Here is a 57,671-nt window from a genome sequence, read left to right on the forward strand (position 1 = left end):
CAGATGAATATTTTTTTCTGCCCATTGAAACGCAAAACCCCTAATCATTGGATGTCCAACTTTCGGGGTTCACTTCATTTTGGGTGGCCTCTTGCTATTGCAGGTGTAATCTTACTTTCTTTTGTTATGCGGTTTTGGTGCGGATCAGATAGTCAAACGAGCTCAGCGACGCCTTCGCCCCTTCGCCAGTGGCGATGATGATCTGTTTGTACGGTACGGTCGTACAGTCACCCGCCGCAAACACGCCTTTTACGCTGGTTTCACACTTCGCATCAATGATGATTTCGCCCATGCGGTTGCGCTCAATCGCACCTTCCAGCCAGGTGGTATTCGGCAGCAGACCAATCTGTACGAAGATCCCGGAAAGCTGAACGTTATGCACATCGCCACTCACACGGTCACGGTATTCCAGCCCGGTGACTTTACTGCCGTCACCCTTCACTTCCGTGGTCTGTGCATTCAGTACGATGTCGACGTTTTTCAGGCTGCGCACTTTATCCTGCAGCACCTGGTCCGCTTTCATTTCTGGCGCGAACTCAAGCAGAGTCACATGTTCAACAATACCGGCCAGGTCAATAGCCGCTTCCACGCCAGAGTTACCTCCGCCGATCACCGCCACACGTTTACCTTTGAACAGTGGGCCATCGCAGTGAGGACAATAGGTCACGCCTTTGGTGCGATACTGATCTTCTCCCGGGACGTTCATATTGCGCCATTTTGCACCGGTAGCAATGATGATGCTGCGTGCCTTCAATACCGCGCCGGAGGCCGTTTCAATCTGGTGTAAACCGCCTTCTACAGCTGCCGGAACCAGTTTGCTGGCGCTCTGGCTGTCAATCACATCTACGGCATAGTCGCTGACGTGCGCCTTCAGTGCGCCAGCCAGTTTCTGACCTTCGGTTTTCGGTACCGAGATATAGTTTTCGATGTCCACCGTATCCAGAACCTGACCACCAAAGCGCTCGCCCATCAGACCGGTACGAATCCCTTTACGGGCAGAGTAAACCGCCGCTGCCGCACCCGCAGGGCCGGAGCCGACAATCAGGACGTCGTAAGCCTCGCGTTTATTCAGCTCTTCTGCCGCACGTTTTTCAGCGCCAGTGTCCACTTTGGCAACGATTTCGGTGAGCGTCATGCGACCCTGACCAAATTCTTTACCGTTCATATATACAGCCGGAACCCCCATCACGTTGCGATCGGTGATTTCGTTCTGGAACGTACCACCGTCAATCGCCGTGTGTTTGATACGCGGGTTCAGAACCGACATCAGGTTCAGCGCCTGCACCACATCCGGGCAATTGTGGCAGGAGAGTGAATAATAAGTTTCAAACTCAAAATCACCGTCGATATCACGGATCTGTTCCAGCAGCGCCTGCGCTTCTTTTGACGGATGACCGCCAGTCCACAGCAGTGCCAGCACCAGCGACGTAAATTCATGCCCCAGCGGAGAACCGGCAAAGCGCGGCCCCTGGTCTGAACCTGGGTTGGTAATCAGGAAAGATGGCTTGCGAACGGCACGCGCATTATCTTCTTTGAAAGTCACTTTCGGTGACAGTTCAGCGATCTCTGTCAGCAGTTCCTTGATCTCTGCCGATTTCGCGCTGTCATCCAGCGTGGCAATCAGCTCAACAGGTTTGGTCAGTTTCTCAAGGTACGCCTTGAGCTGGGTTTTCATGTTAGTGTCGAGCATTATTCTTCCCTCTCTTAAAACGTCATCATGCAAGCTGCCTTATACAGGCGGCCTGAATGCAACTTGCATCATGGTGCTGGAATGAAATGGGCGCGGGTGCGCCCATTGAGTGGACAAGACTTAGATTTTACCGACCAGGTCCAGGGATGGAGCCAGAGTCGCTTCGCCTTCTTTCCATTTTGCCGGGCACACTTCGCCTGGGTGAGACGCTACATACTGAGCAGCTTTCACTTTACGCAGCAGGTCAGAAGCATCACGGCCGATACCTTCAGCGGTAACTTCGATAGCCTGAATAATACCCTGCGGGTCAACGACGAAGGTCGCACGGTCAGCCAGGCCTTCATCTTCACGCATGTTGTCGAAGTTACGGGTCAGGGCGCCAGTCGGGTCGCCGATCATCGCGTATTTGATTTTCGCGATGGTTTCAGAGCTGCTGTGCCATGCTTTATGAGTGAAGTGAGTGTCAGTAGACACAGAGTAAACGTCTACGCCCAGCTTCTGCAGTTCGTCGTAATGGTCTGCAACGTCACCCAGTTCGGTCGGGCAAACAAAAGTAAAGTCAGCCGGATAGAAGAAGAACACGCTCCAGCGACCTTCGGTATCTTTCTCAGTGACTTCAATGAATTCACCGTTTTTGAACGCCTGGTTTTTGAAAGGTTTAATTTTGGTATTAATCAAAGACATCTGTACTTCCTCCGTGTTTTCGTTGAGAAGTAAGGTAACCAACTTTGCTCATCGGGGCTAATGCGTTTGCGTTATCAAATCAATCAGCGATACCTAACAACACCAACAAGACAATAAGGTGAACCTTTTAAAGGAAACGCCAAAAGTAAAAAGGCCGCCTCAACGGGCGGCCCTGATACCTGAATTCCCCGCGGGTACATTCAGTGCCAGCCGAAACTGGCGTTGCGTTGCGCTCTACAACCCTTTATATCAAGGCAGTAACAGCGGCTTGATTACACCATCCGTGCAGGTATTGGGCAATCCATAAGAGCGACATTCCTGTCTATGGCTGCAATAGGTTACGCCTAACATCATTCCGGCGCGTTATACATTTATTTCCATGATAAAAATATCGTCATTCATAAATGACAACTGTTATTTAAAACAACCACCTTAACTTCTAAGATAAAATTATCTTAATCACTTTTGAAGTGCTATTTCAATAATCTGACACCGTGATATATTAAGATGAGTTTAAATTAAAATTAAGAGCGTTAGCCACAAGAATTGTAAATGGTTAACTTCAAACTATAGTTATCAGTGATGTGATAACCATAGCAAACACAGCATCCTCAGGACGAAACATGGCAAACCTCTACGACCTTAAAAAATTCGACCTTAATCTGTTAGTTATTTTTGAGTGCATTTATCAACATCTGAGTATCAGTAAAGCGGCCGAGACGCTCTATATCACGCCGTCCGCGGTAAGCCAGTCGCTGCAACGTTTACGAGGTCAACTTAACGACCCGCTATTTATCCGTTCCGGTAAAGGGATCACCCCGACCACCGTTGGCGTCAATCTGCATCAACATCTGGAGCAAAATCTTAATCAGCTCGAGCAGACCATTAACATGATGCACAGCAGTGGGCTAAAGAAGAGTTTTGTGATCTACTGTCCGCAGGTATTGAGCACACAAATCATGCTTGGCCCGATGAAACTGCTCATGGATAAGTATAATTATGAAGTTGAATTACATGATGTTTTTCTTGCTCCTGATTCAGCAGAAGATCTCCTGGCCTACCGAAAAGCGGACCTGGTTTTTTCGTTTACACCCTTAAATAGCCGCTCCATCACCTGCAATCGGTTTTCTCAACTTCCTTTCGTTCTTGTGTGTCGGGCGGATCATCCGCGCATCAGCGAAAATCCGACGTGCGAAGAGATTCTCAATGAAAACTTCACCGCCTACCTGAGCGATGCGAGCAGCGTTAAAGCCTATCAGGAACAGGTCGACCGCTTTTTAATGGAAAGAAATATTGTCTTTCGTAGTGACTCTTTTATTTCGCTTCTGACGATGATCAGTTCATCCGACCTCATTGGAATAGCGCCAGTTGCGGCCTTTGAACAATATGGTTCCGCACTGAAATTACGTAAAATCGAAACCGACATCCAATTCCCAGGCATTGATATTTACATGATGTATAATCGTTCTGCGTTAAACAGTTCGGCATTCGCGAGTTTCATTGAGGAAATACCCTTGCCATGAGATTTTTTCGTGGCTCCGGCATAAAATTCGGAGCCACAAGCGTTCAAAAACATACACCGTCGTTATATAAATAAACGCTTTTATTTTTTTACATTCATTTATTTTTTTGACTGATACAATCCTTCCCCCAGTCTTGACACTAACGTCTGGTATTTATTACTCAGGATGAGAATAACCATGTCAATTTATAAATCTCCTCTTAACCAGGATGTTCTCACTGCAGCTCAGGAGCGAATAAAATGGACTCTCGAGCATTTACCCAGGACCTGCGTCTCTTTTTCAGGGGGTAAAGACTCCACCGTCATGCTGCATCTTGTTGCCCGGCAGGCACGTGTGATGAAAACCAAAATAGATGTGCTCTTTATCGACTGGGAAGCACAATTTTCCCATACCATCACCCATGTTGAACATATCCGCGAACTGTACAGCGATGTTATTGACCATTTCTGGTGGGTGGCACTTCCCCTGACAACGCAAAATTCGCTGTCACAATTCCAGCCGGAATGGCAATGCTGGGAGCCCGGTACCCGTTGGGTTCGCCAGCCGCCAGAAGATGCGATAACCGATCCCGACTATTTTCCTTTCTACCAGCCAGGAATGACGTTTGAAACCTTTGTTCGCAGTTTCTCCGACTGGTATTCAGGTTATCGCCCGGCAGCCGTGCTGATTGGTATTCGCGCCGATGAGTCATACAACCGTTTTCTGGCTATCGCTTCGGCACGTAAGCAGCGGTTTGCAGATGATAAACCCTGGACGACCGTCGCGCCGGGTGGACACGCCTGGTATATCTACCCTCTCTACGACTGGAAAACCGCCGATATCTGGACCTGGTTCGCCAAATCGGGATGTTGTTATAACCCACTCTATGACCTGATGTTCCAGGCTGGGGTGCCGCCTCGCTATATGCGCATCTGTGAACCCTTCGGCCCGGAGCAACGCCAGGGGTTGTGGCTCTACCATGTTGTTGAGCCTGAACGCTGGGCGGCCATGTGTGAGCGGGTGAGCGGCGTGCGCAGTGGGGGGATCTATGCCGGCCACGATAACCATTTTTATGGTCACAGGAAAATCCTCAAACCCGAACACCTTTGCTGGCGCGAATATGCCATGCTGCTACTCGACAGCATGCCGCAAAATACAGCAGAACATTACCGCAATAAAATCGCCATTTACCTGCACTGGTATCAGAAGAGGGGCATGGCCGATATTCCCGATACGCAGGACGGTGATATCGGCTCCAGAGACATCCCTTCATGGCGCCGTATCTGCAAAGTTTTACTCAATAACGATTACTGGTGCAGGGCGCTGTCATTCAGCCCTAATAAGCCCAGGTATTATCAACGCTACAGCGACAGAATGAAGACTAAACGCAAGGAGTGGGGCATTTTATGCGACAAAGAATAATCACCGAGATGGAAGCGTATCTGCAGTCACTTACTGAAGAGGAGCGAATTAATGCCATAAATGCATTTCGTGAAGCAATACATCGAAACAGCCCTTTTCGCGAGCAACCTATAGACTGTGTCCTCTGGATCAGGCAGGACGCGATTACCGCCAACGATTACAACCCCAATAATGTTGCCCCTCCTGAAAAGCGGTTGCTCAGTCAATCGCTGGAACTTGATGGATTCACCCAGCCCATCGTGGTAACAGAAAGTGAACCACAGCACTACGAAATCGTAGATGGTTTTCATCGCCATGAAATTGGTACCCATCGGGCAGCGCTAAAGCATCAACTCAAGGGGTATCTACCCGTCACCTGCCTGCGCCAGGACCGACAGGGTAAAAATGACCGCATGGCCGCAACCATTCGTCACAACCGGGCGCGTGGTCGACACCAGATCAATGCCATGTCAGACATCGTCCGTGAACTGGCACAGCTTGGCTGGAATGATGAGAGAATTGGCAAAGAGCTTGGTATGGACAGCGACGAGGTCCTGCGTCTCAAGCAAATCAACGGTCTACTGGAACTGTTTGCAGACCGTCGTTACTCAGAAGCCTGGACGGTAAAATAATCAGAGTGTGTTCAGGCGCTCTGCCGCCGCCAGTAGCGTCGATTCCTGCTTTGCAAAGCAAAGGCGGATAAGTTTATGCGGGAAGGGATCGGCGCAGAAAACCGACAGAGGAATGGCGGCCACACCCACTTCTTTTGTCAACCACTGGCAGAAACTCACATCATCCAGATCCGAAATAGCACTGTAATCTGCCAGCAGGAAGTACGTGCCTTCAGACGGCAAAATTTCCAGACGGCTTTTACTCAGCGCATTCACAAACAGATCCCGACGTCCACGATAGAAATCGGGCAGGTCGCGATAATGCTCTGGTTCTGCTCGCAGCATATCCGCCAGTGCCAGTTGAGCCGGCGTGTTCACAGCAAACGTCAGGTACTGGTGCACTTTACGCAATTCAGCACTGATGGCTGCCGGTGCCACGCAGTAGCCCACTTTCCAGCCGGTCATATGGTAAGTTTTACCGAACGACGAGACAGCGATCGCCCGCTCACGAAGCTGCGGATGGGCCAGTACGCTGGCGTGACCTTCTTCTGCAAAACAGATATGCTCGTAAACCTCATCGCTCAGCACGTAAATTTCACGGTCACCAATGGCCTGCCACAGTGCCGCGAAATCAGCTTTCTGCCACACCGTCGCAGACGGGTTATGCGGTGTATTCAGGATCACCAGGCGGGTTTTGTCGCTCAGCAGCGCGGCGAACGTCTGCCAGTCAGGGCGGAAATACGGTGGCTGAAGCGCCACGCGTTTCACCACGCCGCCGGAAAGTTCAACCGCAGGCGCATAGCTGTCGTAGCTCGGATCAAAGCAGATAACCTCATCGCCCGTACGCACCAGCGCGGTAATGGCCGCATACAGCGCTTCTGTCGCCCCTGCCGTTACCGTAATGTCACTGGCCGCATCGGGTTTATAGCCATATAACTCAGCCGTTTTGTCCGCAATAGCCTCCCGCAGCGCCTGCACGCCCGTCATCGGCGCATATTGATTCGCCCCCTGTGCAACATGGTACGCCAGACGCTCCTGCAGATAAGCCGGGCCGTCAAAATCCGGGAACCCTTGCGAAAGATTAATGGCGTTATGTTGCTGCGCCAGGGCACTCATCTGCGTGAAGATGGTGGTGCCAAGATTGGGAAGTTTACTCTGCGGAATCAATGCGTTGTTGCTCATTGTAGTGTGCCTGCTTGTAATACTTATGTTGCTGCCACTATAACACGATGTTAGTCTTTGGCAATCAAGACGCTTAGACGTCTAAACCATATCAATATTCCTGTCCGGGAGGGCAAAAGGAAAATGACAGACAACCTGCAACTCACACACCTGGTCGATGCCTGCCGCTGGATTGGCGCCAAAGGCTGGGCGCCCGCAACCGGCGGCAATATGTCGGTGCGTCAGGATGCGCAGCTTTGCTGGCTCAGTGAGTCCGGCAAAGATAAAGGCAGCCTCACCACAGACGATTTTTTGCAGGTGGAGATCGCCACCAATCGCGCACCGTCAGGCCGTAAGCCGTCAGCAGAAACCGGCCTCCATACGCTGATTTACCGCCTGTTTCCGGAGGCCAACGCGGTCCTGCATGTCCACACCGTCAACGCCACGGTGTTATCCCGTCTGGTCAAAGAAGCCGAACTGAAAATCAGTGGCTTCGAGATGCAAAAATCCCTTACCGGGCAGACCTCACATCTGGATACGGTCGCTATCCCGGTGTTTGATAACGTCCAGGATATTGACGCCCTCGCCTCGCGAATCGCCCATTACGCTCAGGAACACCCGCTTAATTATGGTTTTCTTCTGCGCGGCCATGGCTTAACCTGCTGGGGACGTGACGTGGCCGAAGCCCGCCGTCATCTGGAAGGACTAGAATTCCTTTTTGAATGCGAAATGCGTTTACGACAACTGGAGAGAGTATGATTCGCGCAATTGTGACGGATATTGAAGGCACCACCAGCGATATCCATTTTGTCCATGATGTTTTGTTCCCCTACGCGCGTGAACGACTGGCGGCCTTCGTGACTGCCCAGCAGTACGCCGAGCCGGTCAACTCCATTCTGGACAATCTGCGTGATGAAATCAGAAACCCGCGCGCCAGCACCAGCGAGCTTATCGACGCCCTGTTTGCTTTTATGGATGAAGACCGCAAATCAACCGCGCTGAAGGCCCTGCAAGGCATCATCTGGCACGACGGCTATGTGAACGGTGATTTTACCGGTCACCTCTACCCGGACGTACTGCCTGCGCTGGAAAAATGGAAAGCACAAGGCATTGATCTCTATGTTTATTCCTCTGGCTCCGTTGCTGCGCAGAAACTGTTATTTGGCTACAGCGACGAAGGTGATATTACTCATCTGTTCAGCGGCTATTTTGATACCCACATCGGTGCCAAGCGCGACGTGCAGTCTTATCAGAACATTGCGGCGCAAACGGGCATTGCCCCGTCGCAGATCCTGTTCCTGTCGGATATTCATCAGGAGCTGGACGCCGCTGAACAGGCAGGTTTTCGCACCCTGCAACTGATTCGTGGTGATGATGACGGCGCAAGCCATCACCATCAGGTTCACCAGTTCGATGAGATTAACCCGGAGCAGGTCCCTTCATGAGCGCATTAACCATTTATTCCGATAAAGACGCCAGCCAACACCAGTGGCACAGCACCAACGCAACCGAGATCGCCCAACAGCTCAACGCTAAAGGTGTGCGGTTTGAACGCTGGGCAGCGGATCGCGATTTAGGCCAGGATCCTGCGCCCGAGACCGTGATCGAGGCGTATCAGCATGCCATCGACAAACTGGTGGCGGAAAAAGGCTATCAGAGCTGGGATGTGATCAGCCTGCGTGCCGATAATCCACAAAAAGAGGCACTGCGCGCGAAGTTCCTGAATGAACACACCCACGGCGAAGATGAAGTGCGTTTCTTTGTAGAAGGTGCCGGGTTGTTCTGCCTGCACATTGGCGATGAGGTGTATCAGGTGCTGTGCGAAAAAAACGACCTGATTTCCGTGCCAGCAGGTACACCGCACTGGTTTGATATGGGTTCAGAGCCGAACTTTACGGCGATCCGTATTTTCGATAACCCGGAAGGCTGGATTGCGCAGTTTACCGGGGATTCGATCGCGGATGCGTATCCGAAACTCGCGTAATCATTTCTCCCTCTCCCAGTGGGCTGAGGGATCCCCACAAAATAACACCAGCACGGACGACCCCCTCTCCCGTTGGGAGAGGGCTGGGGTGAGGGCAACAAGCCGTATGGCACCTTTCTTTGCCTGAACATTCATTAAAGACTCCCAATAATCCTCTGCACATCCGCCCCCACCAACCTCGCCAGATGCACAAACTCCACCACATCTAATCTGCGTTCACCGTTTTCCACTTTAGCAATGAATGACTGCGGCTTGCCCAACGCTTCCGCAAGCTGCGCCTGAGTAATTCCTTTCTCTTTACGGGCTTTCTTCAAGGCATTGATAACACGCTGATATTCATCTGAGTAAACTGAGGCCATTGTTCCGATTCCATACAAATATCCTGAAATCGAATATCCTCTTGTTGTGTTTTTATCCCAAAACAGGATAATTGTACGCGTAACGAACATACGTAAGGAGGACATAATGCACCATCAGAACTGGCATCCTGCCGATATCATCGCCGCACTTAAGAAACATGGAACAAGCCTGGCAGCGCTATCTCGCAAGGCTGGTCTTTCCTCATCCACACTGGCAAACGCGCTTACCCGACCATGGCCTAAAGGAGAATGGATTATCGCTCAGGCGCTCAACATTCCCCCGGATGTGATATGGCCGGAAAGGTACTTCGATGAAAAGGGAGAGCCAATATTTCGTCAGATGAGAACGACAAGGAAAAGAAACGTATCTTTGACATGATCAACGCGTTTCCCCCTCACCCCAACCCTCTCCCTCAAGGGAGAGGGGGTCTAAGAGCGCTACACCTTCAGCCCCTTCACATACGCCAGCAGCTGATCCAGCACAATCCCCCACCCTTCGTGGAACCCCATCTGTTCATGCTGTTCACGGATTTCCGCCGTGGGATGGCGGGCAATCGCGGTGTAACGGGTTTTGCCCTCTCCCGCATCTTCCAGCAGCAGGATTGCGGTCATAAAGGGTTTTTCAGCCGGTTTCCAGTCCTCGGTGTAGCCATCGGTGAAGACCAGTTTCCTGCCCGGGTCGATCTCCAGAAAGACGCCCTTGTTATCCATCCGTTGTCCATCCACCTCAAAGACCGTGTTGAACCGTCCGCCCACGCGCAGGTCGAGGTCGCATTCGGTCACTTTATGAGGGACAGGGATAAAGAAATTTTTGATATGTTCCGGTGTGGTCCAGCAGAGCCACAGCAGGTCGCGTGGTGCATCCACCACGCGTTCCAGTTTTAGGTCAGTGTTAGGATCAAGCTTCACGATTCTGTCCTCTAAGGGGAAACCCTTAAAGGATAGCCAGGCTCAGGCGAATTTCCCCTTTGCCACATCCTCTGGCGTCACTACGCCGGTATCCAGCACCCATCCACTAATAAGCGATGCAGGTGTAACGTCAAACGCCGGGTTATAAACCCGTGCGTTTTCCGGTGCCCACTGCACCGCGCCAAAACTTCCCGCCACGCCCGTCACTTCGCTGGCGGCGCGTTGTTCTATTGGGATAGCTTCGCCGTTTGGGCAATCCGGGTCGAGCGTGGTTTGCGGAGCGGCCACATAGAACGGAATGCCGTGGAATTTCGCCAGCACCGCCAGGGAATATGTGCCGATTTTGTTCGCCACATCGCCGTTGGCGGCAATGCGGTCTGCACCTACCCAAACGGCATCGACCTGGCCTTTTGCCATCAGACTCGCGGCCATGGAATCGGTAATCAGCTGATACGGTACTCCCAGCTCACCCAACTCCCATGCGGTCAACCTTCCGCCTTGCAACAGAGGACGCGTTTCATCCACCCAGACGTTGCTTATATTGCCTTCCTGATGGGCGCGGGCAATCACCCCAAGCGCCGTACCGACGCCCGCCGTTGCCAGCCCACCGGTGTTGCAGTGGGTCAGCAGGCGGCTGCCGGGTTTAACCAACGCGCTACCGGCTTTCGCAATGGCGTCGCAAAGCTGTTTATCTTCGTCGATCAGACGCAGTGCTTCCGCCACCAGCGCCGGAACAAAATCTTCCTGCCATAGCGCCAGCTTCATGCGGTCGAGGTTGTTCATCAGGTTGACTGCCGTCGGGCGGGAGGCGCGCAGTGTCTCCAGCGCCACGGCCAGTTCGTCGCGGCTTTTACCATTTTCCGCCAGCAGCGCCAGCAGCAGACTTGCAGAAAGACCGATCAGTGGTGCGCCGCGCACCCGCAGGGCGTGAATATGCCCCACCAGCGACGCTACCGTAGAGGCGTCCAGCCAGCGTTTCTCCTGTGGAAGCGCCTGCTGATCGAGAATAAATAGCTGATTTTCCGCCACCCGCAGGCTGGTCGTCTGTAATGTCTGCATGTCGTTAATTCTCTGTTGCGTTGATGTAGCACATTGTGTCAGGATGAAATCCAGAAGTATAGACGTCTACATGTCTTTATTAGCAAACCCGTGAGGAGCAGCAATGTCGCAATACCGTACCTTTACCGCCCACGATGCTGTGGAGTATGCAAAGCAGTTTGGTGGTCTTGATAACCCCTCATCGCTGGTAGAGGCACAGGAAGTGGGCGACGGTAACCTCAATCTGGTGTTCAAAATCTTTGATACCGCAGGTGTTAGCCGCATTATCGTCAAGCAAGCGCTGCCGTACGTGCGCTGTGTTGGCGAATCCTGGCCACTGACGCTGGATCGCGCCCGTCTTGAAGCGCAAACCCTGGTCGAGCACTATCAGCACAGCCCTCAGCACACCGTTAAAATTCACCACTTTGACCCGGCACTGGCGGTAATGGTGATGGAAGATCTCTCCAGCCATAACATCTGGCGCGGTGAGCTGATTAATAACCGCTACTACCCGCAGGCTGCGCGCCAACTGGGGGAATATCTCGCGCACACCCTGTTCCACACCAGCGACTTTTATCTGCACCCGCATGATAAAAAAGCGCAGGTGGCGAAGTTCATTAACCCGGAGATGTGCGAAATCACTGAAGCTCTGTTCTTCAACGATCCGTACCAGATCCACGAGCGCAACAACTACCCTGCCGAGCTGGAAAACGACGTTGCTGCTCTGCGTGACGACGCTCAGTTAAAAATCGCGGTGGCTTCGCTCAAGCACCGTTTCTTCTCTCATGCTGAAGCGCTGCTGCACGGCGATATTCACAGCGGCTCTATCTTCGTGGCGGACGGAAGCCTGAAAGCTATCGATGCGGAATTTGGCTATTACGGCCCGATTGGCTTTGATATCGGTACCGCTATCGGCAACCTGCTGCTGAACTTCTGTGGCCTGCCGGGGCATCTGGGTATTCGCGATGCCGCTGCCGCCCGCGAGCAGCGTCTGACAGATATTCAGGAGCTGTGGACGACCTTCGCTGAACGCTTCCAGACGCTGGCACACGAGAAAACCCGCGACACCGCGCTCAGCGCACCGGGTTACGCCTCCGCGTTCCTCAAAAAGGTCTGGCATGACACCATCGGGTTCTGCGGCACCGAGTTGATTCGCCGTAGCGTCGGGCTTTCCCACGTGGCGGATATCGACACCATTCAGGACGACGCCATGCGCCACGAATGCCTGCGCCACGCCATTACGCTCGGCAGAGCGTTGATTGTGCTTGCCGACCGCATCGACAGCGTGGAAGAACTGGTGGCAAGAGTGCGTCAGTACAGCTAAGTTTCTCCCTCTCCCCACAGGGAGAGGGTCAAAACCTACCCCAGATACTCAATCACCGACAACCCGCCGTTATAATCCGTGCTGTAGATAATTCCCTGCGCATCCACGAACACATCGCAGGACTGGATCACCTGCGGGCGATTCGGCCGCGTATCCATCATCCTCTCCGGTGCCGCGGGCACCAGCGCGCCCGTTTCCACCGGGCGATACGGATTGGAAATGTCATACGCACGCACGCCCGCATTCTGGTACGTGGCAAAAATCAGCGTTGAACTGACAAAGCTCCCCGGCCGGTTTTCATGCAGGTTATGCGGGCCGAAGTGCGCCCCTTTCGCCACGTAATCAATCTCATCCGGTTGCGGGAAAGTCGAAATACTCACAGGGTTCGCTGGCTCGCGAATATCAAACAACCAGATCAGCTTCTCACCATCTTCCTGGTTATCCAACACCGCTTCGTCGAGCACCACCAGCAGATCGCGGTCCGGCAACGGCAGCGCGGTGTGGGTGCCGCCACCAAACGGCGGGCTCCAGTTACGGTGGCTAATCAGCTTCGGCCGGGTGCGGTCTTTCACATCCAGCAATGTCAGCCCACCATCACGCCAGCTGCCATACGCTGTATCTCCGGCGATAATCGCGTGGTGCAGCGCGTAGCGTTTTCCTTTCGGCCACTCCGGCTGCTCGCCTTCGGCCTGGTTCATCCCCGGCAGCCACCAGCGCCCCGCTACCTCGGGTTTGCGTGGATCGGCCAGATCGATGGTCAGGAAGATATAATCGGTAAAACCGTCGATCAGCGCCGAGACGTAAGCCCAGCGCCCGCCGACGTACCAGATGCGGTGAATGCCGATACCGTTCAGTGACAGAAACCCGATTTCGCGCGGCGTGTCCGGCGTGGAGATATCAAATACCCGCAGCCCGGCGCTCCAGCCTTTATCCCGTACATCGCTGACGGTCTCCCCCACCTGACGGGTGTAGTAGACCTTTTCGTCGGCGAAACGGGCATCGGCAAACAGATCGCGGGCGTTAATCACCAGCAGCAGGTCGTCATGTGCCTGCAAATGAACGTTCCAGGTGCCCGGCGGCGCAGGCACGTAGCCTGCGGCTTTTGGATTTTTCGGGTCACGCACGTCCACAATCGAAAACCCTTGCGACACCATATGGCCAATATAGGCAAAACCGCGATGCACCATCAGTTGCACGCCGTCCGGGCGACCGCCCTGGTCGCTATGGCCAATCAGCCGCATATTGCGGCTGTATTCAGGCGTGGGCAGCACACTCATTTATGTTTCGCTTCCAGCGTCGCAAACCACGGCGCGATAAAATCTTCGGTCTGACCCCAGCCCGGAATAATTTTCCCCAGAGACGCCACATTCACCGCGCCCGGCTGGGCGGTCAGCAGCGCCTGCGGGATCGCCGCAGCTTTGAAGTCATAGGTTGCTGGTGTCGCTTCCCCGGCAATCTTGTTCGCTACCAGACGCACGTTAGTGGCGCCAATCAGCTTCGGATCGACTGCCACGCTCACTTTCCACGGGCTTCCCGGCTCACGCATCAGCTGGAGATCCTGGTTAGAAATGTCGATGCTGTAGAGTTTGATTTCGGTGCGGCCATTCTCTTTCAGGGCCTTATATGCGCCCTGGCTGAACGCATCCCAGGTTCCCCAGATGGCGTCGATTTTGCCTTTCGGGTATTTCGCCAGAATCGCACCCACTTTGTTGGCCGTATCGCCCTGCACGTCAGAAGACACTGCGCCAATGGATTCCAGCTCTTTGATATCCGGGTACTGCTTTTGCAACTCTTTATACGCGGCTTGACGGCGTTCCATTGGCGGGAAGCCGGCAACCCACAGCTTGACGATGTTGGCCTTGCCGTTGAAATCTTTCGCCAGCTGGCCGAAGGAGAGATTCGTCAGGGAGGCATCATCCTGCTGGGTGACGGTCACGCCAGGGATCTCGCCGTTAACGGCGGTATCAAATACCGAAACCTTAATCCCGGCATCCACCGCTTTCTTCACCAGCGCCGTCGAATACGGGTCACGGCCCTGAGAGAGAATGATCCCGTCATACTTCTGGCTAATCGCCTGGTTCACAAAGTCCTGGAATTTGGCGTCATCACCGTTACTTAAAAAGGTGCTGACCTTAAAGCCGAGCTTTTTCCCTTCCTGAATGGCACCGGCGACAAACTGCGTGGTGTTGTCATCGGAGCCGAGGTTGCGGATCACCGCAATGCGGATCGGGCCTTCGTGGTTCGCAATGGCAGCCGGAACTGGCGCTGGCGTCGCCGCATAGCCAGGCAGTGCAGTCAATAACCCTAATGCCACCAAAGAGAGTGTGATTTTTTTCATTCTGTTATCCCGTTGTGTTGTTATAAATCGTTAGCGTTTTTGTATGTAGGTAATCGCCAGCGCCACGGCGAGCACCAGCCCTTTTATTATGTCCATGGCGTAATACGGTACCGACAGCATCACCAGGCCGTTCGACAGCACGCCGAGGATCACCGCCCCAACCAGCGTCCCGAGCGCGTTCGGTTTGCCGGAGCCTGCCAGCGAGAATCCAATCCACGCGGCCGCCACCGCATCCATCAGATAGCCGCCGCCCGCATTCACCTGCGACGAGCCAATGCGTGACGCCAGCAAAATGCCGCCGAGTCCGGCCAGCAGCGAAGCAATCACATAAGCCGCCACCTTGTAACGCGTGGTGCGAATACCAGAGAGACGCGCCGCTTCCGGGTTACCCCCGATGGCATACATGCGGCGACCGTGGGTGGTCAGTGAAAGGCCAAGCTGAGCCACAATGGTCACCACCAGCATAATGATCACGATGGTTGGTACCTGCCCCAGCAGGCTGAACGTCGCCGGAATGGTTCCTTCCGCCATGTCGCCGCTCGGCAGCACCATGTTCTCAGTGATCGACCCGCCATAGCTGTAGGTCATCGCGACCCCCTGAATCACAAACAGGCTGGCAAGCGTAGCAAGCATGTCCGGAATTCGCAGGATGACGATCAGAAAGGCGTTGAACAGCCCCACCAGCGTACAGAGCGCAAGGGTGATCAGAATCGACTCGGTGGTGCCGAAGCCGTGCCAGACGAAAAGCGAAATCACCAGTGCGTTCGCCAGCGACGCCGTTGACCCAACGGAGAGATCAAACCCGCCGACGGTCAGCGAAATCGACACGCCAATGGCAATCACCGTCACGATGGCAATCGAGCGCAGAATGTTGATGATGTTGTTCGGATCAAGGAAGCTGTCCGACGCCAGGCCAAAGACGGCCACCAGCGCGACAACGGTCAGCAACATGCCCCACTTGTAGAGAAAATCGAAAATCTGCTGACGGCCAGACACCGCCGCGTTCACTGAAAGGGCCTTGCTCACGACGCCGTTCCTCCGGTTGAATAATAAAGTAGTGTCTCTTCGCGGGCCTCGGCCCCGGCGATTTCCGCCACGATACGGCCGTCCCACAGCACGCAGATGCGGTCACACAATCCCACCAGCTCGGCAAATTCACCGGAGGCATAAATGACCCCTTTGCCCTCGCGCGCCAGACCGTCAATGAGCTGGAACAGGTCGGTTTTGGCTTTCACATCCACACCTTTGGTCGGCTCGTCGAATATCAGCACGCTGGCGTCATTGCGCAGCCACTTGCCGATGGCGATCTTCTGCTGGTTCCCGCCAGACAAGCGGCGCAACATCTGCCCCGGCCCGCGCGCTCGTACGCCTACGCGGGCAATCACCTCTTCCGCCCAGCGCCACGCCTGGCGATGGCCAAACAGGCTCCAGCGCGAAAAAGAGTTATCCGCCGTCACCGACAGATTCATGCTTATCGGCTCATCAATAAAGATGCCTTCTTTGCGTCGTTCTTCCGGCACCAGCGCCAGACCGCGCAGTACCGAATCTGCCGGGTCACGCGGCTGCCAGGCTTCATGATTCAGCTCACCGCGCGCCACGCGGCTTTTGCTGGCGCCAAACAGTGCCTTGCAGAGTTCGGTCTTGCCTGCGCCCGCCAGCCCCGCAATGCCGAGAATTTCGCCTTTGTGCAGGTGCAGGGAGATATCTTTCAGCAGCGCTTCATCGTGCAATCCTTCAACACGCAGCAAGGTTTCTTCACTGTGTGGAGGCCGCGCAGGCGGGTAGATATCGCTCAGCTCGTGGCCAAGCATTTTCTCGACGATCGCGTCGCCGCTGAGCTCCGCCATCGGGCCAGACTCAATCAGCTTGCCATCCCGCAGCACCGTTAAGGTGTCGCAGATAGCTTTCAGTTCATGAATTCGATGGGAGATAAACACCACGCCAATGCCCTGCTGCTGCAAACGTCTCACTACGGTAAAAAGGCGCTCACTTTCGTGCGTATCCAGCGGGGCGGTGGGTTCATCCAGGATGAGAAAACGACAGTGGTGGGACAGCGCCCGCGCCAGCAAAATCTGCTGCTTCTCGGCCAGCGTGCAACTGTCGATCGTGCGGCGAACATCGAAGGAGACGTCCAGCTGCGCCAGCGCCTGTTTTGCCTGCTGGCGGATAGCCCGCCAGTTGTAGCGGTGTCCCGGCTGCGCAAGCTGGTCGAGCATGATGTTCTCGGCAATACTTAATCCCGGGATCAGCGCCACGTCCACTTCCTGCTGCACCAGGTGAATGCCCAGCCGTTTGGCATCGAGCGGCTCGCGGATTGTCACCGGCTGGTTGTTTATGCAGATCTCGCCTTCATAATGATCGTGCGTCCCACACAACACCGCCATCAGCGTCGATTTTCCTGCACCATTTGCACCGGTTAACGCGTGTACGGTTCCGCCGATCAGCGTGAAATCCACGCGCGACAGCGCCTGAAAGCCAGAAAAGGCCAGGCTGATACCGCGCATCTCAAGGCGACTGGAAACCATCCGCGTTAAATCCTTCTTTCATATTGTGATTTATCGAATTTTTCACAGCTCCGGTTGACTGACAACGACGGAAAAGGCATAAGATAAAGCAAAATATTATTAGCCATCCAGATGTCCAGACATAACATCGGGTTAGCGCTTCCCTAAAAAGGACAATATCATGAGCAACACCGATATCCGCGTCGTGCCCGGCCCGGCGAACTACTTCTCACACCCCGGAAGTCTTGCGCATCTGAATGATTTCTTTACCCCAGAACAGCTTTCCCGCGCGGTATGGATTTATGGCGAACGTGCGATAGAAGGGGCACGCCCTTTCCTGCCAGAGAGCTTCAATACACAGGGAGCTAAACACCTGCTATTTAAGGGCCACTGTAGCGAGCGGGATGTCACTCATCTGGTGAATGAGTCCGGTGATGATCGAAGCGTAGTGATTGGCGTTGGTGGTGGAGCACTGCTCGATACCGCCAAAGCTGTGGCGCGTCGTCTGGGTGTGCCGGTTGTTGCCATTCCAACCATCGCCGCCACCTGTGCCGCATGGACGCCGCTTTCCGTCTGGTATAACGATGCAGGCCAGGCACTGCAGTTTGAGATTTTCGACGACGCCAATTTCCTGGTGTTGGTGGAGCCGAAAATCATCCTGAATGCTCCGGCGGAATACCTGCTGGCGGGTATCGGCGATACGCTGGCGAAATGGTATGAAGCGGTCGTACTGGCACCGCAGCCTGAAAACCTGCCGCTGACCGTGCGTCTTGGGATCAACGGCGCACTGGCTATTCGTGACGTACTGCTGGAACGCAGTGAAGAGGCGCTGGCTGACCAGCAGCGCGGCGAACAGACGCAGGCGTTCAGGGACGTGGTGGACGCGATTATCGCCGGTGGCGGGATGGTCGGCGGTCTGGGCGAGCGCTATACCCGTGTAGCGGCTGCGCATGCCGTACATAACGGGTTAACCGTGTTACCGCAAACCGAAAAATATCTCCATGGCACCAAAGTGGCGTACGGCATTCTGGTGCAAAGTGCCCTGCTCGGCCAGGACGATGTGCTGGCGCAACTGGTGGCGGCGTATCAGCGCTTTAATCTGCCGACCACACTGCGTGAGCTGGAAGTGGATATCCACAACCGTGAAGAGCTGGACAAGGTCATTGCCCATACCCTGCGCCCGGTGGAGTCGATCCACTATTTGCCGGTTACGTTAACCCCTGACATTCTGCGCACTGCGTTTGAGAAGGTGGAATCCTTCAGCCGTTAATCTCCCGAACCGTCTATACCTAATGATGATTCTCACCACTTTCGCAACGAGGTCATCATGCAGATCGATTTAACAGGTAAGAGGGCGCTGGTTACCGGCGCCAGCCGTGGATTAGGTCGTGCGATTGCACTGTCACTGGCACGCGCCGGTGCCGATGTGGTTATTACATATGAAAAATCCTATGATAAAGCCCATGCCGTCGCCAGTGAGATACGAAATCTTGGGCGGCACTGTGAGGCGGTTCAGGCAGACAGCGCCAGCGCCGAGGCCATTCAGGAAGCCGTGACTCACGCGGCGCGTACCCTCGGAGGCCTCGATATCCTGGTGAACAACGCCGGGATTGCACGCGGTGGCCCGCTGGAAGCCCTGACGATTGCGGATATTGACGCGATGATTAACGTCAACATTCGTGGCGTGGTGCTCACGACTCAGGAAGCGCTGGTGCATATGTCTGACGGCGGGCGCATTATCAATATCGGCAGTTGTCTCGCTAACCGCGTGGCGATGCCCGGTATCTCCGTTTACGCCATGACCAAATCCGCCCTCAACTCTTTCACCCGAGGACTGGCCCGCGATCTGGGGCCACGGGGGATTACCGTTAATCTTGTCCATCCTGGTCCGACAAACAGCGATATGAACCCCGAGGACGGTGAACAGGCTGAAGCCCAGCGCCAGATGATTGCCATTGGTCATTACGGTCAACCGGAGGACATTGCCGCCGCCGTAACCTTCCTGGCGAGCCCGGCAGCCGGACAGATCTCCGGCACAGGGCTGGATGTTGACGGCGGTTTGAACGCCTGATCGCACACATGATGCAAGCCTCTGTCGTCCGGCAGAGGCCTTTTCGAGCAGCTTCGACGATTCGCGTTTTGCCGCTTTCTCCCGTTATTTCTCCGCTCTACAGTACCCCATAAGAAATTCGGAATTTATCTAATAGTCTTATTATTTCCTTATGTTTTGTGTGGACGTACAGTGGAGGTACGGATGAAAATTGTCTGGTCAAAGAGTGCTGAGAAGCAATTTTCTAAAATCGATACGCGATATCAGAACCGCATTAAATTCAGGCTGGAGAAGATGGATGATAAAACATCACCTGTCGCGGATATAAAAAAATTATCTTCTCCCGAAAACCACTACAGGTTGCGATTCGGTGATTACAGGGTCATTTACACCTTCGGGGATCCGCCAGGTGATATCTGCTACGTAGTAGCGGTAAAACGCCGGACAACCACCACCTACCTTCATGAGGAGCATACGGAATATGACTGTTCAGTTCATAAAGGATGAAGAAGGGAAGAAACAGTATGTTGTCATTCCTTATAGTGAATATTTTCGCATGCGCTTAGCTACGCTTGAGTATGACGACGAGGATGAAAACGACTGGGAAGACATCCCCTATGAATCAGATGTTTACGATAACGTAGGTTTACCGGGGGAAGTGTGCGACGTCATGCATAACGAGAACGTCAGCCTGCAGGCCGCGTGGCGCATCCTGCGCGGGTTATCCCAGCAGGAAGTGGCAGAGAAACTCGGTATCAGCCAGTCTGCTGTGTCACAGCTGGAAGCGCTGGACTCCCGTCCGCAAAAACGCACCCGCGAAAAGCTCGCGGCAATTTATGGCTGCAAGCAGGAGCAAATCAGCCTCTATTTACCGAAAGAGGGTTAACAGCACTTCGCCCCGCCCTTGCCGCCGTAGCGGGCATCCTGGCGGTCGCGGAAGAATTCTTCGTAGGTCATCGGCGTCTGGTCGGGATGGGTGACGCGCATATGCTCGACGTAGTTGTCGTAGTCCGGCACGCCAATCATCATTTTGGCGGCCTGGCCTAAATATTTGCCTGCTTTGGAGAGGGTGTCGAACATAATTCTGGTCTCACAGGAAATGCGGGCCGGGTAAGGCGAAGCCGCCACCCGGCACACAGGTTAATGCGCCCCTTTCGCCTGGGTTACAATTGCGTCCAGGTTTTCAGGCATCGGTTCATACGGTGTCTCTTTTGCCGTCGGCTTGTCTTCTTTAAGCGCCGCCAGCGCAGTTTTGAGAGAATACAACGCCAGCACCACGACCACCACCATAAAGAAGATGGTCAACCCGGCATCCAGACGGTTGTTAAACACCAGTTGCGACAACTGAGACTCGGTGTACTGCGCCGGGATCTTACCGCTGTCAATCATCGCCTGGAACTTGTTGGCAATGGCCAGGAAGCCCACTTTGTTATCCGGGCTGAAGGCTTTCTGCCAGCCCGCCGTCAGGGTACAAATCAGCAGCCACGCGGTTGGCACCAGCGCCACCCACGCGTAACGCTGACGCTTCATCTTGAACAACACCACCGCACAAAGCATCAGCGCCATACCAGCCAGCATCTGGTTAGCAATACCGAACAGCGGCCACAGGGTGTTAATCCCGCCCAGAGGATCCACCACGCCCTGATGCAGGAAATAGCCCCACGCCAGCACACACAGCGCCGTCGCCAGCAGGTTGGCGGGCAACGAATCAGTCCGTTTCAGGTTCGGGGAGATAACGCCCAGCAGGTCCTGCAACATAAAGCGTGCTGCACGGGTACCGGCATCTACCGCGGTAAGAATAAACAGCGCTTCAAACAGAATGGCGAAATGATACCAGAACGACACATCCATCAACCCGCCCAGTGCGCCGTGCAGAATGTAGGCCATACCGACTGCCAGCGTTGGTGCACCACCCGCACGCGAAATAATCGACTGTTCGCCGACTTCATTAGCAATACTGGTGAGAGTATCCGGTGTAATGGCAAAGCCCCATCCGCTCACCACCTGAGCCGCAGAGGCGACCACGTCAACAGTTCCGGCTGGAGCCAGTACCGCCATTGGGCTGTTCATCGCGAAGTACACGCCCGGATCGATAATACAGGCGGAGACCAGTGCCATAATGGCGACAAAGGATTCCATCAGCATGCCACCGTAGCCAATCAGGCAGGCCTGATTTTCATTGGCAAGCATTTTCGGCGTGGTGCCCGATGCGATCAGCGCATGGAAGCCAGATACCGCACCACAGGCGATGGTAATAAACAGGAACGGGAACAGGTTACCGGTCCAGACCGGACCGGTACCGTCGATGAACTTAGTCAGTGCAGGCATAGTCAGCGTCGGACGCATAATCAGAATGCCGATAGCCAGCCCAACGATGGTGCCAATTTTCAGGAATGTAGAGAGGTAATCACGTGGGGCCAGCAGCAACCACACTGGCAGCACTGCCGCCACAAAGCCGTATCCCACCAGCATCCAGGTCAGTTGTACGCCAGTAAAGTCGAAGAATGGCCCCCAGGTTGGGCTTTCTGCCACCCAGCCGCCGGAAATAATGGCGAACACCAGCAACACCAGGCCAATCACCGACACTTCACCAATACGTCCCGGACGCAGGTAACGAATGTAGATCCCCATGAAAATGGCCAGTGGAATGGTGAAGGCGACGGTATACGTCCCCCACGGGCTGTGGGTTAACGCTTTCACCACGATCATCGCCAGTACCGCCAGAATGATCACCATGATCATAAAGGTCGCTACCAGCGCGATTACCCCGGCCGTGGCCCCCATCTCTTCTTTAACCAGCTCGCCGAGGGATCGTCCGTCACGGCGGGTGGAAACGAACAGCACCATAAAGTCCTGCACCGCACCTGCCAGCACCACGCCAGCGAGGATCCAGATCATCCCCGGCAGATAGCCCATCTGCGCCGCCAGCACTGGCCCCACCAGCGGGCCCGCTCCGGCAATCGCCGCAAAATGGTGTCCGAACAGCACTTTTTTGTCGGTCGGCACGTAGTCCAGCCCGTCGTTATGGCGGACGGCAGGTGTCATGCGCGTAGCGTCAACGCCTAAGACATTCTTAGCGATATAGCGGCCATAAAAACGATACGCGATCAGATAAATGCAGACGGAGGCGACGACTATCCAGAGCGCATTGATCTGTTCCCCCCGATTGAGGGCGATATAGCCCAGGGCAAAAGCTCCCACAACGGAGAGCCCTGCCCATATAAGGTATTTCCCTGAGTTGTTCATAGTTGTTGTCCGTTGTTGTGAAACAGTGAGATGTTACATTTTGTTTCTAGAACAACGACGAAAATTTAACAACTTTGAAACGCAATTATGTGTGGTCAAACCAGACATTTACATCACAGTGTTAAGCCGATCACTATCAGTTGAATGGCTTAGCCCAATACCATCGTACTTAACCGACAGGTACAGCAGCGCCTTCCCTGCTCGTCGAACACCACAATCTCCCAGCTCTGGCTGGAGCGCCCCAGGTGCAGCGGCTGACACACGCCGCGTACCTTACCTTGTGCCACTGCGCGGTGATGCGTTGCATTCAACTCTGTTCCCACCACGTTTTGCCCGTCACGGGTCATCAGATAACCGGCCATGGAGCCCAGTGTTTCCGCCAGCGCTGCCGAGGCCCCCCCATGCAGCAAGCCAAACGGCTGGTGGGTGCGTGCATCAACGGGCATTTCAGCTTCCAGCGTGTCGTCACCGAGGCGGGTATAAACGATACCCAGATGCGCCACCATGCTATTCAGGCTGGTGGCATTCAATGCCTCAAGCGATAAATGACGTTTCCAGATCATTACGCCCCCAGCGTGGAGCCACCGTCCACCACAATATCCTGCAATGTGATATGGCTGGCGGCATCGGAGGCCAGGAACAGCACCGTGCTGGCAATCTCCTGTGGACGAGCAATTTTGCCGAGCGGTATACCGAGCTTAAACTGCTCGCCGAAGCCACGTATGCGCTGTTGCTCGGCATCGTCGCTTTTCCACAGCGTGCGCTGCATATCGGTATCGGTTGACCCCGGAGACACCAGGTTACAGCGCACACCGCTGCCCGCCAGTTCCAGTCCGACGGTCAGAGCCAGGCTTTTCAGTGCGGCTTTCGAGGCACCATAGGCACTCATCCCGATGCGTGGCGTGTGCGCCGCATCAGAGGCAACGGTGACGATTGCCCCGCCCTGCTGGCGACGGAACTGTCCCATCGTCTGCTGAAACAGGTTAAACGCCCCGCCGACGTTAACCGCAAAGGTCTGCTGCCACTCCTCCTGTGAGAGCTGATCCGTTGCCCCCATGCGCAGAATACCGGCGGCATTCACCAGCACGTCAAGGCGGTCGAGGGTTGCGAGCATGCGTCCGCAAACATCGGCCACCTGTTCGGCGTCCGCCACATCCAGCGTTTCAGTGGCGAACGGATAGTCGCCCTGTGGAAAGGCCAGGTCGAAACCCGTGACCTTAGCCCCGGCATCCACAAACGCCAGTGCTGTTGCATAACCAATACCCTTACCTGCGCCCGTCACCCAGACGCTTTTGCCGCTAAAATCGAACCCTGCCATTACTTCACCTCGCGGGAAAGCAGCGTCCACCAGGCATCGATGGTTGGATTTTTTGCCAGCATCACGAAGTCGATATCGCCGTGCACTTTACGCCAGCGGGCAGCCAGCGCCATCATGCGCACCGAATCCAGGCCATAGTCGATCAGGTTTTCGTCATCCATCGGTTCATCGGATTCGTCCAGCAGCGGCAGAATCATTGCGCGCAGCGCCTCTTTGGAGGCCGGAATGGATGGCAGCAATTCGTCAGTCATAAGCACGCGGCCGGAACGCCCTGCTACGTAGTTGAGGGACATCAGGTGTTCTTCACGGGTGAAATCTGCCAGCGCATCGGCGATAAAGAACGGTTTGATATCGCGCATAAACGCATCAGTGGCAGTGATCATGCAGCCAATGTGAGCATAAACGCCGGTGATCAGCAGTTGATTACGCCCCGTCTCTTTCAGCATCTGCTCCAGCGGCGAACGGTGGAAGGCGCTGTAACGCCATTTCACCAGCACCGTGTCCGCTTCGTCTGGCGCCAGCTCAGCCACAATACGCTGCTGCTCCGGTGAACGGGTCAGCCCGGGCCCCCACATGTCGTTCAACAGGGCGCGGTCTTCATCGCTCTGCTCTTTTGGCTGAGCGGTGTAATACACCGGAATGTTATGTTCTTTGCAGTACGCGCGAAGTTGCGCGATATTCGCTACCACCTGCTGCATCATCGCGCTGTTTTCACCCCAGAAGTTCAGGAAGTACTCCTGCATATCGTGGATCAACAGTGCGGCACGCTCTGGTTCAAACACCCAGTTCACTTTACTGGTCGGCAACTCTGCGGCGGTTGGTAGCGCATAGGCGGTTAATTTTGGGATAGCCATACTCTGTTCCTCAGCCCCGGGCGCGTTCAGCAAGCCACAGGCGCAACTGTTTTTTATCGACTTTACCGACAGGCGTTAGCGGGAGCGCATCAACGCTCTCCACGCGGTCCGGTAGTTTGAATTCTGCGACGCCCTGCTCGCGCAGGAAGCGACGCACTTCGACTGCACGTAATGGCTGTTTCACCACCAGATACGCACAGCTCTTTTCGCCAAGCAGGCTGTCCTCCATGCTCACCAGCGCGGCGTGGATCACCGCCTCGTGGCGCAGCAGCAGGTTTTCGATCTCTTCGGCGGCGATCTTCTCCCCACCGCGGTTGATCTGATCTTTCTCACGCCCCTGCACGGTGATATAGCCCTGATCGTCAATGGCGATCAGATCACCGGAACAGTAAAAACCGTTGGCATCAAAGGCGCTGGCATTGTGTTCCGGGCTGTTGAAGTAGCCGCGGAAAGTGTACGGCCCGCGGGTCATCAAACGTCCGACTTCGCCGCGCGGCAGCGGATTACCGTGCTCATCAGCCACCCACACTTCGTCGTCCGGACACATTGGACGGCCCTGAGTGTTGATGATGCGTTCCGGGGAATCGTCGAGAGCGGTGTAGTTCACCAGCCCTTCTGCCATGCCAAACACCTGCTGAAGCTGGCAACCAATCTCAGCCGGAATACGCGCAGCGAGCGTAGCGGACAACCGAGCGCCCCCCACCTGCAACAGCGTGAGTGATTTCAGTTGAGTGTTTCCGGTTCCTTCGGCAATCGCCTGTAGCCAGAGACTGACCGCGGGTGGCACCAGCGAGGTGACAGTAATCTGATGCTGTTCAATCAGCGGGAAGCACAGCGTAGCGCTCGGATCATTCGCCAGCACCACACAGCCACCTGCCGTGAAGACGCCTAATGATCCCGGCGAACTCATGGCGTAGTTATGTGCCGCAGGCAGCGCGTTCAGGTAACGGGTTTCAGCGGTAATGCCGCAGATCTCGTTGCTACGACGGATGCTGTAGTCGTAATCGTTGTGCGTGCGCGGGATCAGCTTCGGCGTGCCGGTGCTGCCGCCGGAGAGCTGGAAGAAGGCCACTTCATCAGCGGGTGTCGGGTTCGCAATAAAATTGTCCGCGGGACGTGCAATCGCCGTTTCCAGCGCATGTTCCCCTTTATCGCCACGCAGCAGCACGACGCGCACTGAGCGGTGTTCATCAGTAAAGGTATTGAGGAACGCATCGCCCGTAAAAAGCGCATGGTCGCGATCGGCGATCAGTACAGCGGGTTTAATTTGCGTGGCATAGGCATTCAACTCACTGCGCTGATGGCTAAAGAGTGCGTTGACCGGGGCCACGCCGATTTGCAGCAGCGCAAAAAAGGTGATGTAGAATTCGGCCACGTTACCGAGTTGAACCAGTGCCGTTTCGCCGCGATGCAGTCCCTGTGCCTGTAAAGCCGACGCCAGATTGTTCACCGCCTGATTAAACGCGCGGTAACTTATGCGACGCTCGCCGTCGATGATCGCCACCGCGTCGCTATCCGCATGATCCGTCAAAATATGGGTCAGGGGCAGATCATGCCAGTAGCCTTTTTCACGGTAGCGCCGGGCAAATTCCTCGGGCCAGCGGGTAAAGGGAATGATCATGAGTATTCCTTAGTGCAAACCAAAAACGTTGAGCATGGTGGAGAGCTTCACACCGGTTTCGCGCCACTCACCCACCGGGGAGGAGGCAGGCACAATGCCCGCCCCGGCAAACAGGCGAACAGACTTCTCATGCAGACGCGCGCAGCGGATGGTCACCACCCACTCACCGTTACCTTCGCTGTCGCACCAGCCGACAATGCCGCCGAACAGTTCACGATCAAACGGCTCCAGTTCGGCAATCAGTTCTTTTGCCGCCTGATGCGGGAACCCGCTCAGCGCAGGGGTCGGGTGCAACAGGCAGGCCAGGCTCAGGGCGTTTTCGTTTTCTCGCGCGTTACCTTCCACCGGCGTCGCCAGATGCCACAGCGTGGGTGTCGTGATCAGCTGCGGAGAATCAGGCATGCTGAGATGGTGGCTGCGCGGCGCCAGAGTAGATTTCATCGCCTGGGTTACCAGGTCGTGCTCGTGGCGGTCCTTCTCAGAAGCCAGCAATTTATTGCCCGCCTCGCGGTCAAGCACATCATCGGGCTGACGACGCGCAGAGCCTGCCAGCGGGAGCGAGCTAAAATGAGCCCCCTCTTTTCGTAACAGCAGTTCCGGACTTGCTCCCAGCAGCACGCCCCCCTCTTCCAGCGGCACATGGAAGTTAAAACTGGCCGGGTTCTGGGCGATAAGACGCTCCATCAGAGCACCGCTATCCAGAGGCTTGTCGGTCGCGATATCAATCAGGCGCGATAGCACCACTTTGTTCACCTGAGGCGTGGCAGTAAGTGCGGCGGCGCGGGCGACCATCTCTTCAAAAACAGGCTGCGGGGGAATTTCGATGCGTTGCTCCACCTTCAGCGCCTGCGAGCCGGAAAAATAGCGAGCAGATTGCTGACGTGCAGGACGGGAAAATGTCTGCCAGCGTTGTGGAATAAACAGTGACGACCGTTTGCGGGTATCGAACGGAATAGCCCCTACCATCACCGGATGCGCGATACCGCTGGCTTTTGCATCCCGGAAGGCCTGCGCTAATTTTTGCTGGAAGTGGCCAGTCAGGTCATCACCACCGACGGCAGGTTCAGAGAAGCGGGCAAAACAGCCGGACGTGGTAAAACTGCGGTAAGGCGACATAAAGAAAAAGCTGTCTGATGGCAGCGTGGTCGCGGTGTGCTGAACTTCCTCAGCCAGGGACGTATCCATATCATCCTCCTGAAATGATAAAAGAAGCAATAATGATTATCATTTATGTTTTCGTCGGCTAACCTAATCCCACAGCGCTCCGCTGTCAACCATCGGGTAAATACTTGTGCGACAAACGCTTGCATCCCTTTCTTACAACCATGAAAATGAGAAGCATTATCTTCAACAAAAACAGGATGCCGCTCAGTGAAATTCCCTGCCGTTTGCCGCAATGCCCTTTTTTTAACAGGACTTTTTGTTTTAGGACTAACCTCAGCCACCGCCGCAGACTGGCCGCGCCAGGTCACCGACAGTCGTGGCGTGCATACCCTGGAGAGCAAACCGGCGCGTATTGTCTCCACCAGCGTGACGTTAACGGGTTCCCTGCTGGCGATTGACGCACCGGTGGTTGCCAGTGGCGCCACCACGCCCAACAACCGCGTGGCGGATGCACAGGGCTTTTTACGTCAGTGGGGAGATATCGCGAAACAGCGCAACGTTGCGCGTCTTTACATTGGGGAACCCAGCGCCGAAGCGGTTGCCGCGCAAATGCCGGATCTGATTTTGATCAGCGCCACCGGCGGGGATTCTGCGCTGGCGCTCTACGACCAGCTCTCCGCCATTGCCCCGACGCTGGTGATCAATTACGACGATAAAAGCTGGCAGGAACTGCTGACGCAGTTGGGCACCATCACCGGGCAGGAAATGCAGGCCGCAGAGCGCATCGCGGCCTTCGATAAACAGCTCACCCAGGTGAAACAGCAGATGAAACGGCCACCACAGCCAGTGAATGCCATCGTCTACACTGCCGCCGCACACAGCGCCAACCTCTGGACCGCTGAATCCGCGCAGGGCAAGCTGCTGCACCAGCTTGGCTTTACGCTGGCGGAATTGCCCACCGGATTGCACACATCAAAAAGCCAGGGTAAACGCCACGACATCATCCAGTTGGGCGGCGAAAACCTGGCAACGGGGCTGAACGGCGAAGGGTTGTTTGTGTTTGCCGGTGACCAGAAAGATGTCGACGCGATTTACGCCAATCCGCTGCTGGCGCATCTGCCTGCGGTGGAGAACAAACGCGTCTGGGCACTGGGCACAGAGACGTTCCGCCTGGATTATTACAGTGCGATGTTGGTTTTAGACAGACTGAATACAATGTTTAAGTAGGCATTAACCCTCCCTCTCCCTGTGGGAGAGGGCTGGGGTGAGGGCATCACGCCGCACCGTCGTTCAGAACAACCTCCTGCCTGAACCGCCGCAACTCCACCAGCACCATTAACAGAATCACCCCCACAATCGCTAACACAAACCCGCTGCTGCTAGCCGACGCCACCGGGGTCATCATTGCCCCCAGCCCACCAAGGATCGCCGCACCAATTGCATCCCCCGTTACGTTCTGTGCCGTCCACAGGCCATTAATTCGCCCCAGCATTCCTTCCGGTGTCTGGGTCTGAATCAGGGTATATTGCAGCAGCGAACTGATAGCACTCAACCAGCCGAAGAGCACCAGACAAATCACGCCCAACGCCCACACCGGCATCAGGCTGAAGAAACCAATGGCGATAAACGAGGCCAGTGTGGCAAGCAGCATAATCAGCCCCGGGCGTACACTCTGTGCCAGATTACCACTGGTCAGCGCGCCACACGCCGCACCAAGCGGAATGGCGGCGTAGAGAATGCCAATCTCCGAGGCGCTCATCTGCCACTCTCCCGCCAGTGCCGGGTACAGCACGCGCACGGCGCTGGCCATCGTCAGCAGGCCACCGAGCAGCGCAATCCCGCCAATCAGCGGGTTGCTGAACAGGAAACGAATAGCGGCCATCAGAGATTTCAGTGGATGTTCGCGCGGCTGCGGCGGAGGTGGCAGCAGCGGCAGGCGCAGCAACGTCAGCGTGGTGATGAAGGTTCCCGCCGCCGCCAGGCCATAGTTCCACGCCACGTTGCCGGTCGCCAGCAGCAGACCGCCAACCATCGGCGAAATCACCGAACCCAGACGCACGGTCAGCATGGTAATGGCTCCCGCCTGCATCAGGTTTTCGCGCCCCACCAGCGCGGGGGTGGCAGCCAGCAGTGCCGTTACCCCTAGCGAAGCAAAAAAGCCGTCCCACAACCCGAGGGTGTAAATTGCCACAAGCGACGGCTCCGGCAGCATGGCGTTCAGACACAAGCCAATAAACCCCACGCCGCAGGTACCTCGCGCCAGCAGGATCAGTTTTTTACGCTCGTAGCGGTCTGCCAGTACACCTCCCACCATCAGGCCAACAAACATCGCCCCGCCCGTTAAGGTAACGGATAACCCCACCAGCCAGCTGGAGTGTGTCATGGTCTGGATCTGTACCGGCACGGCAACGCCGAGCAGGCCGAGAGATAAAATGGAGATAAAGCGGGCGATAAAAACTGCCCGATATGCCGGGTGTGTTTTAAGCAGGCTGAGGTTGAGCAGCCAGGATTTTTGATTCATGACAAAGCCTTGAGTGTAATTCTACCCATTCAATGGGTGCACATGCTAACATAGCCAAATAAGATAGATAACGATAATCACTATCATTATCAAATCATGGATGTTGCTATGTCGTTTTCCTCTTCTTCGGTGCGCGCCATTGTCGTGCCCGTTTTATTGCTGCTGTTGATCCTTGCGATTGCACTCAGCCTGCTGGTTGGCGCGAAACCGCTACCCGCATCCGTTATTGTCGACGCGCTTTCCGGTATCTGCCAAAGCGCCGACTGCACCATCGTGCTCGATGCCCGCCTTCCCCGTACCCTTGCCGGGCTCCTGGCCGGTGGCGCGCTGGGCCTCGCGGGTGCTCTGATGCAAACCCTCACCCGTAACCCGCTGGCCGACCCTGGTATTCTGGGCGTTAACAGCGGCGCAAGTTTTGCCATTGTGCTCGGCGCGGCCATGTTCGGGTTAACGTCAGCGTCTGAACAGCTGGTGATGGCCTTTTGCGGCGCACTGGTGGCCTCGCTGGTCGTGGCCTTTACCGGCAGCCAGGGCGGCGGGCAACTCAGCCCGGTACGTCTGACCCTTGCGGGTGTCGCGCTCGCCGCGGTGCTGGAAGGGTTATCCAACGGCATCGCCCTGCTCAACCCGGACGTTTACGACCAGTTGCGCTTCTGGCAGGCCGGTTCGCTGGATATCCGTACGCTGGAAACCTTAAAGGTGGTGGTGCTCCCGGTGATCATCGCTGCCGCCGTCGCGCTGTTTTTAAGCCGGGCGCTGAATAGCCTGAGTCTGGGCAGCGATACCGCCACTGCGCTTGGTAACCGGGTTGCACGTACCCAACTTATTGGTCTTCTTGCCATTACCGTCCTGTGCGGCAGTGCAACGGCGGTAGTTGGCCCGATCGCCTTTATCGGCCTGATGATGCCGCATATGGCACGCTGGCTGGTGGGGGCAGATCACCGCTGGTCACTGCCGGTCACGCTTCTTGCAACGCCTGCCCTGCTGCTGTTTGCCGATATCCTGGGACGTTTGCTGGTACCCGGCGAGCTGCGCGTCTCAGTAGTCAGCGCCTTTATCGGCGCGCCAGTGCTGATCTTCCTGGTGCGACGTAAACGTGGAGGTGGCGCATGATGGCCCCATCCCGTCGTTTAGTAACCTGCCTTTTCCTGCTGGTTATCACCATTCTGATACTGTCAGTCTGGAGCCTGCGTAGCGGTGCGATATTGCTTGATTTCAGCCAGGTCTTTGATGCGCTAACTGGCAGCGCACCGCGCAATGTCACGCTGGTAGTAACGGAATGGCGCCTGCCACGCGTGGCGATGGCCATTCTGGTGGGTGCTGCACTCGGTATTAGCGGCGCGATTTTCCAGTCACTGATGCGCAACCCGCTCGGCAGCCCGGACGTGATGGGCCTCAATACCGGTGCCTGGAGCGGCGTGCTGGTGGCAATGGTGTTGTTTGGTCAGCATCTGACGGCCATTACCTTTACCGCAATGGCCGGCGGCATTCTGACCTCGCTGATTATCTGGGCGCTTGCCTGGCGTAACGGTATCGATACCTTTCGTCTGATCATCATCGGCATCGGCGTGCGCGCAATGCTGATGGCGTTTAATACCTGGCTGTTGTTGCAGGCGTCACTGGAAACCGCGCTGTCTGCGGGACTGTGGTACGCCGGCTCCCTGAATGGCCTGACATGGGGCAAAACGTGGCCTGCAGCGCCGCTGATTATATTGATGTTTATCGGTGCTCTGCTGCTGGTGCGCCGCATGCGCCTGCTGGAGATGGGCGATGACAGTGCCTGTGCGCTGGGTGTGAGTGTTGAACGTTCGCGCCTGATGCTGATGCTGGTCGCTGTCTTGCTGACCGCAGCGGCGACGGCGATTGCCGGGCCAATCTCCTTTATCGCCCTGGTGGCACCGCATATTGCCCGGCGTCTTAGCGGCACTGCGCGCTGGGGCTTAACCCAGGCGGCGCTGTGTGGTGCATTGTTATTGCTGGCCGCCGATCTCTGCGCCCAACAGTTGTTTATGCCTTATCAACTTCCTGTGGGTGTCGTGACCGTCAGCCTCGGCGGGATTTACCTCATCGTCTTGTTAGTTCAGGAGTCACGCAAGAAATGACTGACTTAGCTTCCCGCTTGCGCGGCGACAACTTAACCCTGGGTTACGGCAAAAAAATCATTGCCCGTGACTTAACCGTTGCCATTCCGGACGGCCACTTTACGGCGATTATCGGCCCGAACGGCTGCGGAAAATCGACCCTGTTGCGTACCCTCAGCCGTTTGATGACGCCAGTTGAAGGCAGCGTGTACCTCGACGGCGAACACATCCAGCACTTCGCCAGCAAAGAAGTGGCCAAGCGCATCGGGCTGCTGGCGCAAAACGCTACTACGCCGGGCGATATCACGGTGCAGGAGCTGGTCTCTCGCGGACGCTACCCGCATCAACCACTGTTTACCCGCTGGCGTAAAGAGGATGACGAGGCGGTGACCCGCGCGATGCAGGCGACAGGCATTACCGATCTCGCCCGGCAAAGTGTGGATACCCTCTCCGGTGGGCAGCGCCAGCGCACGTGGATCGCGATGGTACTGGCACAGGAAACGTCCATCATGCTGCTGGATGAGCCGACAACCTGGCTGGACATCAGCCATCAGATTGATTTGCTGGAATTGCTGAGCGATCTCAACCGCACGCAGGGGTATACCCTGGCGGCGGTGCTGCACGATTTGAATCAGGCCTGCCGCTACGCCACGCATCTGATTGCGCTGCGGGATGGCGAAATTGTGGCGCAGGGCGCACCAGGAGAGATTGTGACACCGGAGCTGATCGAGCAGATCTACGGTATGCGCTGCATGATTATTGACGATCCGGTGGCGGGAACGCCGCTGGTGGTGCCGTTAGGTCGGCGATAATTGCCGGGTGGCGGCTTCGCCTTACCCGGCCTACGCTCTGCTTCCGTAGGCCCGGTAAGCGCAGCGCCACCGGGCAGTTTCACTACCCCAATATATCCTTCAAAAGCGGCCCTATCTTCTCAAACGCCTGCGGTGAAATGATATCCACGTGGGCGCAATCCTGGTTATGCACCTCCAGTTCAGCTACCCACGGTGCCCAGGCCACCTGCGGATCCAGCGTTCTGGTGCGCTCGGCAACAAACAGCGTCGCTTTGCCGTCAAAGCGTGAACTGTACGCCGTTGTTAACAGCCGCACGGCATCGGCGTAGTTGCCTTCAATGGCATTAAACAGCTCACTTGAACCCTGCCCCTGCTGCGCGGCGATAAACGCCTGACGCTCGCGCTCAATTTCCGCCAACACTTCCGGGTCGAGGCCGTTGGCCTCTTTTTCCACCCAGTTTTGCGTTTCCGGCGGCCATGTATCCAGCAGGCCGAGGAACGCCACCTCTTCACCCTGATTGCGGAGACGGGCGGCAATGCCCTGAGCCAGCGTACCGCCGAGTGAATAGCCGAACAGATAATACGGCCCCTGCGGCTGCTGGGCCCGCAGCGTCGTCAGGTGATGCTCGATCACACCATCCAGATCGGCGCACTGCTGCATCGGCCCGTCCGGACGCGGGGACTGAATGCCCGTTATCGACCAGCGCGGGCTAAGATAGCGCGCCAGCACGCTGAACTGCCAGGCAAAGCCGGACGCGGGGTGGAAACAGAACAGCGTCGGGCCATCGCTTTCACGCAGCGGCAGAAGGGTTTCATACCCCAGACGCTGCGCCTGCTCGTCACTCATCTGTGAATCCAGCAGCACGCTAAGCTTGCTCACCGTCGACGCAACCATAATCTGCCCCGGCGTCACCTTGCGGTCGAATGCGCGGCTTAGCTGCGCCGCCAGGCGCATCGCCAGCAGCGAGTGTCCTCCGAGGGCGAAGAAATCGGCTTCGATATCATTCGCCTCGCAACCCAGTAGCGCAGAAAACGCCTGCGAGACAGTGACTTCGGTGCCCGTCTCCGGCGCGCGGCTGGAAGTTTTACTGGTGAGCTCTGGCAGCGGCAGCGCCTTGCGGTCAAGCTTGCCGTTCGCACTTAACGGCAGCGCACTGATTTGCAGAAGCACCACCGGCACCATATGCGGCGGAAGCTGCGTTTTAAGCGATTCCAGCAAGGCATCGCGATCCAGCGGCAAACCGGATTCGGAGACAACGTACCCCACCAGCTGACGGGCATCCCCACCCGTTGCCGCCGCCTGGTTGAACACACAGGCGTGCGCCACAGCCTGAGCCACGTCCGGCAGCGAGAGCATCGCCCGGTCAATTTCACCCAGCTCAATACGCTGCCCGCGAATTTTCAGCTGATCATCGCTGCGGCCTAAATACTCCACCGCGCCGTTATCCAGCCAGCGGGCGACGTCACCGGTGCGGTACATACGTTCACCCGGCGCGAACGGGTCAGCGATAAAGCGGCTGGCGGTCAGATCAGGACGACCCAGATACCCCTGCGCCAGCTGAATACCGGTGAGATAGAGATCGCCTGCCACCCCAAACGGCACCGGGCGCATCATCGCATCCAGAATGCGCAGCCCCGTGTTCCACACCGGGAAGCCAATTGGCACGCTGTTGCCGTCCACCGCCGCCAGTTCAGGGCCATACGCCGGATACCAGCTGACATCCACAGCCGCTTCAGTCGGGCCGTAGAGGTTATGTAGCGGCGCATGGGTCAGTTGCTCCCATTCCCGGCACAGCGCCGCAGGCAGAGCTTCACCGCTGCAGAATACCTGCTTAAGCGACTGACAACAGTCGACGTTCTCCGGCGTCAGCGAGGCGACAAATGCCGCCAGCATCGACGGTACAAAGTGGGTGGTGGTCACACCGTGTTGCGCGAAGAAGGTCTGCATCGCCTGCGGATCACGGTGTGCTTCCGGCTCGGCCATTACCAGTTTCGCCCCGGCAATAAACGGCCACCAGAATTCCCACACCGAGACATCAAAGCTGCACGGCGTTTTCTGTGCCACCACGTCGCTGGCGTCCAGCGGGTAGTGATCCTGCATCCACTTCAGGCGGTTTACGATGGCAGTATGTCCAACCATCACCCCTTTCGGGCGGCCAGTGGAGCCAGAGGTAAAGATGATGTACGCCGTCTGCTCCGGCTTCGCCAGGCGCAGCGGTTCAACCTCCGCAGCCGGTAATAGTGTGTTGTAACTAAACGCAGTTATCGGCAGATCGCTAAAGCGCGGAAGCTGCTCGTTGGTGGTGATAAGCAGCGATGGCTTCGCATCCTCCAGCATCATCCGCAGACGATCGTCCGGGTAACCGGTATCCAGTGGTAGCCAGGCAGCACCCGCTTCCACAATGCCGTGCAGCGCCAGCGTCAAAAACACCGAACGTGGTAAGGCCACCGCCACGCTGTCGCCCGGCTTCACGCCACGTTCGCGCAGTAACGTTGCCAGCGCGACAACCTGCTCACGCATCTGGCGATAGCTCAGTTCAATATGCGCGTCCGCCAGTGCAGGGGCGTCCGGCGTCTTGCTTGCCTGCTCCGCCACCAGATCCGCCAGCGTGGTGGACGGTAGCGCCAGCCCGGTTTCGTTGATGCGCGCCAGTTGGGCGTACTCCTGCTCCGAAACGGTTTCCACTTCGCTACAGCGCAGGTCCGGATTGGCGGCAAACTGCGTCAGCATCGCGTTCAGGCGCGCCGCGTGACGGGTAAGTGTCGCTTCATCGTAGCGCTGTTTATTAGCGAGGATCTCAATGCTCAACCCACCCTGCTCGTCCGGGAAGAGTGCCAGCTCCAGATCGTTCACCGGCCCGGTGGCCAGCGTATGAGTGATAGCTTCCACACCGTCAATATCCAGCTGATAATCGAAAACTTTGACGTTCAGTACCGGGCCAAACAGCGCTTCGTCGCCTGCGGCACGACCGCTGTCGCGCACAATTTGCTCGGCGTCGTAACGCTGATGGCGGCGCATTTTTTTCAACTGATTCGCCAGGCGCAATGCCAGCTCTGGCAGGCTCTCCTGCGGATCGATATTGACCGCCAGCGGCAGGACGTTGAGTACCGGTCCGGTGGCGGTCAGCGCGGCGGAACCCATGCGACGCATAAAGATAAACCCGGCGGCGTAATCCAGCCGTCCCGTCAGACGCCCAAGCCACAGAGCCACCAGTGCCAGCGCCAGATCGGTACGCTGCACCTGCCCTGACGCGTGCGCCAGTTGGCTAAAAGCACGGCTGTCAGCGGTCATGTTCAGACGCAGAATGTCGGTGGTTGCTGCACGCCCGGGGAGCGGTGTGGAAGAGAGTGAAACGGGGGAAGGAAGCGCTTTCAGCTGTTCAGCCCAGAAAGCGCCATCACGCTGATACGCCTCGCTGTCGCGATAGCGCTGATACTCTTCCACCACCTCCGCGAACGGCGTGAAAGGAGAATCCGGTGTGGGCTCCCCCTTCTTCCATGCGCGATAAATTGCGGCGATCTGCCGGGTAATAGCCGGGAAACTGAAGCCATCCACCACCAGGTGGTGATAACGCTGATACCAGTACCAGTGGCCTTCAGCTACCTGAATCAGCTGGTGAAACGCCAGCGGCTGGCCGCTGTCTACGCGCAGGTTCTGGTTGAGATCGGCTGTCATCAGCGCCACAGCGTCATCGTGTGAGCCGACGCGAATGACGGTGGGTTCCGGCAACATCATGGACTCATCCACCCACTGCCACACCTCGCCGTTATCTTCGGCAAAGCGCGTGCGCAGGGTATCGGCCTGCATCATCCCAGCGACTATGGCTTTTGCCAGCAGCGGCGCGTCAATATCACCTTTCAGTTCAGTGTAGTGGGCTACGCTCCAGGCGTTTGGCAACGTGGACAGCTGTTCCGCCATCCAGATCCCCGGCTGGGCGGCGACGAGAGGAAGACGTTTCATGCGTTCTCCCCCGCATAATGAGACGGTTCTAACGTTTGCCAGTGTTCGTCCAGCCACTGCTGGCACGCTTCCTGCGACTGCGCCTCACATACCACACACCAGCCAGCGGGCAGTGCGCACTGCTGCGGCCACAGGCTGTATTGCCCCTGTTCGTTAAGCAAAACGGCAAACTGTCCTTGCGGATTATCGAAAGGATTACTGAATTCCATACAGACTCCGTGAGTGAATAAGCGGCTGCCAGAGGGTCATCAGCCCCTGCGTCAGTCCACCGCGCCAGCAAAGCGCATCGTGTCCGCCGTCAACCTGACTCCAGAAAATCGGCTGCTGCGCGTGTAGTTCGGCGTAAATCGCCTGATTGGCATTGAAAATCAGCGGCTCGTTGCGCCCGGCCTCAAGGACGATACGCAGCCCTCTCGCGGTTAGCTCACCCGCTCTGAGCTGTTCAATGAGGCACCCGTCCTGCTGCGCACCGCGATGCGGCCACCAGTAAGATCCAGACTGGCTGAGAATGCAGCCAAAGCGCTGCGGCCAGTTGAGTCCGGCATAAAGTGAAGAGAGCCCGCCAAAGCTTTGTCCCGCCACCACAGTACGGTCGGCGCGGTCACTAAATGGCGCGTGTTTTTTTACAAGAGGGAGAAGTTCTTCCTGCACCGCCAGCCAGAAATCGGGGTTACAGGGCAGTTCGCGGCTACGGTGCTCAATATCAATCACGTCGATCAATACGTAGACCGCAGGCGGCAGTTTGTGCCCGGTGGTGAGCGACGTCAGCGCAGACCACACCGGCATGCTTTCGGCCCAGAACTGACCGTCGAGCAATATCGCCAGTGGGCGCTCTGGGCTGTCATCCCCGGTGGTAAAAATCCACACGCGGCGGCGGTTGTCCAGACGTGTGCTGTTCCACTCAATGCAGACTGGCGGCTGATACGGCGTATCGGGATGATCCCAGCCGGGCTGAACGGGCGCGTCCGGCATTTCCAGCGCCGAGACGGCATGACCGCGACCGCCGCGCCAGCTCTGCGGATTCAGCGGGTCGGAAACCGCGTGCGGCAACAGCTTGCGCCAGCCTTCACGTAACGCCAGACGATCCGGATGTGCATTTTCAAACACCGCATCGGCAAAATCGTGTTCGTTATCAGAAGGGATAAAACAGTAGCTCCCCCGCCACTCAGGGCTGAACTCCCCCTGCCACTGCCAGACATCAGTATCGGGAATGCGTTCGAGGGATTGCGGGCGAGCATTTTGATGGTGGTCGGTTATGCCGGTGATGTAGAGCCAGACGCGTTTTACCGTCGATGTATTTTGCGTACCTTTCGGATCACGCCACCAGAACGTAACGCGATAGTTTCCCTTTTCACGTACCCATTCAGGTCCCTTTTTCGACTGCCACCACGCTTCACTTCCCGTTGTTAACACCGTCACCCTTCTAACCTCATGTTTAACAGTCTTTTTTGTTTCAGGACAAATTTTATTGATAATATTATTGATAACCATTTGCATTTGCAATAGCGTAATGCCCGCGCTGTGGGAAGCGCGTTCATAAGTAACCATAAAAGCGGGACATCCAATGAATAAGAAGATTCACTCTCTGGCCTTGCTGGTCAATTTAGGGATTTATGGCGTCGCGCTGCCAGCCATGGCAGACGACAATACCGCCTCTGCACAGCACGAAGACACGATGGTGATCACCGCCGCCGAGCAGAATTTGCAGGCACCGGGTGTATCGACCATTACCGCCGATGAAATCCGTAAAAACCCGCCCGCACGCGACGTGGCTGAAATCATCCGTACCATGCCGGGCGTTAACCTGACCGGGAACTCCACCAGCGGCCAGCGCGGGAATAATCGTCAGATCGACATCCGTGGCATGGGCCCGGAAAACACCCTGATCCTGATTGACGGCAAACCGGTGACCAGCCGTAACTCCATTCGTCTGGGCTGGCGCGGCGAGCGTGATACGCGCGGTGATACCGGCTGGGTGCCACCGGAGATGATCGAACGCATCGAGGTGATCCGTGGACCAGCTGCCGCGCGCTACGGCAACGGTGCGGCGGGCGGTGTGGTAAACATCATCACCAAAAAGTTCGACGACCAGTGGCATGGCTCCTGGAACACCTATCTGAATGCGCCTGAACACAAGGATGAAGGGTCCACCAAACGCACCAACTTCAGCCTGAGCGGACCGCTGGGCGGCGATTTCAGCTTCCGCATGTACGGTAACCTCGACAAAACCCAGGCCGACGCATGGGACATTAACCAGGGCCATCAGTCTGACCGTACCGGCATCTATGCCAATACCCTGCCAGCAGGCCGCGAAGGGGTTGAAAACAAAGACATCAACGGGGTGGTCCGCTGGGACTTCGCGCCAATGCAGTCTCTGGAGTTTGAGGCGGGCTATAGCCGCCAGAACAACCTCTACGCGGGCGACACGCAGAACACCAACAACGACAATGCGCTGGTGAAGAAGAACTACGGTAAAGAGACCAACCGTATCTATCGCCAGAACTTTGCCGTGACCTGGAACGGCGGCTGGGATAACGGCATCACCACCAGCAACTGGGCGCAGTACGAGCACACCCGTAACTCGCGTCTGGGTGAAGGGCTGGCCGGGGGCACTGAAGGTCTGTTCAACAGCGATAAATTCACCGACACCGACCTGGCCGATGTGATGCTGCACAGCGAGATCAACCTGCCGATTGATTTCCTCGTCAACCAGAACCTGACCTTAGGTACCGAGTGGAACCAGCAGCGCATGAAGGACTCTACCTCCTTCACGCAAACCCTGCAGGGCGGGACCGTCCCGGGGATGAGTAACGATCGCAGCCCGTATACCTCCGCAGAGATCTTCTCGCTGTTCGCCGAGAACAACATGGAACTGACCGACAGCACCATGCTGACCCCGGCCCTGCGCTTCGATCACCACACCATCGTCGGCAATAACTGGAGCCCATCCCTAAACCTGTCGCAAGGTCTGGGCAATGACTTCACACTGAAGATGGGGATTGCCCGCGCCTATAAAGCACCAAGCCTGTACCAGACCAACCCAAACTACCTGCTGTACAGCAAAGGCCAGGGGTGTTATGCCAGCTCTGATGGCGTCGGTTGCTACATGATGGGTAACGACGACCTGAAAGCGGAAACCAGCATCAACAAAGAAATTGGTCTGGAGTGGAAACGCGACGGCTGGCTGGCGGGCGTGACCTGGTTCCGTAACGATTATCGCGACAAGATTGAAGCGGGTTACACGCCAATTGGCCACACCTCTTCCGGTAAAGTGCAGACGGATATCTACCAGTGGGAAAACGTACCAAAAGCGGTAGTTGAAGGTCTGGAAGGCTCCCTGAACGTGCCGGTCAGCGACACGATCAACTGGACCAATAACATCACTTACATGCTACAAAGCAAGAACAAAGAGACCGGCGACCGTCTGTCGATCATCCCGGAGTACACGCTGAACTCAACCCTGAGCTGGCAGGTGCATCAGGATGTATCACTCCAGTCGACCTTCACCTGGTACGGCAAGCAGCAGCCGAAGAAGTACAATTACAAAGGCCAGCCGGTAACCGGATCAGAGAAAGACGAAGTCAGCCCTTACAGCATCGTTGGCCTGAGCGCGACCTGGGACATGACCAAAAATGTCAGCCTGACCGGCGGCGTGGATAACGTCTTCGATAAACGTCAGTGGCGCGCAGGTAATGCTCAGACCACCGGGAATGCCACCACCGGCGCGTATATGTACGGTGCAGGGGCATACACGTATAATGAGCCGGGTCGCACCTGGTACATAAGCGTGAATACGCGTTTCTGATACAGGCAGTAACTCCCCCTCTCCCTTTGGGAGAGGGTCGAGGCGAGGGCATCAGGCCGCACAATGTGTTGATAGAGGGGCAACAATGCACACAACCCACGCCACGTTCATTCTCGCCGGTCACACCGTCCACCACGTCACCTTCGACCCAGCCACCCTCACCGACGCCGATCTCCTCTGGCTCCCCCACCACACTGAGCTTTTACACGCCGGGCGCAAACGCAAAGCCGAACATCTTGCCGGCCGCATCGCCGCCGCGCATGCCTTGCCTGACGACACTGTTCCCGGCATCGGCCCCAGCGGCGAACCACTTTGGCCGGACGGGGTTTCAGGGAGCATCACCCACAGCGGCACGCAGGCGATGGCGGTTGTCACACGCGAACAACGTGCCCTTATCGGCATTGATTGCGAAACAATCCTGCCCGAAAACGAAGCCAGGGAGATTAAAGACGGCATCATTGATGTGCAGGAAGAACCTGTGCTTTTGAGTGCGGGATCTCCGTTCACCCTCGCCCTGACGCTGGCTTTTAGCGCCAAAGAGAGCCTGTTCAAAGCTCTCTTCCCGCAGGTGCAGAGTTATATGGGGTTTGACAGCGCGCGCGTAACGTTGTTCGACGCGAAGACGCTCACGCTGGCGCTGACCCGGCCGATTGCGGGGTATGGCGAAGGCACCGCTTTCATCCTTCACTGGCAGCGGCAGGGTGATCAGGTGATCACCCTGCTGTCACGTTCTCCCGTCGACGGGCCTTCACGCTGGTAACCCCAAACGTCACGATAAATACCACAGCGAACAGCACCACAATGGTCGGCGCAGGCGCGCTGTCGAGATAAAACGACGCATAAATGCCGCTTACGGACACCAGTGCTGAAATGGCGACCGCCACCAGCAGCGCCATGTGGAAGCGCCGGGTGATCAGTACCGCAACCGCGCCGGGCGCAATCAGCAGCGAAATCGACAGAATAATCCCCACCGCCTTCAGCGTCGCCACGATGGTCAGCGAGACCATGCACAATAACCCGTAGTGCAGCCAGCGGGTGCGCAGACCGCTCGCCTGCGCTTGCTGATAATCAAAGCAGTACAGCAAAAAGTCGCGCCACTTCAGGCCAATCACCAGTGCAATCACCCCGGCAACGATACCGCTTTGCAGGATATCCATGCTGTTGATGCCCAGCATATCGCCGAACAGAATGTGGTCGAGATGCACCTCGGGTTTGACGGCGATATAGAGGATCAATCCGGCGCCGAACATGCCGGAAAAGACGATCCCCATAACCGTATCCTGCTTGATGCGGCTGTTGTCCTTCAGGTATCCGGTGGCGACCGCGCAGAACAGCCCGGCAACGAATGCGCCCAGCGCCAGCGGCAGGCCCATCATCCATGCCAGCACGACGCCGGGAAACACCGCGTGGCTCATGGCATCGCCCATCAGTGCCCAGCCTTTCAGCACCAGAAAAACGGACAGCAGTGCGCAGGGCACGGCCACCAGAAGTGAAATCAACAGTGCATTATTCATAAACGCAAACTGGAACGGTTCGAGGAGCAGTACCATCATGGGTGTGCCTCCTGCGCGTGACGCGCGCGACGGCGGTTGGCGAGCAGCCCGTGCTTCGGCGCAAAGACGAACGCCAGCAGGAACAGCAGCGTCTGGGCGACCACGATAATGCCGCCGGTCGCACCGTCCAGGTAATAGCTGGCCCATGCGCCAAGGAAGCTGGTGATGCTGCCAATGGCGACGGCAATTATCAGCAGACGCGGGAAGCGATCGGTGAGCAGCCACGCGGTCGCGCCGGGCGTAACCACCAGACAGATCACCAGAAACGCACCAACAGTTTGCAGCGCCGCCACGGTGGAGACCGCCAGCAGGGTGAAGAAGAGGATTTTCAGACGTTCAGGGCGCAGACCGATGGCGCGGGCGTGGTTCTCATCAAAAAAGGTCACCATCAGATCTTTCCATTTGAACAGCAGGATAATCATCGACACTACGCCAATAATCGCCAGCTGGACGATATCCTCCGGGGCGATAGCCAGAATATTGCCGAGCACGATGGTTTGAATATTCACCGAGGTCGGGTTGAGCGAGACCATAAATAGCCCAAGCCCGAAAAAGGAGGAGAAGATCAGCCCGATGATGGCGTCCTCTTTCAGGCGGCTACGCTGGTTGAGAAACAGCATGCTGCCCGCCGCCAACCCTCCCGACAGGAACGCCCCCAGCGAGAACGGCAGCCCGAGCATATACGCCCCCGCCACGCCAGGCACGATGGAGTGCGACAGCGCATCGCCGATCAGCGACCAGCCTTTAAGCATCAGATAGCAGGAGAGAAACGCGCACAGCCCACCCACCATCGCCGAGACCCACATCGCGTTGAGCATGTACTCATAGCCGAAGGGTTCGAAAAGCGCGTTCATTTTGCCTCCTGGCGGTGCGTGACGAAGGGCCGCTCGTCATCGGTAATAATGCGCTCTTCCGTGCCGCTGAGCACCACGTGGCGCAGCACGCCGCTGAAGGCACGCTCAAGGTTCTCGGCAGTAAAGGTGGTTTCCGTCGGGCCGCTCGCCAGCACGGTGCCTTTCACCATCACCGTATAATCACAAAACTCCGTGACCGATCCCAGGTTATGGGTCGACACCAGCATCGTTTTGCCTTCGTCGCGCAACTCGCGTAGCAGGCTGATGATTCTGGCTTCGGTTTTGACGTCCACACCGGTAAACGGCTCATCGAGCAGGATCACCTCGCCCTGCTGCGCAATCGCCCGCGCCAGAAACACGCGTTTCTTTTGACCACCAGAGAGCTCGCCAATCTGTCGATGGCGCAGCTCAAGCATATCCACGCGCTTCAGCGCATCAGTCACGATCTGCCGATCGTGCGCTTTGGGTCGACGCAGAAACCCCATATGCCCGTAGCGGCCCATCATCACCACGTCTTCAACCAGCACCGGAAATGACCAGTCAACCTCTTCCGACTGCGGTACGTAGGCGACCAGGTTCTGACGCAGCGCCCGGTGGGGCGGCAACCCCTGTATGGTGATAGTCCCGCTTGCCGCCCGCACAAACCCCATCACCGCCTTAAACAGCGTGGACTTGCCGGAACCGTTCACGCCTACCAGCGCGGCAATCGATCCGCCCGGCACGCTGAACGATGCGTCGCGTAGCGCCGTGTGGCCGTTGCGGTAGGTCACGGTCACGTCTGTGACAACAATCCCCTCGTGCATGGTTACTCCTTCATGCCATCACGGATGCCCTGCACCAGCGTGTGGGTCGTGACGTTCAGCAAATCAATATAAGTAGGCACCGGGCCGTTTTCCGCGCTCAGGGAGTCAACGTACAGCACGCCGCCGTAGTGGGTGTCGGTTTCCCGCGCCACCTGACGCGCGGGCTTATCGGAGACTGTGCTTTCGCTAAACACCACCGGAATGTGATGCTTTTTCACCAGATCGATAACCTTGCGTACCTGCTGCGGCGTGCCCTGTTGATCGGCATTGATCGGCCACAGGTAAAGCTCCTTCATACCCAGATCCCGTGCCAGATAGGAGAAGGCCCCTTCGCTGGTCACCATCCAGCGCTTCTCTTGCGGGATCTCCGCAACCTGCTTACGCAACGGTTCGAGGGTAGCGGTGATCTTCTGCTTGTAAGCTTCGGCGTTGCGCTGGTACCTCTGTGCGTTGGCCGGATCGTACTTCACCAGCGCGTCGCGGATGTTATCGACGTAAATCAGCGCGTTGTCCGGCGACATCCACGCGTGCGGGTTGGGCTTGCCGTTATACGGCCCTTCGCCGATCCCCATCGGTGTAATGCCTTTGGTGACAATCACTTCCGGCACACCGTTCAGGTGCTGATAAAAGCGCTGAAACCAGAGTTCCAGATTCATGCCGTTCGCCAGAATCAACTGCGCCTTCTGCGCGCGCTTGATATCACCCGGAGTGGGCTGATACTCATGGATTTCAGCGCCCGGTTTGGTAATCGATGTCACTTCTGCGGCGTCTCCCGCCACGTTTTTCGCCATATCAGCAATAACGGTAAAGGTAGTAATGACCTGGAACTTTTCAGCCGCCAGCGCGCCGGTAGTGGCCGCGGTCATCAGCAGCGCGCCAAGCAACAAACGCTTTAATCCTTGCCATGGGTGCATCGCAGAAGTCTCCTGAGGTGATTAAATTCAAAACAAAATTAGCCCGTGCTATAAGATATAGCACAGGCTATTTTTAAATGAAAACGATTATCATTAAAGTTGTATCGATAAAGGGAGTGCCTGATGGCTAACGACAGGGGTTTGCCATCAATTAAACATCCGGGAACATCACGCTATTCCCCGGCGCTTCCCGGTGCAGATGGATAAAGTTCAGGTGCCGTTCATACTGGTCGAGAATGTCCGTGATCACCTGCTCCTTGCTGTAATCCATCAAATCATTCCCCTGGCTGCCTTCCAGCAGGAAAGTTTCCAGCCGGTAGTAGGTCGATTTCCCGCTGCGCGCCCGGTAGGTAAACCCGGGCACCGAGTACTGCTGCGGCCAGATCTGATAGACAAAGTTCTGCTCGTCGCCCATATGCACCAGCAGATTCAGATGCCCCAGCGTCTCGCCCTCTTCCGGCGGCAGGTTTTTCAGCTCCACGTAGGCACCACGCAGCTTCAGCTCCTGGGCCACCTCTTCCATTGCCGGGAAGCAGACCGTCTCCATCATCTGTTTAGTGTAGCGCGTGCCCGGGTAGTTCATCAGGCGCGACAGGCGTTTCTTCCAGCTCAGTCTGTCCTGTGCGCCCATCGGGCGCGGCGCGGTGTCGCGGCTGGCACTTTCGCGGCGGTAATCTTCCACCTTGAGGGATTTATACAACCCGGCCATCACAAAGAAGATCACAAAGCTGAACGGCAGGCCCATGATCACCGTAGTGTTCTGCAGAGCGGAAATCCCGTTGGTCATCAGCATGCCCAGAGTCAACAAACCAATGGCGACCGACCAGAAGATGCGCAGCCAGTTTGGTGCATCGCTGTTGATGTCTTTCAGCTTCGAGGTGAAGTTGCCCAGCACCAGCGCGCCGGAATCCGCCGAGGTGACGTAAAACAGCAAGCCGGTAATGGTCGCCACGGAGGCACTAAAGGTAAACGCCGGGTATTGCGCCAGCAGGCTATAGAAGCCGCGCTCCGGGTGCGCCATCGCTTCCTGCGCGAAGGTCGCATTACCGTGGATAATTTCGTGCAGCGCGCTGTTGCCGAAAATCGACAGCCACAACAGAGTAAAGGTGAACGGGATAATCAGCGTGCCCATCACAAACTGGCGGATGGTGCGGCCACGCGAAATGCGCGCGAGGAACAGGCCGACAAACGGCGACCACGCCACCCACCACGCCCAGAAGAACAGCGTCCAGTTGTTCATCCATTCTACCGGGCGATCAAAGGCGAAACTGTTCAGGGTCATCCCCATAAAACGGTTCACGTAGTCGCCGACGTTAAGCACTAACGCATTGAGCAGGAACGACGTATCCCCCATAAACAGCACGAACAGGATCAGGCCCAGCGCCAGCGCGACGTTCAGTTCGGACAACACGCGAATGCCTTTATCTACGCCCGACGTCACCGAAATGGTGGCGATAATCACCGACAGCGCAATCAACGCCGCCTTAGCTGCCATCGAATCCGGAATATCAAACAGCACGCTCAGGCCGTAGTTGAGTTGCACCACACCGATCCCGAGCGTCGTCGCGATACCAAAGATGGTGCCAATCACCGCCGCAATATCCACGCTGTGACCAATCGGCCCGTTTATCTTTTTCCCGAAAATTGGGTACAGCGCAGAGCGGATGGTGAGGGGCAAATTATAACGATAGCTAAAGTATCCGAGCGCCATCCCCATCAGGGCGTACATCGACCAGCCAGTTAAGCCGTAGTGGAACAGCGTCCAGACCATCGCCTGACGCGCGGCCTCCATCGTCTGCCCTGCCCCTTCCGGCGGCTGCATATATTGCGTGACCGGTTCCGCCACGGAGAAGAACATCAGGTCGATGCCAATGCCTGCGGCAAACAGCATTGCGGCCCAGCTAAGCAGGCTGAACTCGGGCTTTGACTGCTCTGGCCCAAGCTTCACCGAACCGAAGCGCGAGCAGGCAATGCAGACGACAAAGACAATATAGAGCGTCGCCGCCAGTAAGTAGTACCAACCGAAGGTCTTCGACACCCAGTTAAGGGTGCGCCCAATCCACTCGGCAGAAAAACCGCTAAAGAAGATCGTCATCAGGGAAAACAACAAAATCAGCCCGGCGGAAGTATAAAAAACGACCGGGTTGATTTTGTCTTTTTCTCTGTCTTGTGAAAGGTCTGTCATCCAGTATCCTCACTGTTTTTGTAACTATTAAAATCCAAATCCGCAACAATTAAGACACATTTTATATTGAACGTCCAATCAAAAACCGCTTTAATGTATAACCAATGCTGATGAATGGAGTGGCAAAAATGCCCAAAGTGGGGATGCAGCCGATCCGGCGCAGGCAACTGATTAACGCCACGCTGGAAGCAATAAATGAAGTGGGAATGCACGATGCGACCATCGCGCAGATCGCCCGTCGGGCGGGTGTATCCACGGGGATCATCAGTCACTATTTCAAAGATAAAAATGGTCTGCTGGAAGCGACCATACGCGACATCACCGGCCAGCTTCGCGACGCGGTTTTAAACCGTTTGCACGCTCTGCCGGACGGCAGCGCGGAGCAGCGATTGCAGGCCATTGTCGGCGGCAATTTTGATGAAACCCAGACCAGCAGCGCAGCAATGAAGGCCTGGCTGGCCTTCTGGGCGAGCAGCATGCATCAGCCGATGCTCTACCGCCTGCAGCAGGTGAGTAGCCGCCGTCTGCTCTCAAACCTGGTGTACGAGTTCCGCCGTGAACTGCCGCGCGAGCAGGCCCAGGAGGCGGGCTACGGGCTGGCGGCGCTGATCGACGGGCTGTGGCTGCGCGCCGCGCTGAGTGGCAAACCACTGGATAAGGCCCTGGCGCAATCGCTCACCAGCCACTTTATCAGCCAGCATTTACCGACCGAATAACCGAGGAGAATTTATGTCCCGAATGGCAGAACAGCAGCTTTATATCAATGGTGGTTATACATCCGCCACCAGCGGTCGCACCTTCGAGACCATTAACCCGGCCAACGGTGAAGTCCTGGCAAGCGTTCAGGCGGCCGGGCGTGAAGATGTCGACCGCGCCGTGGAAAGCGCAAAACGCGGGCAAAAAATCTGGGCGGCGATGACCGTCATGGCGCGCTCGCGCATTCTACGTCGTGCTGTCGACATCCTCCGCGAACGTAATGACGAACTGGCGAAGCTGGAAACTCTCGACACCGGTAAAGCGTATTCCGAAACCTCAACCGTCGATATCGTCACCGGCGCGGACGTACTGGAGTACTACGCGGGGCTGATCCCGGCACTGGAAGGCTGCCAGATCCCCCTGCGCGACACTTCATTCGTCTACACCCGCCGCGAACCGCTGGGCGTGGTGGCAGGCATCGGCGCGTGGAACTACCCGATCCAGATCGCCCTGTGGAAATCTGCTCCGGCGCTGGCGGCGGGTAACGCGATGATCTTCAAACCGAGCGAAGTGACCCCGCTTACCGCGCTGAAGCTTGCCGAGATCTACACCGAAGCGGGCCTGCCAGACGGCGTGTTTAACGTCCTGCCGGGCGTTGGCGCGGAGACCGGCCAGTTTCTGACCGAACATCCGGATATCGCTAAAGTCTCCTTTACCGGTGGCGTCGCCAGCGGCAAAAAGGTGATGGCGAACTCGGCGGCCTCGTCCCTGAAAGAGGTGACGATGGAGCTGGGCGGCAAATCACCTCTGGTTATTTTCGACGACGCGGATCTCGATCTCGCGGCAGACATCGCCATGATGGCTAACTTCTTCAGTTCCGGCCAGGTGTGTACCAACGGTACCCGCGTGTTTGTGCCTGCGAAGTTTAAAACCGCGTTTGAGCAGAAAATCGTTGAGCGTGTGGGCCGCATCCGCGCGGGCGACCTGTTCGATGAACGCACCAACTTTGGCCCGATGGTCAGCTTCCCGCACCGCGACAGCGTGCTGCGCTACATCGCCAAAGGCAAAGAAGAAGGTGCATGCGTGCTGTGTGGCGGTGATGTGCTGAAGGGTGAAGCCTTCGATAACGGCGCGTGGGTTGCCCCGACCGTGTTTACCGACTGCACCGACGAGATGACCATCGTGCGCGAAGAGATCTTCGGCCCGGTGATGTCCATCCTCACCTATGAAAGTGAAGAAGAAGCGATCCGCCGCGCCAACGACACCGACTACGGTCTGGCGGCGGGCATCGTCACGGCCGACCTGAACCGCGCGCACGGCGCCATTCATCTGCTCGAAGCGGGCATCTGCTGGATCAACACCTGGGGTGAATCCGCTGCAGAGATGCCGGTCGGCGGCTACAAACACTCCGGTATTGGCCGTGAGAACGGCGTCATGACGCTGCAGAGCTACACCCAGGTGAAGTCCATCCAGGTTGAGATGGGTAAATTCCAGTCCATATTTTAACCGGGAGGTTTATTTGCAATTTGATTACATCATTATTGGTGCCGGCTCTGCCGGCAACGTCCTGGCAACACGACTGACCGAAGATCCCAACACCACCGTGCTGCTGCTTGAAGCGGGCGGGCCGGATTACCGCTTTGATTTTCGTACCCAGATGCCCGCCGCTCTGGCGTTTCCGCTACAGGGCAAGCGCTACAACTGGGCGTATGAAACCGAGCCAGAGCCGTACATGAACAACCGCCGTATGGAGTGTGGACGCGGCAAAGGGCTGGGCGGCTCGTCGCTGATCAACGGTATGTGCTACATCCGTGGCAACGCGATGGATCTGGACCACTGGGCCAGAGAGCCGGGTCTGGAGCACTGGAGCTATCTCAACTGCCTGCCCTACTACCGCAAGGCCGAGACGCGCGACGTCGGTCCGAACGACTACCACGGCGATGACGGTCCGGTGAGCGTCACCACCTCGAAACCGGGCGTGAACCCGCTGTTTGAGGCGATGGTGGAAGCCGGCGTGCAGGCGGGCTATCCGCGCACCGACGATCTCAACGGCTATCAGCAGGAAGGCTTCGGCCCGATGGACCGCACGGTGACGCCGCAGGGCCGACGCGCCAGCACCGCGCGCGGCTATCTGGACCAGGCGAAACCGCGCCCGAACCTGACCATCCGCACCCACGCCATGACCGATCGCATACTGTTTGAGGGCAAGCGCGCGGTGGGCGTCGAATGGCTGGAGGGGGAAAGCACCATCCCGTCCAAAGCGACGGCGAAAAAAGAAGTGCTGCTGTGCGCCGGAGCCATTGCTTCTCCGCAAATCTTGCAACGTTCCGGCGTGGGCAACGCCGAGCTGCTGAAACAGTTCGATATCCCGCTGGTGCATGATTTACCCGGCGTGGGTCAAAACCTGCAGGATCACCTGGAGATGTATCTCCAGTACGAGTGCAAAGAGCCGATTTCCCTCTACCCTGCCCTGCAGTGGTGGAACCAGCCGAAGATTGGCGCCGAGTGGCTGTTTAACGGCACCGGCGTGGGCGCGAGCAACCACTTTGAAGCGGGTGGGTTTATTCGCAGCCGCGAAGAGTTCGAATGGCCGAACATTCAGTACCACTTCCTGCCGGTAGCGATTAACTACAATGGCTCCAACGCGGTAAAAGAGCATGGTTTCCAGTGCCACGTGGGCTCCATGCGCTCACCGAGTCGTGGGCACGTGCGCATCAAATCGCGCGATCCGCATCAGCATCCGGCAATCCTGTTCAACTATATGTCCCACGAGCAGGACTGGCAGGAGTTCCGCGACGCGATCCGCATCACCCGTGAGATCATGCACCAGCCTGCACTGGACAAATACCGTGGCCGTGAAATCAGTCCGGGTACCGAATGCCAGACCGACGAGCAACTGGATGAGTTCGTGCGCAACCACGCCGAAACCGCGTTCCACCCATGCGGCACCTGCAAAATGGGCTATGACGAGATGGCGGTGGTGGACGGCGAAGGTCGGGTTCACGGGCTGGAAGGGCTACGGGTGGTGGATGCGTCGATCATGCCACAGATCATCACCGGCAACCTGAACGCCACGACCATTATGATCGGTGAGAAGATGGCCGATGCCATTCGCGGTCGCGAGCCGCTGGCGAAGAGCACGGCGGCGTATTATGTGGCGAACGGGGCGCCGGTTCGCCGCTGAGAATATTTCCCCTCACCCTACCCCTCTCCCATACGGAGAGGGAAAATTACTTCCGAAACGCCTCAAGCCGCTTAATCTGCCGCCCTTCCCCGTCAAAATTCTCCGCCGCCAGCCAGGCGCGCAGCTCCGCGTCTCTCTGTGGCCATTCGCCGTCAATAATAGAAAGCATATCGCTGTCGCGGTTGCGCCCTTTGCGCACCAGCTTCTGGCGCAGGCGCCCTTCCCAGACAAACCCCAACCGCTCCGCCGCCCTGCGTGAGGCTACGTTCATCGAATCGCACTTCCACTCAAGACGACGGTAGCCGTGCTCAAACGCATTTTTCAGTAGCAGCCACACCGCTTCAGTACCGATGCGGGAGCCTTTCATTTTGCGCGACCAGGTCACGTGACCGATTTCGACCGACCCCAGCAGCCGCTCGTTAGCCATATAGCTCACCAGCCCCACCGCACGTTCGGTGCGTAAATCAATGACGGCAAACGGCACCAGCTCGTCATCAAGCACCTTTCCCAGCACCCAGTGTGCGGTGGCTTCCACGCTTTCAGGCTGCGTGCTGGCAAGCCATGTCCAGTCGCTGTCATCTCCCAGCGCGTAGGCGTCATAGAGATCGGCTGCATGGCGATCGACATCCAGCGGCTCAAGACGGCAATACTGGCCAAACAGCGGTGTGCGGGTTAAGGCCCGCGCGCCAGCCCAGCCAGGAACGATATCGTTAACGGTTTGACCATGTTGATTGATTTCGGGCACGACGATGACTCCCTGAAAGGTAAGGAGTTTGTTATAGCAGGTTAAAAAGCGGGCGAAAAGAGAGGATTAGCAGGCCGGGTAGAGCGGAACCGCCACCCGGCACAAAATTACTTCAGCAGCTTAACCGTAGCGTCGATGTCGATCTCATCTTCGGTGAAGATCAGCGTCGTGTTCTGGAAGGTGGTGATCGCCAGCTTCTTCACTGTGCGCATTTCGCCCGGCTTTTTCTCGGACTTCGGCTTAATGCTGTTCATCAGCAGCCCCACCGACAGCACCGCGTTCTCTTTGTCGATTTTAGTATCAACCGGCTCTTCTTCGTTAAACACCACGAAGGATTTGATCGAGGTGAGCTTCACGCGCTCGCCGGCAATATAGAGGTGTTTACTTTCCGGGATCACCTTCACCGCATAGGCGGAAAGGCCTTTGTTGTTGGTGGTTGGCTCGAAGGTCACCGCCGCATCTTTCTTAATCAGATCAGGGTTCGCGACCTTAATCACATGAAAATAGCGGTTGTCGCCGTTTTCATCTTTGATAAATCCAAAGCCTTTATCTTTAAACCACGTTGTGATTGTACCGTTCATCGCTGTTACCGCCTGTCAGATCGTAATGACTAAAGTTTTGCAGCGCGCAGTGTAATGCACAATGGCTGAGGAGACAAAAAAAAGCCCCTGCACGGGGGCAGGGGAAAACTCATGTCAGAGCTTATTAGAATTTAGTTAAACACCATCCCACCATCAATTAAGAGCGACTGACCGGTCATATAGTCGGAATCTGGCCCGGCGAGGTATGAAACACAGGCGGCGACATCTTCTGGTTCAGACAAACGGCCAAGCGTAATGCGTTTGGCAAAGGTTTCAGTCCCGTAGCCGAGCGGTTTACCCGCCGCCTCGGACACCTGACGGTCAATCTCCGCCCACATCGGTGTTTTAACGATCCCCGGGCAATAGGCATTAACGGTGATCCCCAGCGGCGCGAGATCCCGTGCCGCCGTCTGGGTTAAGCCGCGAACCGCGAACTTGCTGGAACTGTACACCGCCAGTTCCGGGTTGCCAGTATGGCCCGCCTGGGAACAGGCGTTGATGATCTTGCCGCCGTGCCCCTCTTTACGGAAAGCATCGATCGCGGCCTGGATGCCCCAGATCACCCCTTTCACATTAATGTTGTAAACCTTGTCGACAATCTCCGGTGTAATCGACTCGATTGGCGTGGAAGGTGCGATCCCGGCGTTATTCACAATCACATTGAAACCGCCCAGTACGGTACGCGCTTTCTCCACTGCTGCAAATACCTGATCGCGGTTCGAAACATCCACCTTCACGGCGACAGCACGACCGCCGTTACGGGTAATTTCATCGGCGACCGCTTTCGCCGTTTCCTCGTTGTAATCTGCAATGGCGACGGCGAAGCCATCTTTTACCAGGCGCAGCGCAATCGCTTTACCAATCCCCTGGCCTGAGCCTGTTACGAGAGCAACTTTTTGCATTTCTCTGTCCTTATATTGAGTCACAAAATCTGGCTGAGATGGAGCTGGCCCATCAGCAGCGGGTTATCGCTATAGTCGACGGGAATGGCCACCACGGCCGGGCCATCGACATCCATTGCTGCACGCAGCGTCGGTTCAAGCGCATCGGCGCTCTCCACGGCAAAACCTTTCGCACCAAAGGCGTCGGCATACACTTTGAAATCGACCGGGCCAAACTCCACGCCGGAAAGACGCTGATATTTTTTCTCTTCCTGAATGGCGACCATGTTGTAGCCGTTATCCACCCAGATGATGTGCAGCACGTTGGCGTTAAGACGTACAGCGGTTTCCAGTTCCATGCTCGACTGCAGGAAACCGCCGTCACCGGAGACCGAAACCACTTTGCGGCCCGGGTTCACCAGCCATGCGCCAATGGCCCACGGCAGCGCGACGCCCATGGTCTGCTGACCGTTGGAGATCATCACCTGACGCGCCCGGAAGCTGTAGAGATAACGGGCGATCCAGATGTGGAAGCTGCCCATATCCACGGTGAGCGTGACGTCGTTGTTTACGATGTCCTGCATGGCACGCACAATGCGCAGCGGGTGCAGGGCAAACTGGTTGAGCGATGCGCCACGACGATCGAGCAGATCGCGCTGATGCTGGCGATCGACCAGAATCTCTGACGCCCGCTGGCTCAGCTCCAGCTTATGATCGATGCGGTTAGCGAGCAGGTTCAGCGTTTCGGCGATGTCCCCCACCAGCTCCAGATCCGGCACATAGTTACGTTCTTCGTAGGCAGGCAGCACATCAATGTGCACCAGCGTGGCGTCGCCGCTGTTCCACATAGACGGCTCGTACTCCACCGGGCTGTAGCCGATGCAGATAATCAGATCCGCCAGATGGAGCAGCCTGTCACCCGCCTGGTTGTTGAACAGACCGACGCGTCCGGCAAAGCGGGTGAAGTGCTCCTGGTTCACCGCCCCGGCAGCCTGATAGGTGCTGGTGACCGGAATGCGGCTTTTCTCCAGCAGCTTACGCAGTGCGTCACTGTTAGCGGGCTGGCTGGCCATCAGGCCCAGCAGGATGACCGGGTTTTTAGCTTTTTCTATTAGCTTTGCCACGTCGTTAACCGCTGACTCCGGTGCCGGGCCCATTCGTGCCGCGCCACTGGCAGGCAAAATCGCGCCTGTCGCGGGCTGGTCGACGATATCCTGCGGCAGGCTGACGAACGCGCCCCCCGGTCTGCCGTGCTCGGCGGCACGGAATGCATTCGATACCACTTCGGCAATCGCATCCGGAGAGCTGACTTCCACCGCGTATTTGGTGACAGGGCTGAACATGGCGACCGTGTCCATGCTCTGGTGCACCAGTTTGGCTTTATCCGCCCGCTTGACCGCCCCGCCCAGCGCCACCACCGGGTCGCCTTCGCTGTTGGCGGTGGCAATGCCGGTGATCAGGTTGGAACAACCCGGACCGGAAGTGACCAGCGCTACCCCGGCTTTACCGGTCAGACGCCCTACCGCCGCCGCCATAAACGCCGCATTCGCTTCGTGGCGCACGGGAATGATCTCAATGGAGGAGTCCAGCAGGGAATCAAAGACTTTGTCGATTTTCGCCCCCGGAATACCGAACACCTGCTTCACGCCCTGCGCTTCCAGCTGGCCGACAACCATATCGGCGCCATGCGCCCACTGACGTGACTGTTTCTCACTGTTCACGGTAGTTCTCCTGTTAGTTTTCGACGGAACGGATCGCTGCATCAAGATCGCTGGGGTGCAGGTTGGCCTGCAAAAACGCGCTGTCGGCGGGCAGATCAATCATCAGCTTGTGAATTTCACCAAAGGTCAGCACACCGCTCTCCAGCTGGTAGTCGAGAAGATGGCCCCCGCCCTGACGGTCGTCGGTGATGAAATGTTCGTGGTAGCCCGCCACGTTAATACCTTGCATATGCTGTGGCGTGCGGAACCCGACCAGTACACCTTTCCGCTGGTTGAAGCGGAACACTGGCTGGTCGTCCAGCACGTCGGTCATCGCCCGGTATGGCGGCTTCTGACGTGGTACCGTGCGGGTATGGGCATGGCGGAAGTTACCGTCGATACGCAGCGCGCAGAACAGGTTATCGGAGGGGATTTGCTGGTCGATCACATCGTGGATCTGCTGGCGACTGACCGGCCCATCAAAGGTTTTACGATACTGCGGCTGGAACCAGGTCATCACCGCAAATGGCGTTTTCTGCTCTGGCTTCGCGGCGCGGGCGCTACCGTCGGCGCGCAGCTGGTACACCTGGCTACTGAAGGCAATCATTTCGCCGTCCAGCTCGTTGAAAGTGCCCAGACCAAAATCACCGTGTGCCAATAGATCGGCGATGGTGGTGTTCCCCTCGTACACGCCGCTTAGCAGGGCGCTCATTAGCGATGTCTGATAGATCACACTGTCAGGATGCTGAGCGGAGAACCCTCGCAGGGTCTCGCACAAACTGGCCTCACAGTCGCAGGCAGATGAATGCATCATCATGCTCGTCCTCTTCAACTTTATTTAGAAAGGTTAAATAAATGTTGACCCGATTCAGCAGAGAGTTCCAATATAGAATCCATGCTGGTTTGAGACGTTTTAGATATGGAACTTCGTTATCTGCGGTATTTCGTCGCGGTTGCTCGCGAGCGACACTTCACCAAAGCGGCCAAAGCGCTGGGTATTTCTCAGCCTCCTCTGAGTCAGCAGATCAAACGGCTCGAAGAGGAAGTAGGTACGCCGCTGTTCAGACGCCTGACGCGAGGCGTAGAGCTGACCGAGGCGGGAGAAGCGTTCTATGAGGATGCCTGCAAGATCCTGGCGCTGAGCGACGCCGCGCTGGAGAAAGCCCGTGGCATCGCGCGCGGGCTGAACGGCAACCTGTCAATTGGCATCACCAGTTCCGACGCTTTCCATCCCAAAATTTTCGCGCTGATTCGCCAGTATCAGGTGCAGAACATGGCGGTGCAGGTTCACCAGGTGGAAGCCAATATGTCTTCGCTGACGACAATGCTGGCTGAGGGTGAGCTGGATATCGCCTTCGTGCGTCTGCCGTGCGAGAGCAGCAAGGCGTTCGAGTTAAAAATCCTCGACCGGGAGCCGATGGTGGTGGCGCTACATCGCGACCATTCTCTGGCGGCGTGCGGCGATCTGGCGCTGGACCAGCTCCGGGATACGCCGGTAGTGCTGTTCCCGCAGGAGGTCGCGCCGGGCCTGTACGACCGGGTTTACGGCTGCTGCGAACGAGCCGGGATCGACGTGCAGCACGCGCTGCAGTCATCACAGCTTTCATCCTCCCTGAGCATGGTTTCCGCGGGCGGCGGCTTCGCGCTGGTACCGAAATCCATGGCGGCCATTTCTCCGCCGAATGTTACCTACCACGCACTGAGCTCACCGGCGCTTTACACCGATATCGCGCTCTGCTGGCGGCGCTTTGAACGCTCGCGGACGGTGAAGCGGTTTCTGGCGATGATGAGTGAGGGGTGACGGCCGAGACCGGTGGGTTTGGCTGGTGGTTTTTGTTGGCCGGGTAAGGCGTCGCCGCCACCCGGCAACATAGCCACAGGCGTCAAATCCAGACATCGTTCTCTGCGGTGCGCTCCCCGCCTTCATGCCCGGTATTCAAGACCCCGCAAGGTTCTATCATCATCACTTTTACGGTCTTCTCAGCGGAGGTTTTGTGCTCAACGCCTTTTGGCACTACGTACATTTCCCCCGAATTGACGAGCACATGTCCGTCACGAAAATCGATACGCAACGCGGCAAGACCGTGCCCGCTAACGCGGGCGTCGGGCCCGGGATACCGCTGAAGGTAAGGAGGTATAAACAGGACGGCTCCATCCTGACATTCGCCAGACCATGAATGCGCAAAGCACGGTGATGACGGCGAGAAGACGAAATAACCATACATAGGCCGAATCATAACTTTCCCTGAGTAACTGATGAGAAAGACCCGGCAAGAGCGCGGCGGCCCGTTCAGTATTTCCACTTCCCAGCCATGAAGCGGCACTATCAATACGCTCAGACGTATAACCGGAGAGGTTTTTTCTGAGATTGAGCGCGTTCATTTCCACTAAAAATGCTGACACCATTGCAAGCGCAATGCCCTCCCCCGCGACACGGACGGTATTAAACAGACCTGCTGCCATACCGGCTTTTTCGACAGGCACGGAGGAAATGGCCAGGCCATCCATTAGCCCCCAGGGAAGTGCGGCCCCTGCTCCAGTGAGTACCAGCGAAAACATAAGCAGAATGATGCTGGTGCTCTGTAAAGCCTGCCCGAGAATGAGTAATCCGGCTGCGGATAACATCAGTCCTGCGGCTGAAACAGAGCCCGGATTAAACCATCGAGTCAGTGCGGCAGAGATCGAGGGAACGATCAGCATCGGTGTCGTCAGCGCCAT

General features: G+C 56.7%; 54 protein-coding genes and 1 pseudogene (1 of these 55 running past the window's edge). 22 read left to right on the forward strand and 33 right to left on the reverse strand.

The window, feature by feature from the left end:
- Positions 1-124 precede the first annotated feature (124 nt).
- Positions 125-1,690 (reverse strand): alkyl hydroperoxide reductase subunit F, encoded by a 1,566-nt coding sequence (gene ahpF, locus V6E55_RS19080; protein ID WP_316943635.1) that lies wholly within the window; start codon positions 1,688-1,690, stop codon positions 125-127.
- A gap of 120 nt (positions 1,691-1,810) precedes the next feature.
- Positions 1,811-2,374, reverse strand: coding sequence for an alkyl hydroperoxide reductase subunit C (ahpC, locus tag V6E55_RS19085; RefSeq protein ID WP_008501015.1), 564 nt, complete (start codon positions 2,372-2,374; stop codon positions 1,811-1,813).
- A gap of 623 nt (positions 2,375-2,997) precedes the next feature.
- Here ahpC and citR point away from each other — a divergent pair.
- The 3 genes from citR to V6E55_RS19100 all read left to right on the forward strand — a co-directional run bounded on the left by citR (position 2,998) and on the right by V6E55_RS19100 (position 5,909).
- A complete protein-coding gene (citR, locus tag V6E55_RS19090; RefSeq protein ID WP_316943637.1) occupies positions 2,998-3,897 on the forward strand; it encodes a DNA-binding transcriptional repressor CitR in 900 nt (299 codons plus the stop codon).
- Between the two features lie 177 nt (positions 3,898-4,074).
- Positions 4,075-5,298 carry a phosphoadenosine phosphosulfate reductase gene (locus V6E55_RS19095; protein WP_316943638.1) on the forward strand — a complete coding sequence of 408 codons (1,224 nt, stop codon included), beginning with the start codon at positions 4,075-4,077 and terminating at the stop codon, positions 5,296-5,298.
- On the forward strand, positions 5,283-5,909 hold the full coding sequence (locus V6E55_RS19100; protein ID WP_236920021.1) for an IbrB-like domain-containing protein: 627 nt from the start codon (positions 5,283-5,285) through the stop codon (positions 5,907-5,909). Before V6E55_RS19095 ends, V6E55_RS19100 begins: the two co-directional genes overlap by 16 nt.
- Here the strand turns inward: V6E55_RS19100 and V6E55_RS19105 are convergent, their stop codons facing one another.
- Positions 5,910-7,070, reverse strand: a complete 1,161-nt coding sequence (locus tag V6E55_RS19105) for a pyridoxal phosphate-dependent aminotransferase (protein WP_236920022.1) — start codon at positions 7,068-7,070, stop codon at positions 5,910-5,912.
- 123 nt (positions 7,071-7,193) lie between these two features.
- Here V6E55_RS19105 and V6E55_RS19110 point away from each other — a divergent pair, with 123 nt between their 5' ends.
- The 3 genes from V6E55_RS19110 to V6E55_RS19120 are packed head-to-tail and all read left to right on the forward strand — an operon-like array spanning position 7,194 to position 9,033.
- Positions 7,194-7,808 carry a methylthioribulose 1-phosphate dehydratase gene (locus V6E55_RS19110; protein ID WP_114978079.1) on the forward strand — a complete coding sequence of 205 codons (615 nt, stop codon included), beginning with the start codon at positions 7,194-7,196 and terminating at the stop codon, positions 7,806-7,808.
- Complete coding sequence (mtnC, locus tag V6E55_RS19115; protein ID WP_316943640.1) at positions 7,805-8,494, forward strand: acireductone synthase; 690 nt, start codon at positions 7,805-7,807, stop codon at positions 8,492-8,494. Before V6E55_RS19110 ends, mtnC begins: the two co-directional genes overlap by 4 nt.
- Entirely contained in the window at positions 8,491-9,033 is a 543-nt protein-coding gene (locus V6E55_RS19120; RefSeq protein WP_236920030.1) for a 1,2-dihydroxy-3-keto-5-methylthiopentene dioxygenase, read from the forward strand. Before mtnC ends, V6E55_RS19120 begins: the two co-directional genes overlap by 4 nt.
- A gap of 134 nt (positions 9,034-9,167) precedes the next feature.
- Here V6E55_RS19120 and V6E55_RS19125 read toward each other — a convergent pair whose 3' ends face one another.
- A complete protein-coding gene (locus V6E55_RS19125; RefSeq protein ID WP_129997125.1) occupies positions 9,168-9,392 on the reverse strand; it encodes a helix-turn-helix transcriptional regulator in 225 nt (74 codons plus the stop codon).
- A 106-nt stretch (positions 9,393-9,498) separates the two neighbouring features.
- Between V6E55_RS19125 and V6E55_RS19130 the strand changes: the two genes are divergently transcribed.
- The gene (locus tag V6E55_RS19130) at positions 9,499-9,771 is read left to right on the forward strand and encodes a helix-turn-helix domain-containing protein (protein ID WP_114978075.1); all 273 of its coding nucleotides are present in this window, start codon (positions 9,499-9,501) and stop codon (positions 9,769-9,771) included.
- Positions 9,772-9,830: 59 nt separating this feature from the next.
- Here V6E55_RS19130 and V6E55_RS19135 read toward each other — a convergent pair whose 3' ends face one another.
- Together V6E55_RS19135 and mtnA are read right to left on the reverse strand one after the other, a co-directional pair.
- Positions 9,831-10,301 (reverse strand): SRPBCC family protein, encoded by a 471-nt coding sequence (locus V6E55_RS19135; RefSeq protein ID WP_236920032.1) that lies wholly within the window; start codon positions 10,299-10,301, stop codon positions 9,831-9,833.
- Positions 10,302-10,343: 42 nt separating this feature from the next.
- Positions 10,344-11,360: an S-methyl-5-thioribose-1-phosphate isomerase gene (mtnA, locus tag V6E55_RS19140; RefSeq protein ID WP_129996473.1), complete on the reverse strand. Its 1,017-nt coding sequence runs from the start codon at positions 11,358-11,360 to the stop codon at positions 10,344-10,346.
- A 103-nt stretch (positions 11,361-11,463) separates the two neighbouring features.
- Here mtnA and mtnK point away from each other — a divergent pair, with 103 nt between their 5' ends.
- Positions 11,464-12,663 (forward strand): S-methyl-5-thioribose kinase, encoded by a 1,200-nt coding sequence (gene mtnK, locus V6E55_RS19145; RefSeq protein ID WP_316943643.1) that lies wholly within the window; start codon positions 11,464-11,466, stop codon positions 12,661-12,663.
- A gap of 35 nt (positions 12,664-12,698) precedes the next feature.
- On the opposite strand, the gene V6E55_RS19150 is transcribed toward mtnK, so the two are convergent.
- Genes V6E55_RS19150 through V6E55_RS19165 form a run of 4 tightly spaced genes read right to left on the reverse strand, consistent with a single transcriptional unit; the run spans position 12,699 to position 17,526 of the window.
- Complete coding sequence (locus V6E55_RS19150) at positions 12,699-13,940, reverse strand: LVIVD repeat-containing protein (RefSeq protein WP_236920034.1); 1,242 nt, start codon at positions 13,938-13,940, stop codon at positions 12,699-12,701.
- Positions 13,937-15,001, reverse strand: coding sequence for a sugar ABC transporter substrate-binding protein (locus tag V6E55_RS19155; RefSeq protein ID WP_236920035.1), 1,065 nt, complete (start codon positions 14,999-15,001; stop codon positions 13,937-13,939). Before V6E55_RS19155 ends, V6E55_RS19150 begins: the two co-directional genes overlap by 4 nt.
- A gap of 30 nt (positions 15,002-15,031) precedes the next feature.
- Positions 15,032-16,027: an ABC transporter permease gene (locus tag V6E55_RS19160; protein ID WP_236920036.1), complete on the reverse strand. Its 996-nt coding sequence runs from the start codon at positions 16,025-16,027 to the stop codon at positions 15,032-15,034.
- On the reverse strand, positions 16,024-17,526 hold the full coding sequence (locus V6E55_RS19165; protein WP_236920037.1) for a sugar ABC transporter ATP-binding protein: 1,503 nt from the start codon (positions 17,524-17,526) through the stop codon (positions 16,024-16,026). The genes V6E55_RS19160 and V6E55_RS19165 overlap by 4 nt, the downstream gene beginning before the upstream one ends.
- A 160-nt stretch (positions 17,527-17,686) precedes the next feature.
- On the opposite strand from V6E55_RS19165, the gene V6E55_RS19170 reads away from it, so the two are divergent.
- From V6E55_RS19170 to V6E55_RS19185, 4 genes are all read left to right on the forward strand, one after another.
- Positions 17,687-18,775, forward strand: coding sequence for an oxidoreductase (locus V6E55_RS19170; RefSeq protein WP_316943645.1), 1,089 nt, complete (start codon positions 17,687-17,689; stop codon positions 18,773-18,775).
- A gap of 57 nt (positions 18,776-18,832) precedes the next feature.
- The gene (locus tag V6E55_RS19175) at positions 18,833-19,576 is read left to right on the forward strand and encodes an SDR family NAD(P)-dependent oxidoreductase (protein WP_236920039.1); all 744 of its coding nucleotides are present in this window, start codon (positions 18,833-18,835) and stop codon (positions 19,574-19,576) included.
- A 183-nt stretch (positions 19,577-19,759) separates the two neighbouring features.
- Complete coding sequence (locus V6E55_RS19180) at positions 19,760-20,062, forward strand: type II toxin-antitoxin system RelE family toxin (RefSeq protein ID WP_114978065.1); 303 nt, start codon at positions 19,760-19,762, stop codon at positions 20,060-20,062.
- Positions 20,037-20,441, forward strand: a complete 405-nt coding sequence (locus V6E55_RS19185; protein ID WP_114978064.1) for a helix-turn-helix domain-containing protein — start codon at positions 20,037-20,039, stop codon at positions 20,439-20,441. The genes V6E55_RS19180 and V6E55_RS19185 overlap by 26 nt, the downstream gene beginning before the upstream one ends.
- On the opposite strand, the gene V6E55_RS19190 is transcribed toward V6E55_RS19185, so the two are convergent.
- The 7 genes from V6E55_RS19190 to entC all read right to left on the reverse strand — a co-directional run bounded on the left by V6E55_RS19190 (position 20,438) and on the right by entC (position 27,779).
- Entirely contained in the window at positions 20,438-20,635 is a 198-nt protein-coding gene (locus V6E55_RS19190; protein ID WP_006177086.1) for a YbdD/YjiX family protein, read from the reverse strand. The two genes, V6E55_RS19185 and V6E55_RS19190, sit on opposite strands and share 4 nt — an antisense overlap.
- 60 nt (positions 20,636-20,695) lie before the next feature.
- Positions 20,696-22,801 (reverse strand): pyruvate/proton symporter CstA, encoded by a 2,106-nt coding sequence (gene cstA / locus V6E55_RS19195; protein ID WP_129996481.1) that lies wholly within the window; start codon positions 22,799-22,801, stop codon positions 20,696-20,698.
- Between the two features lie 149 nt (positions 22,802-22,950).
- On the reverse strand, positions 22,951-23,364 hold the full coding sequence (gene entH / locus V6E55_RS19200) for a proofreading thioesterase EntH (protein ID WP_114978062.1): 414 nt from the start codon (positions 23,362-23,364) through the stop codon (positions 22,951-22,953).
- Positions 23,364-24,119, reverse strand: a complete 756-nt coding sequence (gene entA / locus V6E55_RS19205) for a 2,3-dihydro-2,3-dihydroxybenzoate dehydrogenase EntA (protein ID WP_129996483.1) — start codon at positions 24,117-24,119, stop codon at positions 23,364-23,366. Before entA ends, entH begins: the two co-directional genes overlap by 1 nt.
- Entirely contained in the window at positions 24,119-24,973 is an 855-nt protein-coding gene (locus V6E55_RS19210) for an isochorismatase (protein WP_236920041.1), read from the reverse strand. Before V6E55_RS19210 ends, entA begins: the two co-directional genes overlap by 1 nt.
- Positions 24,974-24,983: 10 nt before the next feature.
- A complete protein-coding gene (gene entE / locus V6E55_RS19215; RefSeq protein ID WP_236920055.1) occupies positions 24,984-26,591 on the reverse strand; it encodes a (2,3-dihydroxybenzoyl)adenylate synthase EntE in 1,608 nt (535 codons plus the stop codon).
- 12 nt (positions 26,592-26,603) lie between these two features.
- On the reverse strand, positions 26,604-27,779 hold the full coding sequence (entC, locus tag V6E55_RS19220; protein ID WP_236920042.1) for an isochorismate synthase EntC: 1,176 nt from the start codon (positions 27,777-27,779) through the stop codon (positions 26,604-26,606).
- A gap of 186 nt (positions 27,780-27,965) precedes the next feature.
- Between entC and fepB the strand changes: the two genes are divergently transcribed.
- Entirely contained in the window at positions 27,966-28,925 is a 960-nt protein-coding gene (gene fepB / locus V6E55_RS19225) for a Fe2+-enterobactin ABC transporter substrate-binding protein (RefSeq protein WP_236920043.1), read from the forward strand.
- Positions 28,926-28,971: 46 nt separating this feature from the next.
- Here fepB and entS read toward each other — a convergent pair whose 3' ends face one another.
- Entirely contained in the window at positions 28,972-30,219 is a 1,248-nt protein-coding gene (gene entS / locus V6E55_RS19230; RefSeq protein ID WP_236920044.1) for an enterobactin transporter EntS, read from the reverse strand.
- Positions 30,220-30,327: 108 nt separating this feature from the next.
- On the opposite strand from entS, the gene fepD reads away from it, so the two are divergent.
- Genes fepD through fepC form a run of 3 tightly spaced genes read left to right on the forward strand, consistent with a single transcriptional unit; the run spans position 30,328 to position 33,112 of the window.
- Positions 30,328-31,332, forward strand: coding sequence for a Fe(3+)-siderophore ABC transporter permease (gene fepD / locus V6E55_RS19235; protein ID WP_236920045.1), 1,005 nt, complete (start codon positions 30,328-30,330; stop codon positions 31,330-31,332).
- Positions 31,329-32,321: an iron-enterobactin ABC transporter permease gene (gene fepG, locus V6E55_RS19240; protein ID WP_236920046.1), complete on the forward strand. Its 993-nt coding sequence runs from the start codon at positions 31,329-31,331 to the stop codon at positions 32,319-32,321. The genes fepD and fepG overlap by 4 nt, the downstream gene beginning before the upstream one ends.
- Entirely contained in the window at positions 32,318-33,112 is a 795-nt protein-coding gene (gene fepC, locus V6E55_RS19245; RefSeq protein ID WP_236920047.1) for an iron-enterobactin ABC transporter ATP-binding protein, read from the forward strand. The genes fepG and fepC overlap by 4 nt, the downstream gene beginning before the upstream one ends.
- A gap of 82 nt (positions 33,113-33,194) precedes the next feature.
- On the opposite strand, the gene entF is transcribed toward fepC, so the two are convergent.
- From entF to fes, 3 genes are read right to left on the reverse strand one after another with little or no spacing between them, the layout of a single operon-like run.
- Positions 33,195-37,052, reverse strand: a complete 3,858-nt coding sequence (gene entF / locus V6E55_RS19250; protein WP_236920048.1) for an enterobactin non-ribosomal peptide synthetase EntF — start codon at positions 37,050-37,052, stop codon at positions 33,195-33,197.
- Complete coding sequence (locus tag V6E55_RS19255) at positions 37,049-37,261, reverse strand: MbtH family protein (protein WP_236920049.1); 213 nt, start codon at positions 37,259-37,261, stop codon at positions 37,049-37,051. The genes entF and V6E55_RS19255 overlap by 4 nt, the downstream gene beginning before the upstream one ends.
- Positions 37,248-38,600 carry an enterochelin esterase gene (gene fes, locus V6E55_RS19260; RefSeq protein WP_316943652.1) on the reverse strand — a complete coding sequence of 451 codons (1,353 nt, stop codon included), beginning with the start codon at positions 38,598-38,600 and terminating at the stop codon, positions 37,248-37,250. The genes V6E55_RS19255 and fes overlap by 14 nt, the downstream gene beginning before the upstream one ends.
- A 16-nt stretch (positions 38,601-38,616) precedes the next feature.
- Between fes and V6E55_RS19265 the strand changes: the two genes are divergently transcribed.
- Positions 38,617-40,857 (forward strand): TonB-dependent siderophore receptor, encoded by a 2,241-nt coding sequence (locus V6E55_RS19265; protein ID WP_236920051.1) that lies wholly within the window; start codon positions 38,617-38,619, stop codon positions 40,855-40,857.
- An 85-nt stretch (positions 40,858-40,942) separates the two neighbouring features.
- Positions 40,943-41,617: an enterobactin synthase subunit EntD gene (gene entD / locus V6E55_RS19270; protein ID WP_236920052.1), complete on the forward strand. Its 675-nt coding sequence runs from the start codon at positions 40,943-40,945 to the stop codon at positions 41,615-41,617.
- Here entD and V6E55_RS19275 read toward each other — a convergent pair.
- The 5 genes from V6E55_RS19275 to betT all read right to left on the reverse strand — a co-directional run bounded on the left by V6E55_RS19275 (position 41,571) and on the right by betT (position 47,166).
- Positions 41,571-42,410, reverse strand: coding sequence for a metal ABC transporter permease (locus V6E55_RS19275; RefSeq protein ID WP_236920053.1), 840 nt, complete (start codon positions 42,408-42,410; stop codon positions 41,571-41,573). The two genes, entD and V6E55_RS19275, sit on opposite strands and share 47 nt — an antisense overlap.
- On the reverse strand, positions 42,407-43,264 hold the full coding sequence (gene sitC / locus V6E55_RS19280; RefSeq protein ID WP_129996496.1) for an iron/manganese ABC transporter permease subunit SitC: 858 nt from the start codon (positions 43,262-43,264) through the stop codon (positions 42,407-42,409). Before sitC ends, V6E55_RS19275 begins: the two co-directional genes overlap by 4 nt.
- The gene (gene sitB / locus V6E55_RS19285) at positions 43,261-44,067 is read right to left on the reverse strand and encodes an iron/manganese ABC transporter ATP-binding protein SitB (RefSeq protein ID WP_129996497.1); all 807 of its coding nucleotides are present in this window, start codon (positions 44,065-44,067) and stop codon (positions 43,261-43,263) included. The genes sitC and sitB overlap by 4 nt, the downstream gene beginning before the upstream one ends.
- 2 nt (positions 44,068-44,069) lie before the next feature.
- The gene (locus V6E55_RS19290; RefSeq protein WP_272910385.1) at positions 44,070-44,981 is read right to left on the reverse strand and encodes a metal ABC transporter substrate-binding protein; all 912 of its coding nucleotides are present in this window, start codon (positions 44,979-44,981) and stop codon (positions 44,070-44,072) included.
- A gap of 151 nt (positions 44,982-45,132) precedes the next feature.
- Positions 45,133-47,166: a choline BCCT transporter BetT gene (gene betT, locus V6E55_RS19295; protein WP_028019524.1), complete on the reverse strand. Its 2,034-nt coding sequence runs from the start codon at positions 47,164-47,166 to the stop codon at positions 45,133-45,135.
- Between the two features lie 128 nt (positions 47,167-47,294).
- Between betT and betI the strand changes: the two genes are divergently transcribed.
- The 3 genes from betI to betA are packed head-to-tail and all read left to right on the forward strand — an operon-like array spanning position 47,295 to position 51,046.
- On the forward strand, positions 47,295-47,882 hold the full coding sequence (gene betI / locus V6E55_RS19300) for a transcriptional regulator BetI (RefSeq protein WP_316943671.1): 588 nt from the start codon (positions 47,295-47,297) through the stop codon (positions 47,880-47,882).
- A gap of 13 nt (positions 47,883-47,895) precedes the next feature.
- The gene (betB, locus tag V6E55_RS19305) at positions 47,896-49,368 is read left to right on the forward strand and encodes a betaine-aldehyde dehydrogenase (RefSeq protein ID WP_316943655.1); all 1,473 of its coding nucleotides are present in this window, start codon (positions 47,896-47,898) and stop codon (positions 49,366-49,368) included.
- 13 nt (positions 49,369-49,381) lie between these two features.
- Entirely contained in the window at positions 49,382-51,046 is a 1,665-nt protein-coding gene (gene betA, locus V6E55_RS19310; RefSeq protein ID WP_316943656.1) for a choline dehydrogenase, read from the forward strand.
- A gap of 46 nt (positions 51,047-51,092) precedes the next feature.
- Here betA and V6E55_RS19315 read toward each other — a convergent pair whose 3' ends face one another.
- The 5 genes from V6E55_RS19315 to budA all read right to left on the reverse strand — a co-directional run bounded on the left by V6E55_RS19315 (position 51,093) and on the right by budA (position 55,767).
- Positions 51,093-51,791 (reverse strand): GNAT family N-acetyltransferase, encoded by a 699-nt coding sequence (locus tag V6E55_RS19315; protein WP_129996501.1) that lies wholly within the window; start codon positions 51,789-51,791, stop codon positions 51,093-51,095.
- A gap of 107 nt (positions 51,792-51,898) precedes the next feature.
- Positions 51,899-52,372, reverse strand: coding sequence for a cold-shock protein (locus tag V6E55_RS19320; protein ID WP_028019531.1), 474 nt, complete (start codon positions 52,370-52,372; stop codon positions 51,899-51,901).
- 131 nt (positions 52,373-52,503) lie between these two features.
- Positions 52,504-53,274, reverse strand: a complete 771-nt coding sequence (locus tag V6E55_RS19325; protein WP_316943657.1) for a (S)-acetoin forming diacetyl reductase — start codon at positions 53,272-53,274, stop codon at positions 52,504-52,506.
- A 20-nt stretch (positions 53,275-53,294) separates the two neighbouring features.
- On the reverse strand, positions 53,295-54,974 hold the full coding sequence (gene alsS, locus V6E55_RS19330) for an acetolactate synthase AlsS (protein ID WP_316943658.1): 1,680 nt from the start codon (positions 54,972-54,974) through the stop codon (positions 53,295-53,297).
- Positions 54,975-54,987: 13 nt separating this feature from the next.
- Positions 54,988-55,767, reverse strand: coding sequence for an acetolactate decarboxylase (budA, locus tag V6E55_RS19335; protein ID WP_028019534.1), 780 nt, complete (start codon positions 55,765-55,767; stop codon positions 54,988-54,990).
- Positions 55,768-55,872: 105 nt separating this feature from the next.
- On the opposite strand from budA, the gene V6E55_RS19340 reads away from it, so the two are divergent.
- Positions 55,873-56,754, forward strand: a complete 882-nt coding sequence (locus V6E55_RS19340; protein ID WP_114978036.1) for a LysR family transcriptional regulator — start codon at positions 55,873-55,875, stop codon at positions 56,752-56,754.
- An 82-nt stretch (positions 56,755-56,836) separates the two neighbouring features.
- Here V6E55_RS19340 and V6E55_RS19345 read toward each other — a convergent pair.
- Positions 56,837-57,025: pseudogene (locus tag V6E55_RS19345) on the reverse strand (cupin domain-containing protein); the annotation flags it as partial.
- Positions 57,026-57,044: 19 nt separating this feature from the next.
- Positions 57,045-57,671: the final stretch of an MFS transporter gene (locus V6E55_RS19350; protein ID WP_316943661.1), read on the reverse strand. 927 nt of this gene lie beyond the right edge of the window; the window shows 627 of its 1,554 coding nt (coding positions 928-1,554); its start codon lies beyond the right edge, outside the window — the gene reads right to left on this strand; the stop codon is at positions 57,045-57,047.

This window comes from Enterobacter sp. 342, from assembly GCF_036663495.1.
In the GTDB taxonomy this organism is placed as follows: domain Bacteria; phylum Pseudomonadota; class Gammaproteobacteria; order Enterobacterales; family Enterobacteriaceae; genus Enterobacter.

Coding starts and splice junctions, on each gene's coding strand:
- ahpF (WP_316943635.1), bottom strand. CDS start 1,690: ATGCTCGACACTAACATGAAAACCCAGCTCAAGGCGTACCTTGAGAAA.
- entA (WP_129996483.1), bottom strand. CDS start 24,119: ATGGCAGGGTTCGATTTTAGCGGCAAAAGCGTCTGGGTGACGGGCGCA.
- entD (WP_236920052.1), top strand. CDS start 40,943: ATGCACACAACCCACGCCACGTTCATTCTCGCCGGTCACACCGTCCAC.
- V6E55_RS19190 (WP_006177086.1), bottom strand. CDS start 20,635: ATGTTCGACACCCTCTCCAAAGCAGGCAAATATTTAGGCCAGGCCGCC.
- citR (WP_316943637.1), top strand. CDS start 2,998: ATGGCAAACCTCTACGACCTTAAAAAATTCGACCTTAATCTGTTAGTT.
- V6E55_RS19210 (WP_236920041.1), bottom strand. CDS start 24,973: ATGGCTATCCCAAAATTAACCGCCTATGCGCTACCAACCGCCGCAGAG.
- V6E55_RS19105 (WP_236920022.1), bottom strand. CDS start 7,070: ATGAGCAACAACGCATTGATTCCGCAGAGTAAACTTCCCAATCTTGGC.
- betT (WP_028019524.1), bottom strand. CDS start 47,166: ATGACAGACCTTTCACAAGACAGAGAAAAAGACAAAATCAACCCGGTC.
- entF (WP_236920048.1), bottom strand. CDS start 37,052: ATGAAACGTCTTCCTCTCGTCGCCGCCCAGCCGGGGATCTGGATGGCG.
- betB (WP_316943655.1), top strand. CDS start 47,896: ATGTCCCGAATGGCAGAACAGCAGCTTTATATCAATGGTGGTTATACA.
- fepD (WP_236920045.1), top strand. CDS start 30,328: ATGTCGTTTTCCTCTTCTTCGGTGCGCGCCATTGTCGTGCCCGTTTTA.
- budA (WP_028019534.1), bottom strand. CDS start 55,767: ATGATGCATTCATCTGCCTGCGACTGTGAGGCCAGTTTGTGCGAGACC.
- entH (WP_114978062.1), bottom strand. CDS start 23,364: ATGATCTGGAAACGTCATTTATCGCTTGAGGCATTGAATGCCACCAGC.
- mtnA (WP_129996473.1), bottom strand. CDS start 11,360: ATGCAGACATTACAGACGACCAGCCTGCGGGTGGCGGAAAATCAGCTA.
- V6E55_RS19255 (WP_236920049.1), bottom strand. CDS start 37,261: ATGGAATTCAGTAATCCTTTCGATAATCCGCAAGGACAGTTTGCCGTT.
- sitC (WP_129996496.1), bottom strand. CDS start 43,264: ATGAACGCGCTTTTCGAACCCTTCGGCTATGAGTACATGCTCAACGCG.
- fes (WP_316943652.1), bottom strand. CDS start 38,600: ATGGTTACTTATGAACGCGCTTCCCACAGCGCGGGCATTACGCTATTG.
- cstA (WP_129996481.1), bottom strand. CDS start 22,801: ATGAACAACTCAGGGAAATACCTTATATGGGCAGGGCTCTCCGTTGTG.
- V6E55_RS19175 (WP_236920039.1), top strand. CDS start 18,833: ATGCAGATCGATTTAACAGGTAAGAGGGCGCTGGTTACCGGCGCCAGC.
- V6E55_RS19130 (WP_114978075.1), top strand. CDS start 9,499: ATGCACCATCAGAACTGGCATCCTGCCGATATCATCGCCGCACTTAAG.
- V6E55_RS19325 (WP_316943657.1), bottom strand. CDS start 53,274: ATGCAAAAAGTTGCTCTCGTAACAGGCTCAGGCCAGGGGATTGGTAAA.
- V6E55_RS19320 (WP_028019531.1), bottom strand. CDS start 52,372: ATGAACGGTACAATCACAACGTGGTTTAAAGATAAAGGCTTTGGATTT.
- V6E55_RS19110 (WP_114978079.1), top strand. CDS start 7,194: ATGACAGACAACCTGCAACTCACACACCTGGTCGATGCCTGCCGCTGG.
- V6E55_RS19155 (WP_236920035.1), bottom strand. CDS start 15,001: ATGAAAAAAATCACACTCTCTTTGGTGGCATTAGGGTTATTGACTGCA.
- entC (WP_236920042.1), bottom strand. CDS start 27,779: ATGGATACGTCCCTGGCTGAGGAAGTTCAGCACACCGCGACCACGCTG.
- V6E55_RS19290 (WP_272910385.1), bottom strand. CDS start 44,981: ATGCACCCATGGCAAGGATTAAAGCGTTTGTTGCTTGGCGCGCTGCTG.
- fepC (WP_236920047.1), top strand. CDS start 32,318: ATGACTGACTTAGCTTCCCGCTTGCGCGGCGACAACTTAACCCTGGGT.
- V6E55_RS19170 (WP_316943645.1), top strand. CDS start 17,687: ATGAGCAACACCGATATCCGCGTCGTGCCCGGCCCGGCGAACTACTTC.
- V6E55_RS19150 (WP_236920034.1), bottom strand. CDS start 13,940: ATGAGTGTGCTGCCCACGCCTGAATACAGCCGCAATATGCGGCTGATT.
- V6E55_RS19095 (WP_316943638.1), top strand. CDS start 4,075: ATGTCAATTTATAAATCTCCTCTTAACCAGGATGTTCTCACTGCAGCT.
- entS (WP_236920044.1), bottom strand. CDS start 30,219: ATGAATCAAAAATCCTGGCTGCTCAACCTCAGCCTGCTTAAAACACAC.
- V6E55_RS19275 (WP_236920053.1), bottom strand. CDS start 42,410: ATGATGGTACTGCTCCTCGAACCGTTCCAGTTTGCGTTTATGAATAAT.
- sitB (WP_129996497.1), bottom strand. CDS start 44,067: ATGCACGAGGGGATTGTTGTCACAGACGTGACCGTGACCTACCGCAAC.
- fepG (WP_236920046.1), top strand. CDS start 31,329: ATGATGGCCCCATCCCGTCGTTTAGTAACCTGCCTTTTCCTGCTGGTT.
- mtnK (WP_316943643.1), top strand. CDS start 11,464: ATGTCGCAATACCGTACCTTTACCGCCCACGATGCTGTGGAGTATGCA.
- V6E55_RS19185 (WP_114978064.1), top strand. CDS start 20,037: ATGACTGTTCAGTTCATAAAGGATGAAGAAGGGAAGAAACAGTATGTT.
- V6E55_RS19100 (WP_236920021.1), top strand. CDS start 5,283: ATGCGACAAAGAATAATCACCGAGATGGAAGCGTATCTGCAGTCACTT.
- V6E55_RS19120 (WP_236920030.1), top strand. CDS start 8,491: ATGAGCGCATTAACCATTTATTCCGATAAAGACGCCAGCCAACACCAG.
- ahpC (WP_008501015.1), bottom strand. CDS start 2,374: ATGTCTTTGATTAATACCAAAATTAAACCTTTCAAAAACCAGGCGTTC.
- V6E55_RS19265 (WP_236920051.1), top strand. CDS start 38,617: ATGAATAAGAAGATTCACTCTCTGGCCTTGCTGGTCAATTTAGGGATT.
- betI (WP_316943671.1), top strand. CDS start 47,295: ATGCCCAAAGTGGGGATGCAGCCGATCCGGCGCAGGCAACTGATTAAC.
- V6E55_RS19180 (WP_114978065.1), top strand. CDS start 19,760: ATGAAAATTGTCTGGTCAAAGAGTGCTGAGAAGCAATTTTCTAAAATC.
- V6E55_RS19165 (WP_236920037.1), bottom strand. CDS start 17,526: ATGGTTTCCAGTCGCCTTGAGATGCGCGGTATCAGCCTGGCCTTTTCT.
- V6E55_RS19340 (WP_114978036.1), top strand. CDS start 55,873: ATGGAACTTCGTTATCTGCGGTATTTCGTCGCGGTTGCTCGCGAGCGA.
- mtnC (WP_316943640.1), top strand. CDS start 7,805: ATGATTCGCGCAATTGTGACGGATATTGAAGGCACCACCAGCGATATC.
- V6E55_RS19125 (WP_129997125.1), bottom strand. CDS start 9,392: ATGGCCTCAGTTTACTCAGATGAATATCAGCGTGTTATCAATGCCTTG.